Source organism: Pseudothioclava alba, assembly GCF_033100795.1.
Lineage (GTDB): Bacteria > Pseudomonadota > Alphaproteobacteria > Rhodobacterales > Rhodobacteraceae > Pseudothioclava.
This window is the reverse complement of sequence record NZ_JAWLVI010000008.1, coordinates 1-54,419: the sequence shown is the minus strand read 5'-3', so window position 1 is coordinate 54,419 and position 54,419 is coordinate 1. Positions and strand designations below refer to the sequence as shown.

The 54,419-nt window shown below is 63.4% G+C and carries 60 protein-coding genes and 1 tRNA gene (1 of these 61 running past the window's edge); 42 read left to right on the top strand and 19 right to left on the bottom strand.

Going from position 1 to position 54,419, the window contains the following annotated elements; translation table 11 throughout:
- The 3 genes from RYZ20_RS14570 to RYZ20_RS14560 all read left to right on the top strand — a co-directional run.
- Window positions 1-1,678: the 3' portion of a sensor histidine kinase gene (locus RYZ20_RS14570; protein WP_317674726.1), read on the top strand. The gene continues 725 nt to the left of window position 1, outside the view; the window shows 1,678 of its 2,403 coding nt (coding positions 726-2,403); its start codon lies beyond the left edge, outside the window; the stop codon is at window positions 1,676-1,678.
- On the top strand, window positions 1,675-2,295 hold the full coding sequence (locus RYZ20_RS14565) for an HAD family hydrolase (protein WP_317674724.1): 621 nt from the start codon (window positions 1,675-1,677) through the stop codon (window positions 2,293-2,295). The genes RYZ20_RS14570 and RYZ20_RS14565 overlap by 4 nt, the downstream gene beginning before the upstream one ends.
- A 740-nt stretch (window positions 2,296-3,035) precedes the next feature.
- On the top strand, window positions 3,036-3,770 hold the full coding sequence (locus RYZ20_RS14560) for a nitroreductase (RefSeq protein ID WP_317674722.1): 735 nt from the start codon (window positions 3,036-3,038) through the stop codon (window positions 3,768-3,770).
- A 12-nt stretch (window positions 3,771-3,782) separates the two neighbouring features.
- On the opposite strand, the gene RYZ20_RS14555 is transcribed toward RYZ20_RS14560, so the two are convergent.
- Window positions 3,783-5,084, bottom strand: coding sequence for a Y-family DNA polymerase (locus RYZ20_RS14555; RefSeq protein ID WP_317674720.1), 1,302 nt, complete (start codon window positions 5,082-5,084; stop codon window positions 3,783-3,785).
- Between the two features lie 4 nt (window positions 5,085-5,088).
- On the bottom strand, window positions 5,089-5,574 hold the full coding sequence (locus tag RYZ20_RS14550; RefSeq protein WP_317674718.1) for a LexA family protein: 486 nt from the start codon (window positions 5,572-5,574) through the stop codon (window positions 5,089-5,091).
- Window positions 5,575-5,763: 189 nt separating this feature from the next.
- Between RYZ20_RS14550 and RYZ20_RS14545 the strand changes: the two genes are divergently transcribed.
- Complete coding sequence (locus RYZ20_RS14545; RefSeq protein ID WP_317674716.1) at window positions 5,764-7,032, top strand: site-specific DNA-methyltransferase; 1,269 nt, start codon at window positions 5,764-5,766, stop codon at window positions 7,030-7,032.
- 26 nt (window positions 7,033-7,058) lie between these two features.
- On the opposite strand, the gene RYZ20_RS14540 is transcribed toward RYZ20_RS14545, so the two are convergent.
- Complete coding sequence (locus RYZ20_RS14540) at window positions 7,059-7,613, bottom strand: DUF3489 domain-containing protein (RefSeq protein ID WP_317674714.1); 555 nt, start codon at window positions 7,611-7,613, stop codon at window positions 7,059-7,061.
- A 1-nt stretch (window position 7,614) separates the two neighbouring features.
- Window positions 7,615-8,076, bottom strand: a complete 462-nt coding sequence (locus RYZ20_RS14535; RefSeq protein WP_317674712.1) for a hypothetical protein — start codon at window positions 8,074-8,076, stop codon at window positions 7,615-7,617.
- 119 nt (window positions 8,077-8,195) lie between these two features.
- Here RYZ20_RS14535 and RYZ20_RS14530 point away from each other — a divergent pair, with 119 nt between their 5' ends.
- Genes RYZ20_RS14530 through RYZ20_RS14515 form a run of 4 tightly spaced genes read left to right on the top strand, consistent with a single transcriptional unit; the run spans window position 8,196 to window position 12,491 of the window.
- Window positions 8,196-8,780 (top strand): hypothetical protein, encoded by a 585-nt coding sequence (locus RYZ20_RS14530; RefSeq protein ID WP_317674710.1) that lies wholly within the window; start codon window positions 8,196-8,198, stop codon window positions 8,778-8,780.
- On the top strand, window positions 8,728-10,770 hold the full coding sequence (locus RYZ20_RS14525) for a phage terminase large subunit family protein (protein WP_317674708.1): 2,043 nt from the start codon (window positions 8,728-8,730) through the stop codon (window positions 10,768-10,770). Before RYZ20_RS14530 ends, RYZ20_RS14525 begins: the two co-directional genes overlap by 53 nt.
- Before the next feature lie 3 nt (window positions 10,771-10,773).
- Window positions 10,774-10,983, top strand: a complete 210-nt coding sequence (locus tag RYZ20_RS14520) for a phage head-tail joining protein (protein WP_317674706.1) — start codon at window positions 10,774-10,776, stop codon at window positions 10,981-10,983.
- A gap of 11 nt (window positions 10,984-10,994) precedes the next feature.
- On the top strand, window positions 10,995-12,491 hold the full coding sequence (locus tag RYZ20_RS14515; protein ID WP_317674704.1) for a phage portal protein: 1,497 nt from the start codon (window positions 10,995-10,997) through the stop codon (window positions 12,489-12,491).
- A gap of 2 nt (window positions 12,492-12,493) precedes the next feature.
- Here RYZ20_RS14515 and RYZ20_RS14510 read toward each other — a convergent pair whose 3' ends face one another.
- Together RYZ20_RS14510 and RYZ20_RS14505 are read right to left on the bottom strand one after the other, a co-directional pair.
- Entirely contained in the window at window positions 12,494-12,892 is a 399-nt protein-coding gene (locus RYZ20_RS14510) for a PIN domain-containing protein (protein WP_317674702.1), read from the bottom strand.
- On the bottom strand, window positions 12,889-13,140 hold the full coding sequence (locus RYZ20_RS14505) for an AbrB/MazE/SpoVT family DNA-binding domain-containing protein (RefSeq protein ID WP_317674700.1): 252 nt from the start codon (window positions 13,138-13,140) through the stop codon (window positions 12,889-12,891). The genes RYZ20_RS14510 and RYZ20_RS14505 overlap by 4 nt, the downstream gene beginning before the upstream one ends.
- 77 nt (window positions 13,141-13,217) lie before the next feature.
- Here RYZ20_RS14505 and RYZ20_RS14500 point away from each other — a divergent pair, with 77 nt between their 5' ends.
- The 5 genes from RYZ20_RS14500 (at window position 13,218) to RYZ20_RS14480 (ending at window position 17,137) form a co-directional block, all read left to right on the top strand.
- On the top strand, window positions 13,218-14,645 hold the full coding sequence (locus RYZ20_RS14500) for a S49 family peptidase (protein ID WP_317674752.1): 1,428 nt from the start codon (window positions 13,218-13,220) through the stop codon (window positions 14,643-14,645).
- Between the two features lie 85 nt (window positions 14,646-14,730).
- Window positions 14,731-15,111 (top strand): head decoration protein, encoded by a 381-nt coding sequence (locus RYZ20_RS14495; protein WP_317674698.1) that lies wholly within the window; start codon window positions 14,731-14,733, stop codon window positions 15,109-15,111.
- A 49-nt stretch (window positions 15,112-15,160) separates the two neighbouring features.
- Entirely contained in the window at window positions 15,161-16,183 is a 1,023-nt protein-coding gene (locus RYZ20_RS14490; RefSeq protein ID WP_317674696.1) for a major capsid protein, read from the top strand.
- A gap of 13 nt (window positions 16,184-16,196) precedes the next feature.
- The gene (locus tag RYZ20_RS14485; protein ID WP_317674694.1) at window positions 16,197-16,508 is read left to right on the top strand and encodes a head-tail joining protein; all 312 of its coding nucleotides are present in this window, start codon (window positions 16,197-16,199) and stop codon (window positions 16,506-16,508) included.
- A complete protein-coding gene (locus RYZ20_RS14480) occupies window positions 16,505-17,137 on the top strand; it encodes a DUF6441 family protein (protein ID WP_317674692.1) in 633 nt (210 codons plus the stop codon). The genes RYZ20_RS14485 and RYZ20_RS14480 overlap by 4 nt, the downstream gene beginning before the upstream one ends.
- Window positions 17,138-17,146: 9 nt before the next feature.
- On the opposite strand, the gene RYZ20_RS14475 is transcribed toward RYZ20_RS14480, so the two are convergent.
- Complete coding sequence (locus RYZ20_RS14475; protein ID WP_317674690.1) at window positions 17,147-17,437, bottom strand: type II toxin-antitoxin system RelE/ParE family toxin; 291 nt, start codon at window positions 17,435-17,437, stop codon at window positions 17,147-17,149.
- Window positions 17,425-17,709, bottom strand: a complete 285-nt coding sequence (locus tag RYZ20_RS14470) for a CopG family ribbon-helix-helix protein (RefSeq protein ID WP_317674688.1) — start codon at window positions 17,707-17,709, stop codon at window positions 17,425-17,427. Before RYZ20_RS14470 ends, RYZ20_RS14475 begins: the two co-directional genes overlap by 13 nt.
- A gap of 84 nt (window positions 17,710-17,793) precedes the next feature.
- Between RYZ20_RS14470 and RYZ20_RS14465 the strand changes: the two genes are divergently transcribed.
- The 13 genes from RYZ20_RS14465 (at window position 17,794) to RYZ20_RS14405 (ending at window position 29,184) form a co-directional block, all read left to right on the top strand.
- Window positions 17,794-18,219: an acyl-CoA transferase gene (locus RYZ20_RS14465; protein ID WP_317674686.1), complete on the top strand. Its 426-nt coding sequence runs from the start codon at window positions 17,794-17,796 to the stop codon at window positions 18,217-18,219.
- A 357-nt stretch (window positions 18,220-18,576) separates the two neighbouring features.
- Entirely contained in the window at window positions 18,577-19,518 is a 942-nt protein-coding gene (locus RYZ20_RS14460) for a phage tail tube protein (protein WP_317674684.1), read from the top strand.
- A 2-nt stretch (window positions 19,519-19,520) separates the two neighbouring features.
- Window positions 19,521-19,889: a hypothetical protein gene (locus tag RYZ20_RS14455; protein WP_317674682.1), complete on the top strand. Its 369-nt coding sequence runs from the start codon at window positions 19,521-19,523 to the stop codon at window positions 19,887-19,889.
- An 83-nt stretch (window positions 19,890-19,972) separates the two neighbouring features.
- Window positions 19,973-20,221, top strand: coding sequence for a DUF7697 family protein (locus RYZ20_RS14450; RefSeq protein WP_317674680.1), 249 nt, complete (start codon window positions 19,973-19,975; stop codon window positions 20,219-20,221).
- Window positions 20,222-20,267: 46 nt separating this feature from the next.
- Window positions 20,268-22,721, top strand: coding sequence for a phage tail tape measure C-terminal domain-containing protein (locus tag RYZ20_RS14445; RefSeq protein ID WP_317674678.1), 2,454 nt, complete (start codon window positions 20,268-20,270; stop codon window positions 22,719-22,721).
- Between the two features lie 11 nt (window positions 22,722-22,732).
- The gene (locus RYZ20_RS14440) at window positions 22,733-23,320 is read left to right on the top strand and encodes a hypothetical protein (protein WP_317674750.1); all 588 of its coding nucleotides are present in this window, start codon (window positions 22,733-22,735) and stop codon (window positions 23,318-23,320) included.
- Window positions 23,320-23,880 carry a hypothetical protein gene (locus RYZ20_RS14435; protein WP_317674676.1) on the top strand — a complete coding sequence of 187 codons (561 nt, stop codon included), beginning with the start codon at window positions 23,320-23,322 and terminating at the stop codon, window positions 23,878-23,880. The genes RYZ20_RS14440 and RYZ20_RS14435 overlap by 1 nt, the downstream gene beginning before the upstream one ends.
- A complete protein-coding gene (locus RYZ20_RS14430) occupies window positions 23,880-24,290 on the top strand; it encodes a DUF6950 family protein (protein ID WP_317674674.1) in 411 nt (136 codons plus the stop codon). Before RYZ20_RS14435 ends, RYZ20_RS14430 begins: the two co-directional genes overlap by 1 nt.
- A 45-nt stretch (window positions 24,291-24,335) precedes the next feature.
- Window positions 24,336-26,885 (top strand): phage tail protein, encoded by a 2,550-nt coding sequence (locus RYZ20_RS14425; protein WP_317674672.1) that lies wholly within the window; start codon window positions 24,336-24,338, stop codon window positions 26,883-26,885.
- On the top strand, window positions 26,885-27,544 hold the full coding sequence (locus RYZ20_RS14420; protein ID WP_317674670.1) for a tail fiber domain-containing protein: 660 nt from the start codon (window positions 26,885-26,887) through the stop codon (window positions 27,542-27,544). Before RYZ20_RS14425 ends, RYZ20_RS14420 begins: the two co-directional genes overlap by 1 nt.
- Window positions 27,541-27,855, top strand: coding sequence for a phage holin family protein (locus RYZ20_RS14415; protein ID WP_317674668.1), 315 nt, complete (start codon window positions 27,541-27,543; stop codon window positions 27,853-27,855). Before RYZ20_RS14420 ends, RYZ20_RS14415 begins: the two co-directional genes overlap by 4 nt.
- Before the next feature lie 142 nt (window positions 27,856-27,997).
- The gene (locus RYZ20_RS14410; RefSeq protein WP_317674666.1) at window positions 27,998-28,930 is read left to right on the top strand and encodes a C40 family peptidase; all 933 of its coding nucleotides are present in this window, start codon (window positions 27,998-28,000) and stop codon (window positions 28,928-28,930) included.
- Complete coding sequence (locus RYZ20_RS14405; RefSeq protein ID WP_317674664.1) at window positions 28,927-29,184, top strand: hypothetical protein; 258 nt, start codon at window positions 28,927-28,929, stop codon at window positions 29,182-29,184. The genes RYZ20_RS14410 and RYZ20_RS14405 overlap by 4 nt, the downstream gene beginning before the upstream one ends.
- A gap of 146 nt (window positions 29,185-29,330) precedes the next feature.
- On the opposite strand, the gene RYZ20_RS14400 is transcribed toward RYZ20_RS14405, so the two are convergent.
- Complete coding sequence (locus RYZ20_RS14400) at window positions 29,331-29,921, bottom strand: UPF0149 family protein (RefSeq protein WP_317674662.1); 591 nt, start codon at window positions 29,919-29,921, stop codon at window positions 29,331-29,333.
- An 87-nt stretch (window positions 29,922-30,008) separates the two neighbouring features.
- Between RYZ20_RS14400 and RYZ20_RS14395 the strand changes: the two genes are divergently transcribed.
- From RYZ20_RS14395 to RYZ20_RS14335, 13 genes are all read left to right on the top strand, one after another.
- Window positions 30,009-30,365, top strand: coding sequence for a hypothetical protein (locus RYZ20_RS14395; RefSeq protein ID WP_317674660.1), 357 nt, complete (start codon window positions 30,009-30,011; stop codon window positions 30,363-30,365).
- A gap of 230 nt (window positions 30,366-30,595) precedes the next feature.
- Window positions 30,596-31,840, top strand: a complete 1,245-nt coding sequence (locus tag RYZ20_RS14390; RefSeq protein ID WP_317674658.1) for a head decoration protein — start codon at window positions 30,596-30,598, stop codon at window positions 31,838-31,840.
- A gap of 3 nt (window positions 31,841-31,843) precedes the next feature.
- Window positions 31,844-32,467 carry a tail fiber domain-containing protein gene (locus tag RYZ20_RS14385; RefSeq protein WP_317674655.1) on the top strand — a complete coding sequence of 208 codons (624 nt, stop codon included), beginning with the start codon at window positions 31,844-31,846 and terminating at the stop codon, window positions 32,465-32,467.
- Window positions 32,464-33,399, top strand: a complete 936-nt coding sequence (locus tag RYZ20_RS14380) for a hypothetical protein (protein ID WP_317674653.1) — start codon at window positions 32,464-32,466, stop codon at window positions 33,397-33,399. The genes RYZ20_RS14385 and RYZ20_RS14380 overlap by 4 nt, the downstream gene beginning before the upstream one ends.
- Window positions 33,399-34,142 carry a hypothetical protein gene (locus RYZ20_RS14375; protein WP_317674651.1) on the top strand — a complete coding sequence of 248 codons (744 nt, stop codon included), beginning with the start codon at window positions 33,399-33,401 and terminating at the stop codon, window positions 34,140-34,142. The genes RYZ20_RS14380 and RYZ20_RS14375 overlap by 1 nt, the downstream gene beginning before the upstream one ends.
- A gap of 301 nt (window positions 34,143-34,443) precedes the next feature.
- A complete protein-coding gene (locus RYZ20_RS14370; RefSeq protein WP_317674649.1) occupies window positions 34,444-35,076 on the top strand; it encodes a hypothetical protein in 633 nt (210 codons plus the stop codon).
- Window positions 35,076-36,341 (top strand): radical SAM/SPASM domain-containing protein, encoded by a 1,266-nt coding sequence (locus tag RYZ20_RS14365; RefSeq protein ID WP_317674647.1) that lies wholly within the window; start codon window positions 35,076-35,078, stop codon window positions 36,339-36,341. The genes RYZ20_RS14370 and RYZ20_RS14365 overlap by 1 nt, the downstream gene beginning before the upstream one ends.
- 131 nt (window positions 36,342-36,472) lie before the next feature.
- Window positions 36,473-37,153, top strand: a complete 681-nt coding sequence (locus RYZ20_RS14360) for an SOS response-associated peptidase (protein ID WP_317674645.1) — start codon at window positions 36,473-36,475, stop codon at window positions 37,151-37,153.
- Complete coding sequence (locus RYZ20_RS14355; RefSeq protein ID WP_317674643.1) at window positions 37,143-37,730, top strand: ImuA family protein; 588 nt, start codon at window positions 37,143-37,145, stop codon at window positions 37,728-37,730. Before RYZ20_RS14360 ends, RYZ20_RS14355 begins: the two co-directional genes overlap by 11 nt.
- Entirely contained in the window at window positions 37,657-39,147 is a 1,491-nt protein-coding gene (locus tag RYZ20_RS14350) for a Y-family DNA polymerase (RefSeq protein ID WP_317674640.1), read from the top strand. Before RYZ20_RS14355 ends, RYZ20_RS14350 begins: the two co-directional genes overlap by 74 nt.
- On the top strand, window positions 39,144-42,410 hold the full coding sequence (locus RYZ20_RS14345) for an error-prone DNA polymerase (protein ID WP_317674638.1): 3,267 nt from the start codon (window positions 39,144-39,146) through the stop codon (window positions 42,408-42,410). Before RYZ20_RS14350 ends, RYZ20_RS14345 begins: the two co-directional genes overlap by 4 nt.
- Window positions 42,411-42,926: 516 nt before the next feature.
- Window positions 42,927-43,475, top strand: a complete 549-nt coding sequence (locus tag RYZ20_RS14340; RefSeq protein ID WP_317674636.1) for a glutathione peroxidase — start codon at window positions 42,927-42,929, stop codon at window positions 43,473-43,475.
- The gene (locus RYZ20_RS14335; RefSeq protein WP_317674634.1) at window positions 43,472-45,013 is read left to right on the top strand and encodes a cryptochrome/photolyase family protein; all 1,542 of its coding nucleotides are present in this window, start codon (window positions 43,472-43,474) and stop codon (window positions 45,011-45,013) included. The genes RYZ20_RS14340 and RYZ20_RS14335 overlap by 4 nt, the downstream gene beginning before the upstream one ends.
- Here RYZ20_RS14335 and RYZ20_RS14330 read toward each other — a convergent pair.
- From RYZ20_RS14330 to RYZ20_RS14305, 6 genes are all read right to left on the bottom strand, one after another.
- Window positions 45,001-45,168, bottom strand: coding sequence for a DUF2256 domain-containing protein (locus tag RYZ20_RS14330; protein ID WP_317674632.1), 168 nt, complete (start codon window positions 45,166-45,168; stop codon window positions 45,001-45,003). The genes RYZ20_RS14335 and RYZ20_RS14330 overlap by 13 nt on opposite strands.
- Entirely contained in the window at window positions 45,162-45,824 is a 663-nt protein-coding gene (locus RYZ20_RS14325; protein WP_317674630.1) for an SDR family NAD(P)-dependent oxidoreductase, read from the bottom strand. Before RYZ20_RS14325 ends, RYZ20_RS14330 begins: the two co-directional genes overlap by 7 nt.
- Window positions 45,821-46,525 (bottom strand): hypothetical protein, encoded by a 705-nt coding sequence (locus RYZ20_RS14320; protein ID WP_317674628.1) that lies wholly within the window; start codon window positions 46,523-46,525, stop codon window positions 45,821-45,823. Before RYZ20_RS14320 ends, RYZ20_RS14325 begins: the two co-directional genes overlap by 4 nt.
- Before the next feature lie 71 nt (window positions 46,526-46,596).
- Window positions 46,597-47,757 (bottom strand): cyclopropane-fatty-acyl-phospholipid synthase family protein, encoded by a 1,161-nt coding sequence (locus tag RYZ20_RS14315; protein WP_317674626.1) that lies wholly within the window; start codon window positions 47,755-47,757, stop codon window positions 46,597-46,599.
- A complete protein-coding gene (locus RYZ20_RS14310; RefSeq protein ID WP_317674624.1) occupies window positions 47,754-48,533 on the bottom strand; it encodes a DUF1365 domain-containing protein in 780 nt (259 codons plus the stop codon). The genes RYZ20_RS14315 and RYZ20_RS14310 overlap by 4 nt, the downstream gene beginning before the upstream one ends.
- Window positions 48,530-49,813 carry an NAD(P)/FAD-dependent oxidoreductase gene (locus tag RYZ20_RS14305; protein ID WP_317674622.1) on the bottom strand — a complete coding sequence of 428 codons (1,284 nt, stop codon included), beginning with the start codon at window positions 49,811-49,813 and terminating at the stop codon, window positions 48,530-48,532. The genes RYZ20_RS14310 and RYZ20_RS14305 overlap by 4 nt, the downstream gene beginning before the upstream one ends.
- Before the next feature lie 229 nt (window positions 49,814-50,042).
- Here RYZ20_RS14305 and RYZ20_RS14300 point away from each other — a divergent pair, with 229 nt between their 5' ends.
- Genes RYZ20_RS14300 through RYZ20_RS14290 form a run of 3 tightly spaced genes read left to right on the top strand, consistent with a single transcriptional unit; the run spans window position 50,043 to window position 51,948 of the window.
- Window positions 50,043-50,594 carry a sigma-70 family RNA polymerase sigma factor gene (locus RYZ20_RS14300; protein WP_317674620.1) on the top strand — a complete coding sequence of 184 codons (552 nt, stop codon included), beginning with the start codon at window positions 50,043-50,045 and terminating at the stop codon, window positions 50,592-50,594.
- Window positions 50,591-51,223 (top strand): ChrR family anti-sigma-E factor, encoded by a 633-nt coding sequence (locus RYZ20_RS14295; protein WP_317674618.1) that lies wholly within the window; start codon window positions 50,591-50,593, stop codon window positions 51,221-51,223. The genes RYZ20_RS14300 and RYZ20_RS14295 overlap by 4 nt, the downstream gene beginning before the upstream one ends.
- Window positions 51,220-51,948, top strand: a complete 729-nt coding sequence (locus RYZ20_RS14290; protein ID WP_317674616.1) for an SDR family NAD(P)-dependent oxidoreductase — start codon at window positions 51,220-51,222, stop codon at window positions 51,946-51,948. Before RYZ20_RS14295 ends, RYZ20_RS14290 begins: the two co-directional genes overlap by 4 nt.
- 3 nt (window positions 51,949-51,951) lie before the next feature.
- Here RYZ20_RS14290 and RYZ20_RS14285 read toward each other — a convergent pair whose 3' ends face one another.
- From RYZ20_RS14285 to RYZ20_RS14270, 4 genes are all read right to left on the bottom strand, one after another.
- On the bottom strand, window positions 51,952-52,356 hold the full coding sequence (locus RYZ20_RS14285) for a DUF2177 family protein (RefSeq protein WP_317674614.1): 405 nt from the start codon (window positions 52,354-52,356) through the stop codon (window positions 51,952-51,954).
- Window positions 52,357-52,376: 20 nt separating this feature from the next.
- Entirely contained in the window at window positions 52,377-53,108 is a 732-nt protein-coding gene (gene folE, locus RYZ20_RS14280; protein WP_317674612.1) for a GTP cyclohydrolase I, read from the bottom strand.
- 812 nt (window positions 53,109-53,920) lie between these two features.
- Window positions 53,921-54,169, bottom strand: coding sequence for a hypothetical protein (locus RYZ20_RS14275; protein ID WP_317674611.1), 249 nt, complete (start codon window positions 54,167-54,169; stop codon window positions 53,921-53,923).
- 129 nt (window positions 54,170-54,298) lie between these two features.
- Window positions 54,299-54,375: transfer RNA gene (locus RYZ20_RS14270), tRNA-Met, on the bottom strand.
- Window positions 54,376-54,419: the final 44 nt, after the last annotated feature.

Genomic DNA, 54,419 nt, shown 5'->3' with positions numbered 1-54,419 from the left:
CATCGCGGCGGAACGGGAGGAAACCACCTCAGCTATCGGACTTCAGAAAACCTTAATCTTGATCATCGCACTCTTTGCGGCGGCGCTGGCACTGACCGCGGCGCTGTTTGTCTCTGGCTATGTCACGGGTAACCTCAAAGCGGTTTCAGATGCCATGATGCGGCTCGCAGCCGGCGACAGATCCTCACGTCTACCACGCGGGGAGGGCGCCGGGGATGAAATCGGCAAACTGTTTTTCGCCTTTCGAACATTTCGGGCCAATACACTGCGACTTGATCGCTCGAACCGGCGGCTGGCCCAACGGACAGCCCTTTTTGACAACATGATGCGTGGCATCAGTGACGGGGTGGCCATCCTGTCGGACGCCGAGACGATCCTCATGCACAACGACCGCTTTGCCGAAATGCTTAATCTCGGGCCACACCATCCGGTTGCCCGTGCCTCGCTGGAAGTCCTCATCGGGCAGGCCGGCTGGGTGATCGAAGAAACCCCCACCGGGCGGGATGGCATGGTCGGCCCCGATGGGCGCTATTTCACCCGGCGCTCCAGTCCGCTTCCCAACGGCGGGCAGGTCGTCCTCCTCACCGATGTCACCGAGCAGCACCAGCTCGAGGGTCGAATGGAACAGATCCGCCGGATCGAGGCTCTGGGCAAAGTGACCGGCGAAGTCGCCCATGATTTCGGCAATGTACTGTCCACGATCAACGCCAGCCTGCACCTTCTGGACAATGCCTCGCCGGATCGCCTACGCGAGCTGCTCGGATCAATTACCAATGCTGCCGAGATTGGGACTGCTCTGGTCCAGCGGCTGCTTGCCTTTGCCCGCCGCCAGCGGCTTTCACCAGAAACGATAGAGTTGGGCACCCTTGTTGAAGGTGTAGCCGACCTCGTGGCCCTCGCGTTGCGCGACGAGATTACCTTCGAGATTGATCCCGGCGCGTACAGCGTGATCGTCAGGGTCGACCCCGGGCAGCTCGAAAGCGCGCTGTTGAACCTCTGCCTGAACGCCGCACACGCCATCGAGGGACCAGGGCGGATTACCCTGGCTGTAAGCGCAACCCCGCAGATCGCCCGGATCGACGTGACTGACACCGGCCAGGGCATGAGCGACGAGGTGCTCAAACACGCCATGGAGCCGTTTTTCTCAGCGCGCAGCGATGGCAGTGGGACGGGTCTCGGCCTAGCCATGGTCTATGGGTTCATCCGCCAGTCCGGGGGCGAGATGCTGATCCGGTCGCAGCTTGGCACGGGCACAACGGTGACGATGACCCTTCCTAGGGAACCGCTCCAGCCCGAGCCGGACGTGACCTCTAAGGACGTGTGGCGCCGGGTTCTGATCATCGACGATGATCCTGAGGACTTGGATGCCCATTGCCGTGCCCTTGCGCCCCTTGCAGGAGGCCTCGTAACCGCGCCCGATCTGGAAACAGGTTTGGCGCACCTTGAAGACGGTCAATTTGACCTCGTAGTGACGGACCTGTCGCTTTCGGGTCAGCCCAATGGTTGGCGGATTGCCGAGGTAGCTCTTGCCATGGGGTCGGCCGTAGCCGTGGTGTCGGGCCGTCTCCCCGAATGCCATCCGTTCTCTGATCGCCCCGGCAAGAAGCTTGTCACCTTGGCGAAGCCGCTCGATCCCCGCACTTTGGTTGCGGCCTTTTCAGGACCTGACGCCCCATGACCAGATTTCCCTTCAACGCTGTAATTTTTGACGTTGACGGCACCTTGGCGCTGACCGCGGACCTTCACTTCGACGCCTTCAACGCCGCCGCCCAGGCGCAGGGGTACGGCATGACGCGCGCTTGGTATGACCTGCGCAAGGGGCTTGATCGAGTTGCCCTCACCGAGGCATTAGCCAGAGACGTCATGGCGCAGGCCGGTTTCAAACTTGATCGAATGCAGATGGTTGAGGCCAGTCTGGAGCTGACCATAGCCCACGCCCGGGAGATTGCCGTAGAAAATCCTCCCATTGCCCGCTTCGCTCGGAGCCTCTCTGGCCGGGTTCCGATCGCCGTGGGCTCCAATGCCGAGACGCCGGTAGTGCTGGCGGTGCTGGACGGGGCCGGCCTGTCGAGCCTGTTCGAAGTTGTTGTCACCGTGTCCGATACCGGCCGGGCAAAACCGGACCCGGCCATATTTTCCCTCGCCGCCCAGCGTCTTGGCGCTGACCCGACGCAGTGCCTCGTATTGGAGGATTCCGACGAAGGGTTGGCCGCGGCACGGCGCGCAGGGATGATAGCGTGGGATGTGCGTGACCCGGCCATTTTAGCCCAGCTGGACGGGCTCGAGTCCTTCTGATGTTTGAAAGGCAACCGGAGCTTCGGGAAGCGGTCCGCTTGTCTCAGGCTGCTCAGATGCAGCTGGCGGACGATGTTTTTTGTTTTCCGAACCCATTACGTCAACTCTCCCGATTGAACATCAACCTCCACGAATGCCGAAGGTGCCACTTGTACAACACTTTGAGTGTTTGTTTTGCCTGCAGGGCGCGGAACTTTGATCTGCGTCCAACTGCGACCACGTTCAGAGATACGATTACGCGCGCTCGCGAGAACGACGAACCGCCTCCATGACCGCTTCAAGGCCCTTGGAAATATTTATTGAATTTGTCCCTTACCTCCCAGGGCCGAGAACGCCCCCCCCCCGGCATGGTTCCTCCCCGGCCCTTCACGTATACGGGGGGGCTCAGCGCGCCATTTCGCTAGCGACTGGCTTCCTCACCGGGGAATCCACCTGGAATCCACCTGCTGAGACCAAGGCTGATTTTTGATTCAACATCAGATGGTTAGAAATTTTCAGCGCTGGCTTCGGTGGAAGCCACCGGGAAGCCACCCTAGCCAAATCCAAGCGTGAGGAAGCCACCTAATCCAGCGCGCCATTTGCGTCGTCTTTGCCTGAGCGATCGCCCACTGACCAACGCGTTGTGCTAGTCGGCCACAAGGCCCTATACCCAAAACACCCGGCGGGAAAATTCAGCGTTTTATTCTGCGCCAACAACGGCAAAATGGAATACGTAAGACCGTGGAGCCACAGGATTAACCATGAGCATGTCTTCTGAAACAGCGCAGACCGCCAACACGCCCGATGCGGACTCAACGCAATTCCAGCCCCGGTCTGCAACCCGGATCATCACCGGCCGCCGGTCCATCCGGCGGTTCCTGCCCGATGATGTTCCCGCCGAAACGCTCCGGGCAATTTTGACCGATGCCGCAAGGGCCCCCTCGGGTACGAACACGCAGCCGTGGAAGGTCTGGAGCGTAACTGGCGCAGCGCGCAATCGCGTGTCGCAGGCCGTCTGCGCTGCCGCTTTGGCGGGCGAACGGTTCGAAGAATACCCCTACATGCCATCACCGCTGCCCGAGCCCTACCTCTCTCGCAAGCGTCAGGTCGGCTATGCCCTCTACGAGCTTTATGGGATAGCACGGGATGACTACCCTGCCCGGACGCAGGCGATGCTCCGCAACTTTGAGTTCTTCGGCGCGCCTGTGGGGCTATTTTTCACGATGGATCGGGATCTCTTGCACGGTTCCTGGCTTGATTGCGGGATGTTCATGCAAAACGTCATGCTTCTGGCACGCGACCACGGGCTTGAAACCTGCCCGCAACAGGCATGGTGCGAGTTTGGCAATGTGGTTCATGAGGCCGTGGGAATTCCACAAAGCGAAATTTTGATCTGCGGGATGGCGATGGGATTTGCCGACCCGGATGCCCCTGAAAACAAACTTGTAAGCGATCGTATCGATCTGGACGAGTTTGCCACGTTTTTGGCGACGTGAGATCAGCACAGATTAACGCGATGGGCCGGATAAGTGGTCTGCCGCCCGCGCAACGGCCAACTCCGACCAGCACGTTGTGTAATGCGGGGACAGCATATCTTGTTTCATCGCCCAGTGCGCCGGGCGGGATTTCGGCGCCAATCCAAACGCAATCGCGCCGCGCCCGTGGCGCTGGTTGATGACATCAACGGCCTGCATCAGATCGTCGCTCTGCTGCGGTCGCTGATCAAACAATTCGCCGCGCCACGCGTCGGGCGTGGACAGGTCGAGCAAGATCACACCCGCCTTGCGATAGGCAAAGCCCGGCTTCCAGATTTTGCCAAAGGCATTGCTGGCGGCTTTCAGGATATCCCTTGAATCTGCGGTCGGGACCAGAAACCGGAGTGTGGCGGCGGAGCTGTACTGGGGGGCGGACGTGTTGAACCGATCGGTCGATAGAAACACCTGCAGCGCCCCCGCCACCTGGTTCGCGGCCCGCGTTTTTTCTGCGACCCGTTCGGCAAAGGACAGAACCGCAGAATGGACCTCCTCGCGCTGGGCGACGGCCTTGCCAAAGCTTCGGGAACAGCAGGTCGTCTGCTTGGGCGGAGGCTGAGTTTCCAGATCGTGGCAGGCAATGCCCCGCAGCTCATGAACAGTGCGCAACCCGACGATCCCCATGCGCTGGCGCACCCAGCCATCTTGCGCCCGGCTCAGATCGAGAGCTGTCTTAATCCCCCGCTCCTCCAGCATCGCAGACCAGCGCCGCCCGATCCCCCAAACATCGCCCACTTTTGTTTTGCGGAGCGCCGGCTCGATCCAGTCCGGATGATGCACCAGATCCAACACCCCGCCTGCACGCGGCGAGGATTTGGCCAGCTTGTTGGCCAGCTTCGCAAGCGTTTTGGTGGGGCCGATGCCGACAGAGACCGGAATGCCTGTCCAGAGCCTCACCTTGCGCCGCAGCTCCGCGCACCATACGGCCAGATCGGGAACGGCCAGCTTGTGCAAATCGAGGAAACATTCGTCGATGCTGTAGATTTCCACGCGCGGCGCTTCTTCCGCCAGAAGGCTCATCACCCGCTCGGAGAGATCGCCATAAAGCGCATAGTTCGATGAGCGCACGACAACGTCGTGGTCTTTGATGATCTCCCGGATTTTGAAGAGCGGAGCCCCCATCGGAATGCCAACCGCCTTTGCCTCCTGGGAACGCGCAATCACACAGCCGTCGTTATTCGACAAAACCACCACAGGGCGCTGCACCAGGTCCGGCTGAAACACCCGCTCGCATGAGGCGTAGAAGTTGTTGCAATCCACGAGGCCGAAGGTCGGCATGGCATCACCGCCGGCAATGGCGCCGGATGCTGTTCGTCACCACGCCCCAAATCTCGCAGCCATCTTCATCGACCGGAATATCGGGGAACGCCGCATTGGCCGCAGCCAGGCGCCAGGCGTTTCGGCCCGCGCGCGCCAATCGCTTCACCGTCAGGTCTCCCCTAACCACGGCAATCACCACATCCCCCACCTGCGGCGTGAGCGAGCGATCAATGACCAGAAGATCCCCGTCGAAAATGCCCGCGTCGCGCATGGACTCACCGCTTGCACGCACGAAGAAGGTCGCAGCGGGCCTACGGATCAAATGCTGGTTGAGGTCTAGCTTTCCTTCCACATGATCCTCGGCCGGGCTCGGAAACCCGGCGGGAACCCGGCTGCTGAACACGGGCAGCAAGCAAATGGAAGGATCGGCGGCGGGCGTTTGCATGGGGATGATCAACACAATGTCGGAACAAGAACGTAAAGTGAACATTGCGTAGAGATTCGTCAATCCACCGCGCTCCCATTTTGAATTTGACAAAGGAGCCCATCTTGACCTACCCCTTGATCATCGAAGAATTGCGCCCGGAGGACACCCCTCGCGGGCGCGTTCGTTTTTTCCGACATCGCTGCTCCCAAACCCCGACGCACCCGAAGGTGCCGCCCGGGTCTGTGCGCGCCCCTATCCGAGCCCTGCCCCATGGATCTTCCGTTCATGCCAAGCCAGATTGAGCTTTGGCCGATCGAGCGCTTGCGGCCCTATGCCCGCAACGCGCGCCTGCACAGCGATGATCAGGTGGCGGCGCTTGCGGCCAATATGCTCGAGTTCGGCTGGACCATGCCCTGTATGGTCTCTGACGACGGCGAGTTGATCGCCGGGCACGGGCGTATCATGGCGGCAACGCAACTGGGTCTGACCAAGATCCCCGTTATCCGCATGTCCCACCTTGATGAGGACCGCCGGCGCGCCATGCGCCTCTCCGATAACGGCATCGCGGATATGGCGACATGGGACGAACTCGCTCTCAGTCAGGAAGCGATCGAGCTGAGCACCTTGGGCTTCGACATGGGCATGCTGGGGTTTTCTCCGGAGTTTCTGGATAATTTGCTGAAGGCGGCGCAAGCAGGCGATGACGCGGACGGCGCATCGGTCGAGGGTGAGGACGATATTCCCGAGCCCCCGGTTACGCCGGTATCGGTGGCGGGCGATCTGTGGCAACTCGGGTCCCATCGGCTGATCTGCGGCGACAGCACCAGCGCCGATGTGGTCGGGCGGTTGTTGGGCAGCGTGAAGCCGCTCCTCATGGTGACCGATCCGCCCTATGGCGTGGAATACGATCCCTCCTGGCGCAATCAGGTGGGGGCAGCCAAGACCAAGCGCACCGGCAAGGTACTGAACGATGATCGGGCCGATTGGCGCGAGGCTTGGGCGCTTTTTCCCGGCGATGTTGCCTATATCTGGCACGGCGCGCTGCACGCCACGACCGTGGCCGAAAGCCTGGTAGCGGCGGGGTTCAATATCCGCTCGCAAATCATCTGGGCCAAGGATCGGCTGGTTCTGAGCCGCGGCGATTACCACTGGCAGCATGAACCGTGCTGGTATGCGGTGCGCGCCAAGGGCAAAGGCCACTGGGCGGGAGACCGCAAGCAAACCACGCTCTGGCAGATCGCCAATAAGGATCAGGATGCAGAAACCGTTCACGGCACGCAAAAGCCGGTGGAATGCATGCGCCGCCCGATCCTGAACAACTCGAGCCCCGGGCAAGCGGTGTACGAACCCTTCATGGGGTCGGGCACTACGCTGATAGCCTCCGAGACCACGGGGCGCATCTGCTACGGCATCGAGTTGAACCCGGCCTATGTCGATGTGGCTGTTGAACGATGGCAAAACCTCACAGGGCAGACGGCCGTGTTGGCCGGGACAGGCGAAAGCTTCGCTTCCCTGAAAGCGCAGCGGCGGGCGGCATAGGCAAGTGCCGCGCAGCCGGGGCGTCCTTACCGCGCTTCGTGAATGTGGTAAATTCGCCCCCGCTTGTCATCTGCAGCGGTGGTGATGTCGAACCCCAGTTTCTTCTTGAGCCCGCCGGAAATCGCCCCACGGGCGGAGTGAGCTTGCCAGCCCGTCGCGGCGCAAATCTCAGAAATCGTCGCGCCTTCGGGCCGCTTGAGGAGCTCAATCACCTGCGCCTGTTTGGTGCCGGATCGGGTTACGGCGGATTTTTCGCCCGCGCCGGGCAATTGCGCCGGTGCCGCGCATTTGCGCAGCGCGGTGACGGTGGCGGCCACGACCGGCTCAATGCCGATCGCCTCAAGCCCCGCTTCGGTCGCAATCAGCGTCGTGCCATGGCCATAGCCGGTTTCGCGCCAGAGCGGTTCGCCTTGGCGCAGATTGGCTTCAACCTCTTCGATCCAGCCCCGTTCGATCATTTTGCCAATCGCCATCCTGGCGGCAGCACCCGCCAGCCCCTTGGGGAGCGGCAGTGCCAGATTGCCCGGACGAACAGCAGCGCGGGTCAGGATGAGAGTTTGGGACTCGGTGAGTTTGATCATCTCATGCCTCCCCCTCGTGCTCGGCGAGACCTGCATAGTAATGAACCATGCCACTCAGATACGGCAGCCCGACCGGGATACCGCAGCTGCGCGCCATCATCCGATCCGTCTTCCAGCCTTGGTGGGTTTCGATCGCTTTGAGGATTACCCGGTCCAACACCGTGTGCCCGCCAGGCGCCGTTGCGATGAACCCCGCAACCATATCCGCAAAATGGCGCCCATCGCGGCTATCGAGGAAATCGCGCACGCCTTCGGCGCCATATCCGTTTTGGTCATCAGCCGAGGTCGCGAGCGCAATCAGCGCCGAGGCAATGCGCCAAGCCGTTTCCGGGCTTTCGCCTGCGCGTTCGATCGTTCCATAGAACCCCCACTCTGTATTGCGCGAAGCAAGAGGGACATAGGCCTCCGCCCTGTGCGGCGGGGAGGGGCGCGTTTCAGCGTTGCAAGGGTCTGCTTGGGTCATGGTGGTTGCTCCGATGCGGCGTTTCGTTGAGTAAGAGTCGCTCTACCGGGCCGATCTATCAACTCGAATAGATCACATTTTGTGATTAACTTCAGTGCATTGAAGGAATCTCAAGCGCCATGGAAGGCCTGTCTGAACGCGCCTATGCCGAACATGCCGGCCTCTCGCGCGGCGGCGTGCAGAAAGCGCGCAAGAACGGGCGGCTCGTGCTTTATGCCGATGGGTCAATCAACGCCGCCGCCTCTGATGCGCGTCGGGGTGGTGCCACCGATCCCGACCAGCAGATGCGCTCGCGCACGGGGCTTGCAGATGGCGCGGGTGGTGGCGTTGGCGGTGGAGCAGCGCTTGGGGGCGGGACCGTTTCCGGTTCTGGTGACACCACCTCCTATTTGAAAGCACGTACGGCGCTCACCGTCTATCAGGCGCAGGAGCGCCAACTCGCGATCCAGAAGAAAAAGGGCGCACTGGTCGATCGCGCACGCGCCGAAACCCTGGTGTTTCGCCTCGCGCGGCAAGAGCGCGATACCTGGGTCACCTGGCCCACCCGTGTGGCTGCGCTGATGGCGGCGCAATTATCCGCAAAGATGGAGGCAGCAACCGGCGAGGCGGTAACGATCGAGACGGCGATCTTGCAAAGGGTGCTGGAAACCCATGTCCGAGAGCAGCTCGACGCCCTGGCCGACCTCAGGGTCGGGCTTGCATGATGAAGGGGAGGATACATCTGATCTGACCGCCGGCCTCGATCTCGCCTTTGATGGGGCCGAGGATATTCTGCGCGCCTGGCGGCGCGGCATGCGCCCTGATCCGGATTTGACAGTGTCCGAATGGGCCGACAAGCACCGCAAGCTCTCCTCGCGGGCTTCGGCTGAACCCGGTCAATACCGCACGGCGCGGACACCCTATCTGCGCGAGATCATGGATGCGCTGTCGCCCAGCCACCCGGCACAGCGGATCAGCTTCATGAAAGCCGCGCAGGTTGGCGCGACAGAGGCAGGCAACAACTGGATCGGTTTCGTGATCCATCACGCACCGGGGCCGATGCTTGCGGTGCTGCCGACAGTGGAGATGGCCAAACGCTCATCGCGCGGCCGGATTGATCCGCTCATCGAAGAAAGCCCGGCGCTGAAAGAGCGCGTACAACCGGCGCGCTCGCGCGACGCGGGTAACTCGATGCTCTCGAAAGAGTTCCCGGGCGGCATTCTGGTGCTGACCGGCGCGAACTCGGCGACGGGTCTGCGCTCGATGCCCGCGCGCTATGTGTTTTTGGATGAGGTCGATGCCTATCCGGCCTCAGCCGATGAAGAAGGCGATCCGGTCACTTTGGCGGAAGCGCGCACCACCACCTTTGCGCATCGGCGCAAAGTGTTCATGGTCTCAACCCCGACCATTCGAGGGCTGAGCCGGATTGAACGCGAGTTCGAAGCAAGCGATCAGCGCCGCTATTTTGTGCCCTGCCCCCATTGTGGGGCGATGCAATGGCTGCAGTTCGAGCGCCTGCGTTGGGACAAAGGCCGCCCCGAAACGGCAGCCTATGCCTGCGCGGGCTGTGAGCGGCTGATTGCCGAGCACCACAAGACGGAAATGTTGGCGCGGGGCGAATGGCGGGCGACGGCCACTTCGGCCGATCCGACGGCAATCGGCTTCCACATGTCTGCCCTCTATTCGCCGATCGGCTGGAAAAGTTGGGAGCAGATTGCGCGCGAATGGCTGGCCGCCCAGGGCTCGGACGAGATGCTGCGCGCGGCGCGCAACACAATCCTCGGCGAGACCTGGGTTGAAAGCGGCGATGCGCCCGAATGGCAGCGGCTGGCGGATCGGCGCGAGGCCTTTGCCGCGCAAATCCCGATGGGTGGGCTCTTCCTCACCGCCGGGGCTGATGTGCAGAAAGACCGCATCGAGGTCGATGTCTGGGCCTGGGGCCGAGGCCTTCAAAGCTGGCTCGTCGATCACATTGTCATTCCGGGTGGGCCGGATGATCCGGCCTGCTGGGCCAAGCTCACGGCCCTTCTGGGGCAGACCTGGCTGCATGAACAGGGCGCGGTCATGCCGCTCGCGAAACTCGCCATCGACACCGGCTATGAAACCTCTGCCGTTTACGCCTGGGCGCGGGCGCAGGGGATTGCGCAGGTGGCCTCGGTCAAAGGCTTGGAAGGCTTCAACCGCGCCACACCCGTCTCGGGGCCGACCTTCGTTGATGCGACGGGCAATGGGCGCAAGCTCAAACGCGGCGCGCGGCTCTGGACGGTCGCCACCGCCACCTTCAAGGCGGAGACCTATCGGTACTTGCGCCTCGAGCGCCCCTCGGACGAGGACCGGGCGCTCGGCGTGCCGATGCCTGCGGGCACGATCCATCTGCCCGACTGGGCGGACAGCGAATGGCTGAAGCAGCTCGTGGCCGAGCAGCTGGTCACGATCCGCGACCGGCGCGGTTACGCCCGCCAGGAATGGCAAAAAATGCGCGAGCGGAATGAGGCGCTCGATACCCGCGTTTATGCCCGTGCCGCCGCCTGGATACTTGGCGCTGACCGCTTTGACGAGCGGATGTGGCGTCAGTTGGAGAAGCAAGCAGGCGTGGAAACGGTAGCAAGCGCTCAGAGCGCTGAACCTGAGAAGCCTAACGAACCACAAGCCGGGCGGATCGCCAGCCCCCGGCGACGCGGCTGGAAGATCAGCACCCCGAAATACATGGACTGAAGAATGACCCTCGATGAGTTGAAACTCCGCCTGAGCGCACTGCTGAGCGCGCGCTACAGTGGCACGCGGTCTGTCAGCTATGACGGCAAGACGGTGAGTTACGGCACGGATGCCGAGCTGGCCGCTGCCATTGGGGATGTGGAGCGCCGCATCGCCAAGCTCGAGCGCGGCGCGGGCCGCGTGCTGCGGCCCTATGCCGTGAAAGACCTGTGATGGGGGCCGCGATGAACTGGCGGCAGCGCCTTGGCGCTTTCATTGGTGGCTTTGATGCGGGCCAGCACCATCGCCGCCTGCGCGGGTTCCGCGCGACGCGGGCGCATGTGAATGCGCTCATTGCCGCCTCGGGGCCGGATATCACCGCTCGCGCCCGCTGGCTCGTGCGCAACAATGGCTATGCGGTGAATGCGGTGGAAAGCTGGGCCGCCAATGCCGTGGGCGACGGGATCAAGCCGATCTCGAAGCTTGCAGATGCGACACGCAAGGAAAAGCTGCAACGCCTTTGGCTCGCCTGGACCGATGAGGCGGATGCCGAGGGCTTAACCGATTTCTACGGGCTACAACGCCGCGCCGCGCGCGAGGTGTTTTTGGCAGGCGAAGTGTTCATTCGCATTCGCCCACGGCGTGCCGAGGATGGGCTGACCGTTCCCCTGCAGCTGCAAATGCTGCCCTCCGAAATGCTGCCGCTTCATGAAACGGGTATCGCCGCCAACGGAAATGCTATCCGCCAGGGCATCGAGTTTGATCGCATCGGGCGCCGCGTTGCGTACCATTTCCTGCGCCGCCATCCCGGCGACAGCACCGATCCAGGGCTTGCGGGCGAGATCACCCGCGTGCCGGCCTCCGAGGTCATTCATGTGATCGATCCGGTCGAGGCCGGGCAGCTGCGCGGGGTCTCGAAGCTCGCGCCCGCCATCGTGAAGCTCTTCCTCTTGGATCAGTATGACGATGCGGAACTCGACCGCAAAAAGGTTGCGGCGATGTATGCGATGTTCGTGACCTCCCCCGCCCCGGAAAACCCGCTCGCGCCCTTGGACGATGAAGAGATGCCTGCAGGCGTCGAGATCAGCCCGGGCCAGATCGTGCGACTTGATCCGGGCGAAGATGTGACCGTGGGCCAGCCCGCTGATAGCGGCGCCACCTATGAGCCCTTCCAGTATCGCACACTTTTGCAGATCTCGGCGGCCTTGGGAATTCCCTACCCCTATCTCGCCAATGACATGGTGAAGGGGAACTTCTCGAACTCGCGTCTGGCGCTCATAGAGTTCCGCCGTCGGGTCTCGGCCTGGCAGCATTCGGTCATGGTCTATCAGCTTTGCCGCCCCGTTTACGCGCGCTGGCTGGATCTGGCGGTGCTCTCGGGCGCGCTTGCCCTGCCCGGCTATGAAACGGAACGGCCGCGTATGCTTGCTGCCGATTGGCTCCCCACGAAATGGGACTGGGTCGATCCCTTGAAAGACGCCAATGCCGAAATCGCGCAAATCGAGGCGGGGCTCAAATCCCGCACGCAGGCCATTGCCGAGCGCGGCTATGACGCCGAGCAGGTCGATCGGGAAATTGCGGCCGAGCGATCGCGCGAGGCGGCCCTTGGTCTCGACTTCCGCCGCCCGGGGTCTCCGGCGCAGGGCGCGCAGCAGACTTTGGCCGTGGATTCCCCTGCGGGTGACAGCACGGACCCGCTGGAGAATGGCGCAGATCCGCAAAACCCGGAGGAGCAGCCATGAATTCAGGCTTCGAGCAAGCGCACGTCGCGCAACCGCGCCGCCTTGCGATCAAAGGTGACAAGTTCTTTCGCCCCAACCCGGCGCGCGGCGGCCACGATCATCATGTCGGCAAAGCCGTAACCATCGTTGCGATAGAGCTCGATTGCGAGGCCGAGATCATCGGCGCTCTCGATATAAAGCTCCGTCGCGGCCAGGAGGCCATCGAGTGCTGCAGCAATCTCGACCCGGTTGAACCCATAGGCGCGCTCCAGAACCCAGACGAGTTCGATCAAAACCTCACGGCCCACAAAGCCTTGCGCGGCATCGGACAGGCTATCGATCACCTCAGAGGCGATGCGCGCCTGAGCCGCATCGTCCTGAACCAGATAGCGGACGAGAACATTGGTATCGAGGGCAATCACTTGGTCTCACCCGCCGATGCGGTGGCACCTGCGACGATAGCCGCCTCCATATCGTCCAGTGACACGGGAGGCGTGCCTTTCCGCATCAACGCGCCTTTGAGCTCCTTGACGGAGCGCGCCTTCACTATCCGCACTTCGCCATCGAGGATCACGTAGCGCACCTTATCCCCGCTCGCGAGGTGAAGGGCCGCGCGCACATCCCGCGGCAGGGTGGTCTGCCCTTTGACCGTCACTGTCGATTCCTGCATCGCACAACTCCTTACTTATTTCCATTTCTCCTTACCATATGGCGATCAGAACGGAAACATCAATGAAAGCTTCACCGATGCTGCATGCCCGCATTGCCGCGCGCGCCTTTAACACGCCGCTTCTGGTCGAGCCCTCGAAAGCCATGGCGTTCTTGTCCGGCCTCGGGCCTCGCATCCTGGGGCGGCAGGTTGAGCTTTTGGACGGTGATCTGCCCAATTCCTCCGGCGCGGCCGCCCTGCCCGCCCGCGCGGGTCTATTGGCGGGCGGATTGGGCGACACATATAGCCAGTATGGCGAAGCGCCCTATCCTGTGATTGACGGCATTGCCGTCATCGAGATCTCCGGCGTGCTGATCCACCGCGGCTCGTGGATCGGACAGTCCTCGGGGCAAACGAGTTATGAGGGGATTGCGGCGCAGATCAAGGCGGCGGCCCATGATCCGGCCATTCGGGGCCTTGCATTGGAAATTGACAGTTTTGGCGGCGAAGTCGCGGGTGTTTTTGACCTCGCAGATCGCATTCGTGCAACCCGCTCGAAGAAACCCGTCTGGGCTTTTGTCGCGGAACACGCTTTCTCGGCGGGCTATGCGCTGGCCTCTCAAGCCGACCGGATATTGCTCCCTCGCACGGGGTCCGTCGGCAGTATCGGCGTTCTCGTCATGCACACAGATCTGAGCGGTCAGCTCGATCAGGACGGCGTCGGCGTGACGCTGATCCATTCGGGCCGCCACAAAGTTGATGGCAATCCTTATGCGCCGCTCCCGGATGCTGTGCGGGGTGACATCCAGCGCGAAATCGATGCGCTGCGGCTGCTCTTTTCTGAGACCGTAACCGCCGGCCGCGGGAGCAGGCTCTCCCAGGAAGCAGCGCTCGCTACAGAGGCCGCCACCTATCGCGGGGTGGACGCTATCGCCGCAGGCCTTGCCGATGAGGTCACCGATCTCGCGCAGGGGTTTGCGCGCTTTCGCCAGACCCTCACCGCCTCTGGCTCTCTCTCCCCCCATCCCCTGCGCGCTCCACGCGCGTCCCTTCCCCATCCCGAACAGGAGGCATGCATGGCCACCGACACCGACCCGACTGAAACCCCCGACGCACCCGATGCCGAAACGGACGTGCCTTCCCCGGATGCGCCCGAAGGTCCCGATATCGAGATCATCGAGGAGGAGGCACCCGCCCCCGCTCCGGCAGCATCGGCGGCCCCAACCGCATCCGCGCGCTCGCCTGGCACATTGGCAGAGCTTTCAGAAAACCTGCGAGAGGCGGCGGCGGAAATCGCAGACATTGCGGCCCAGGCTGGCCGCCTCGGGGTTCCCATTGATGCGGCCAAGGCGCTCCGCGAAGGCACCGCCCCCGAGGCCCTGCGCAAGCTGGTGCTCTCCCGCGCGGCGGCTGCGGCCGATGCGCGCGATATCATCGCTGCTCCCCCTTCACCCGTTTTGCCCAAATCTACGGAAAGCCCGATTGTGGCTGCCGCTAAACGCGCTGCCTCAGGTGCGAAGATCTAAAGCCCTATCCTTCGCACCCGACTGATCCCCCGCCGCTCCTTCCCGGCGGGGGATTTCTTTTTGCCCCCATCTTCGGAGATATCCCATGTCCGTGCTGACCCAACCGCCCACTATGGGCGATGTGCTCAAATACGAGCTCAATCCCAACTTCACCCGCGAACCCGTCACGCTTCTGGCAGGAACGGCCTATCCGGTCGGCGCTGTCCTTGGCCGCATCACCGCCAGCGGCAAGCTGAAACTCAGCGCGGCCACCGGCACGGACGGTGCGCAAACCGCTGCGGGGGTTCTCCTCTACGCCGTTGATGCGACCGCCGCTGATGCGACCGGTATCGTTCTCGTGCGCGGTCCCGCCCTCGTCTCGAAAGCCACCCTCGTGTTTGACGCCAGCGTCGATGATGCCACCAAGACGGCGGCCAAGCATGCCCAGCTTACCGCCCTCGGTATCATTCCGCGCGATCCTGCCTGATCTGCCTTGATCGGGCTGCCCCATCCCCCTCTTTCTCCGGAGTTTCCCCATGACCCTCACCCGCAACCCGTTTGACGCGGGCGGCTATTCGCTCGCCGAGATGACGCAGGCGATCAATATCCTGCCCAATCTCTACACCCGCCTCGGCCAGATCGGCCTGTTCCGCTTTGAGGGCGTCACGCAGCGCTCGATCGTGATCGAGCAACGTGAAGGCGTTCTGAGCCTTCTGCCCTCAGTGCCGCTTGGCGCGCCCTCCACGGTCGGCACGCGAGAGGCGCGTTCGATGCGGAGCTTCGCGCTCCCATGGATTCCGCATGACGATGTCATCCTGCCCGCCGACATCCAAGGCATGCCGGCGCTTGGGGTCTCGGATGCTGCCGATCCTTTGGTCGAGGTGATGAACCGCAAGCTGACGCTGATGCGCCGCAAGCATGCCCAAACCCGCGAATATATGGAGATGAATGCGCTGCGCGGCATTGTGAAGGATGGTGCGGGCACGACGCTTTACAATTACTTCACCGAGTTCGGCCTCGAGCAGATCTCCGTCGACTTCGTTTTTGGCACAGCCGGCACCAATGTGCAGGGCAAGGTTCGCAGTGTCCTTCGTGCCATTGAGGACAATCTCCTTGGCGAAACCATGACCACGGCCCACGCGCTGGTCAGTTCCGAGTTCTTCGACAAACTGATCAGCCACCCAAAAACCGAAGACGCCTATAAGTTCTTCTCGGCGACCGGCGGTCAGCCTTTGCGCGAGGATATGCGCCGTGCTTTCCCCTTCGCGGGCATTCTCTTCGAGGAGTACAACGGCTCGGTCACGCTCTCGAACGGTGCATCGGAGCGGTTGATCCCTGCAGGCGAAGGTATCGCCTTCCCGATGGGGACCTTTGACACCTTCACCACCTATGGCGGGCCGGCGAACCTGCTTGAGGCTGCAAACACCGTGGGCCTGCCGCTTTATGCGCGCCAGTTCCTCGATGCCAAGGGCCGTTGGATCGATCTGATGACCGAGGCCTCGATCCTGCCGGTAAACAAGCGGCCCCGCCTTGCGATCCGGCTCTTCAGCTCGAACTGAGGGCCGTCGCACAATGACGGCCTTCGCCGTAGCCCTTGATCTGCTCTTTGCCGACCCGAACCTTGCCCATGAGGCTTGGCATCGGGACAGCGAGGGGCAGTTCACCCGCCTTCGCATCATTTTGCGGCGCAATGACGATGTGACCGAGTTTGGCGCCGCGCGGCTCTGGTCGGAGACGTTTCGGTTTGATGTGCGGGTGGCGGAACTGCCCGCACCGCGCCCGGATGAGCAGATCCTCTTTGGCGATGAGACCTTCCTTATTCAGGGCGAACCGGTCCGAGATCGCGAGCGGCTGATCTGGACCATTGAGGCCACACCCGCATGAAGCTTGGGCTTGAGGTCACGGGCGACATTGTCGGCGCGATGCGGGCGGAAGTGCTTGCCGGCGAAAAGGCGGTCACCGCAGCGATGCGCGAGGCGGGAAACAGCCTCAAGACTGCCTGGCGCAGCCAGATCACGCAGGCGGGGTTGGGAAATCGCCTTGCGAATACGATCCGGGCACGGAGCTTCCCGACACAGGGTGAAAGTCTGGAGGCTGCCGCGCTCGTTTGGTCGAAAGCTCCGGTCATTATCGGCGCGCATGACACTGGGCCGCTCATTCGCTCAAAGGATGGGTTTTGGCTTGCCATCCCCACGGTGGCGGCCGGAAAAGGTCTGGGCGGCAAGGCGCTCTCCCCCGGAGACTGGGAACGCCGCCGTGGGCTGCGGTTGCGGTTTGTTTATCGACGCAATGGGACGAGCCTTCTGGTGGCCGAGGGGCGGCTCAACAGTCGGGGGCTGGGTGTGGCGTCGCGCTCAAAGACCGGGCGCGGCAAATCCACCGTGCCGATCTTTTTGCTGGTGCCGCAGGTGAAGCTTTCGAAACGGCTGGACCTCGCGCGGGATGCCGAGCGGGCGCAGGCGGCGGTGCCAGGGTTGATTGTCGCGAAATGGGTAGCGGGGAAGCTGGGATGACCGGCCGCCTCAGTACCCCACTTCTCGTTGGTGTCGCACAGCCAAGATCACCGCTGTGTCTGCGTCTAGCCGGTAAAGCGCGACATAGCCGCTACCACCGAAGGTGATGAACCATTCCCGAAACTCCGGGTCCATATCTTCCATGGGCCGCCCTGCCCCCGGCTGATCGCGCAGGATTTGCATCCCTTCGCGGATGGATTTGGCGGCCCGACGCGCGGCATCTGGGTTTTTCTCGGCCAGAAACTTATAAAGTCGCTCCACATCCCGCAGCGCGGCGGGCAACCAGATCAGTTGTGGCATTCAGGAACGACTGCCTCTTCACCGGCTTCAAGCTTTGCAAGCCAGGCATCCGCTTCGTCATGGGTCACATGCTGACCCGTGGCTTGATACTCCTGCCAGGCTGCAAGCCCGGCTTGGCGAAACGCCTCGCGTTGTTCTTCGCGGGTGATATACTGCGCAACCGCTTCGCGCAGCATCCAATGCGTCGAACGATCCCGCGCATCTGCAAGCCGCTTCAGACGGTCTCGCGTTTCCTGATCGAGCTTCACGGCAATGGGGCGCACAGCATTCATGGGGTGAGTCCTTGTGAGTATTCACAGGTATTACCCTAACAGTTTTACGCCCTTCGCAATAGTCACAATATCGCACGGCCCGTCATGCCCAGCACCCGCGAAACCATCCTCACCGCCCTGGCGGACCTCTTGCGCACGATCTCGTCTGTACCAGTCCTGCGCGGAGAGATTTTGCCCGAACGCATCCCGCCGGCCGGCCTGCTGATCTTGCGCGACGGAAATCCGGGCGAGCCTGGCGTGACGTTGTCGCCGCTGACCTACCATTACCAGCACCGAGCGGAGGTGGAGGTAATTGTGCAATCGGCGACTGGGCGAGACGGCATCTTCGACGCGCTGATCTCGCAGATTGGCGCGGTGATTGCGGTGGATCGGACGCTCGGCGGGCGCTGCGACTGGATTGAAGCCGAAGCCCCGCAACCCGTCGATCTGCCCGTTGAGGGCGGGGCCAGTCTGAAGGCCGGGATGGTAACGATCATCTTGCACTACGCAAGCGAGGCGCCGCTCGGCTAGCCATAGAGGCGCTTTACCGATTGGGGTTGTTACCCAAGAGCCAAAGCATAAGACAGGCGAATATCGGTGAACACATCAGGCTGACCAAAACCCAGCCAACTGAGCTCCGTCCGCGTTTCGCGGCCATCTCAGATGGCAGCAAGATGTAGAGCCAGAGGGTGAAATATATCGCGATCAGGCCGAACACGAGCATAAACAGGATGGACACTGCATCACCGGCCATCAAATGCCTCTCAAAGTTGCGCGCGATAGAACCTTCGGGCACCGCAAGACAAACGGCTTCCGCCCTTAAGATATGGGCATGAGCAGACCTCTTCCCAAGACTTAGCCCGTTCAGACCATCTCAGGAGTTAAAACATGGCACGAGCCCAAGGGGCGCGGGCGCAGATGGCGCTTGCGTTCGAGACGAATTATGGCACGCCGCCCGCGAGCGGCTACACCAAGATGCCCTTTGCGAGCACGACGCTGGGGGCGGAACAACCGCTGCAAACCTCGGAACTGCTGGGCTACGGCCGTGATCCACAGACGCCGATCAAGGACGCGGTGACGGCAGACGGCGATGTCGTCGTGCCCATTGATGCCGAGGCCTTTGGCTTTTGGCTCAAGGCAGCTTTTGGCGCACCCACGACCACCGGCGCGGAGGCGCCCTACAGCCACGAATTCCACTCGGGGAGTTGGTCGCTCCCCAGCTTCTCGGTGGAAACGGCGATGCCCGAGGTGCCGCGTTTTGCGATGTATGCGGGCTGCATGGTGGATTCCTTGAGCTGGCAAATGGGGCGCTCGGGGCTTTTGACCGCCACGGCAAGCATCGTCGCGCAGGGCGAAAGCATCGCCACGGTGACGGCGGCGGGAACTCCCGCCGATATTGCGCTCCAGCGCTTTGGCCACTTCAACGGCACGATCACGCGCAATGGCGCGAATATCGGCAATGTCGTCTCGGCCGACATCAAATACACCAACACGCTCGACCGTGTTGAAACCATCCGCGCGGATGGCAAGATCGATGGCGCCGATCCGTCGATTGCGGCACTGACCGGCAATGTTGTTGTCCGCTTCGCCGATCAGACGCTGGTGACCCAGGCGATCAACGGCGAGGCCTGCGAGCTGGAGTTCTCCTACACTCTGCCGACAGGCGAGACCCTGACCCTGACTGCCCATGCGGTCTATCTGCCGCGCCCCCGGATCGAGATCTCCGGGCCGCAAGGTGTACAGGCGACCTTTGACTGGCAGGCCGCCAGTGATCCGGTCGTCGGCCGGATGTGCACTGTCACCCTCACCAATTCCCGCGAGGCTTACTGAATATGCTCCGACTGAACCTCTCCACCGAGCCGCGCTGGCTCGATCTTGGCCATGGCGTGCGTCTGCTGGTTGCGCCGCTCACCACCGCTGTGATGCTGGCGGCGCGCAGCGACCCGGCGATTGTGGCGGCCACGGCAGATGCTGGGGGTGACTCGGCCCAATCCAACGACGACCTAGCCCGTATCGTGGCGAAAGCGGTGGCCAAAATCACCGTGAAGGACTGGGAGGGCGTCGGCGACGATGACGGCAACGCACTGCCTCTCACCCCCGAGGGCATTGATGCGCTGTTGGAACTCTGGCCGATCTTCGAGGCCTTCCAGAGCAACTACATCGCCGGGGCCCTCATTCTGGACGCAGAAAAAAACGCCTGATCGCTCTCGCCGAGTGGGAGTTCGGCGGGGGCGACGACTATTGCGCGGCGTGTTCCTCTACGTGCTCGGATTGCCCGAGGCTCGTGAACGCGCCGCAGACCTTTGAGGGCTGGCAGGTCTGGGACCTTGTCCAGCGCCTCGGCGGGCAGTTGCGTATCACGGGTGGCTTGGGCGGTGGCGCGGTCATCGGTTGGGATATGGCGGCGGCGCTGCAACTGGGCGCCGCACTCGGACTTTCCCCACTTTGTCTCGCGGAACTTTTGCCGCCGATCGAGGCGGTGATGGTGCGTAAGATCAGTGAAGAGATGCAGGCCGGGTCCGGCCTCACCTGACCTCGTTCCCGATGGAAACGAGGTGAACCCGAAGGACTTAAGCCCCATGTCGACGAAACAAGTCTCTGTCCGGCTTTCCGCCACAGGTGGCCGGCAAGTGCGTGCGGAACTGGAAGGCGTGGGCGAAGCTGGCGCGCGCGGTTTTGGCCATCTCTCGCGCGAAATGACCGAGGCGAATACGCGGATGGCGGCCTTTGCCCGGAAGGCGAAGATTGCCGCCACCGCTGCGGCCATGGCGCTGGCGGGCTCGGTTTTGGCGATGACGCGCTCCACGGCCGAGGCAGCGAATGAGATATCCCAACTCAGCCAAGTTGCTAATGCCGCTCCGGAGGTGTTTCAACGCTGGTCGGCCGCCTCTTCAACGGTTGGCATCGAGCAGGAAAAACTCGCCGATATCCTGAAGGATGTGAACGACCGGGTGGGCGACTTTCTGCAAACGGGCGGCGGCCCGATGAAAGACTTCTTTGAGAACATCGCGCCGAAAGTGGGCGTGACGGCAAAGGAGTTTGCGCGGCTTTCGGGCCCAGAAGCGCTGCAACTTTACGTCTCAAGCCTCGAAAAGGCGGGCGCCAATCAACAGGAGATGACCTTCTATCTCGAGGCCATGGCATCAGACGCGACGAAACTCGTACCGCTGTTGCAAAACGGCGGCGCGGAAATGTCCCGCCTTGGCGCGCAGGCGCAAAATCTGGGCGCAGTCCTCGACAGCAAAGCTATTGCCGCACTGAAGCGCTCTGAGCTTGCGATGCTGAGCATCGGCCAGGTGTTCACCGGCGTGCGCAACCGGATTGCGGTGGCCTTTGCCCCCACCTTGGAAGCTGTGGCGAAGGCCTTTGTTTCGCTGGCGTCCAGCGCCAGCCCGCTCAGCCGCGCGTTCAATGCGGTGCTTGCGAACCTTGATCGCCTCGCGATTTATGCCGGTACCTTCGCCACCTTTCTGGCAGGCCGCTGGGTCGCTGCGATGGCGGTGGCGGCGCTCTCGGTGCGCAGCTTTGCTCTCACGCTGGTCGCGCTGAAAGGCGCACTCATTCGCACCGGCATCGGCGCGCTGATCGTCGGCGCGGGAGAATTGGTCTATTGGTTCACCCGGCTTTCAGCCCATGTGGGTGGCTTCGGTGCCGCCCTTGCCCTTCTTCGCGATGCCGCCGTGGACATCTGGAGCCGCATTGCCATGAGCGCGCGGGCGTCTTGGGCTACTGTCGAGGCGGGCTGGGCGAAGATGCAGGCCGGGATTTATGACGCCCTGAAGGGCGCGTCGGATGCGGTGATGGGCTGGGTCAATCACACGCTCGGGGCCTTCCAGGGCAGCGTGGACGCCATCGCGGTGATCTGGGGCAAGCTGCCTGCCGTGCTGGGCGATCTGATGATCCAGAGCGCCAACAGCGTCATTGGCGGGGTGGAGAGCCTCCTCAACGGCGTTATCGACCGGATCAACAGCTTTATCGGCACGGTAAATGACGTGCTCGCGAAACTCCCCGACTGGGCACAGGGCGATTGGTCGAAAATAGATCCTGTCGGCAAAATGAATCTGCCCGATCTCACCAACCCGCTTGCGGGGGCCGCAAGTGATGCGGGCAGTGCGGCGGCGGAAGCCTTCCAGAAGGCTTTTGCCAAGATCACCATCGAGAACCCGGACCTCTTTGCAGGGATGTCGGAGGAAGCCCGCGCCCGCGCGGCGGCTTATGCGGAAGCGGCAGGCATGCTCTCGGAGGCCGCAGCTCAGCCCTTGACGGCGTGGGAGGCATTGAAGGCGGCCGTGATGGGAACGGGGGATCAGGGGGCTGCGGCTCTTGATGACGCCAGCGGAGCGGCCGATCGTCTGCGCGAGGCTTTGGGTGGGGCGGGCAATGCTGGCAAAGACGCCAAAGACAAAATCCTGATGGGCTTTGCCGCCGTCACGAAGTCGCTCAGCGACTACGCGAAAGATGCGCTCAATTGGGGCAAGGGCCTCGGCGAAACCTTGACCGGGGCTTTCCAGGGCGCGGAGAGCGCGTTTCGGAGTTTTGTCGAAACCGGCAAGCTCGACTTCAAAGGGCTTGTCCGCTCGATCCTGACCGATCTGGCGGTGCTCGCCTTCAAGCGCGCGGTGCTCGGACCCCTCGCGTCCGCGCTCTCTGGCATCTTCGGCGGCGGATCAGTCTCGGCTGCGGTCGCACATACGGGCGCCATTGTCGGGCTTTCGGGGCAAAGCCGGTCGGTTCCAACCGGGGTCTTTGCCTCCGCACCTCGTATGCACACGGGCGGATGGGCGGGGCTCAGGCCCGATGAGGTGCCGGCGATTTTGCAACGCGGCGAGCGCGTGCTCTCGCGACGTGAAGCCGCTGGCTTTGGCGCGGGTTCGGGGGCTGTGCCGAGCGTCACGGTGAGCATTGATGCGCGCGGTGCGCAAATGGGTGTGGCGGAGCAGATTGATGCGAAACTGCGCGCGGCCATTCCGGAGATTGCGCGGATTGCCAAACAAAGCGTTGCCGACGGGCGGCGGCGCGGTCAGGCGATCTGAGCGTGCAGAATATGACAATACCCGTTTTACCTTTGACGCTCGTGTCCTCGCTGGAACGCCGCCTCGTCACTTCGGTCGCGGAGGCGCGCTCGCCTTTCACCGGCACGGCACAAATCCAAGATTGGGGCGCATCCTGGTGGGAATACCAGTTTGAGATGGCAGTGACCCAAGGGGCGAAGGCCCGACGGCTTTCAGCCTTTTTTGCGTCGTTTGGCGGGTTGCGGGGGCGGTTTCTGTTTCCGGACCCGTCGATTATGGTGCCGCTTGGCACGGGTGATCCTTACGTGACCGAAGCACAGATAGCCGGCGCCTCGACCCTGCGCACAGCGGGATGGGGACTTGGCCTGCAGGCGGGCGACTTCTTCCAGCTGGGCTCGGCGGAAACCACGCGGCTTTATCAGCTGGTTGAGGATGTCGTGCCAGTGGGGTCTGAAGCCACGCTCACCTTCGTGCCGCCGCTGCGCGCCTCCGTTCCCGTGGGCACACAGTTGGGGTTGACTGCGCCGTCGGTGCTGTTGCGCCTCACGGCCCCCGTGCCGACGGTGATTGGCCGCGCCGATCAGCACCGTTTTACGATCTCCGCAAGAGAGGCGCTTTGATGAGCCGTGACATCACCGCCGCCTTTGCCGCGGCGCTCGCTGATCAGCACCTGCGCCCGGTGATCTTCTTTGAGGGGCAGTTTGCCACGGGCTGGGTGCGGATATGGTCGGGCTTGGGCGAGATCAGTTGGAACGGCGAGACCTGGTCCGGGGCGGGATCGCTTCTGGGCCTCGGCTCCATCGATGAAAGCGGTGAGGTCGTCGCGGGCGGCACCGCTGTTTCGCTCTCAGGCGTGCCGCTCGATCTCGTGCAAATGGCCATCGAGGAGGCGCGTCAGGGCCTGCCGGGGCGGATCTGGCTTGGTCTTTTGGCTGAGGACGGCAGCATCATCGCTGATCCCGTGCAGGCGTTTTCTGGCCGCCTCGATGTTCCGGAAATCAAGGATGACGCCACGACTTGCACAATCACGATCAGCTATGAAAGCAGGCTGATCGATCTGACCGTCGCGCGCTCTTGGCGCTACACCCATGAAAGCCAGCAGGTGCTCTTCCCCGGTGATCTCGGCTTTGAATATGTGACGGCCATTCAGGATCGCGAGATTACTTGGGGGCGTGGGTGATGCTCCTTCGCGTTGAAAATTGGGAACGCCTGCTTGCTGAGGCAATTGAGGCCGCCCGCTTGCGCCCCTTCGCTTGGGGCATCCACGACTGTCCGACCTTCGCATTTGAGACCCGCACCACTCTGACGGGCGGCGACGACACCGCCGCCCTCTGGCGGGGCCGCTACAGCACGGCACTTGGCGGTGAGCGCGTGATGCGCCGCCTTGGTTGGACCTCGCTTGAAGATATGGGCCGGGCCTTGCTTGGCGACCCACGCGCCTCTGTGCTCCTTGCGGGCCGCGGCGACATTGTCCTCGCCGATACGGGCCTGGGCTTTGGCATCTGCGTGGGGGCCTCCGCCGTCGGCATGGCACCCGCTGGTCTCGTGGCAGTCCCGCTTACCTCCTGTCGGCTCGCCTGGGCCGTTTAACACCGAACCGACCACATCCTTTGTCTCTCCAACCCGGATACTCCGATGCCCTTCATCGTCTCTGCTGTGACGGCCGTCGCAACCTGGGTCAGCGCCACCCTGGCGGCGGGGGGCATTGCGGCGGCGCTTTTGCGCATCGGTGGCACGCTGCTTCTCTCCTATGCGGCGCAGGCGCTGATGCCGAAACCGCAGACGACGCTCGCGAACCGCACAGTGACGATCCGCGAGCCGGTGGTGCCGCGTGATCTGGTTTATGGCCGCACCCGCAAAGGCGGGGTCATTGTATTCCTGAACGCCTCGGGGGCGGACAACAAATACCTCGATCTGGTGATCGTGCTCGCCACCCACCGCGTCAAATCCATCGGCGCGATCTATTTTGAGGGCGAAATGGCCCTTGATGCGGCAGGCGTCGCGCAAGGCCGATGGGCGGGAAAGGTTGCTGTTGAAAAACGCCTCGGCGCCACAGATCAAACCGCGTTCTCCGGCCTCATGGCGGCGCTGCCCGACAAATGGTCCGAAAACCATTGCCTGAGGGGCTGCGCGGCGATCTGGCTCCGGCTCACCTATGATCAGGATGCCTATCCCGGCGGCATTCCGAACATCACGGTTGATCTCGAGGGTAAGGACGATATCTGGGACCCACGGACGCAAACCACCGGCTATTCCGAAAACCCCGCGCTTTGCCTTGCGGATTACATGGCAAACAGCACCTGGGGGATTGGCGCGGGGATCGGCCAGCCGGACGGGATCGACGAATTGTCGCTCGTTGCGGCGGCGAACATCTGTGACGAGACTGTCCCCTTGGCCAGCGGTGGGTCAGAGCCGCGCTATGCCTGCAACGGGGTGATCTCGCTGGGGGAAGCGCCAAAGACCATCATCGAGGGGTTGCTCTCAAGTTCTGCCGGGCGCTGTGCGGTCTCGGGCGGGTCCTGGCGCATCCATGCCGGGGCTTGGGCCCCGCCCACGGTTGCGCTGACCTCGGATCATGTGCGCGAGGGCGGGCTGACCTTGGCGACGCGGGTGACGATGTCGTCGAACTTCAACGGGGTGCGGGGCCAGTTCGTGAGCCCCGAGAACGATTGGCAACCCGATGACTTCCCGGCCTATGCGTCCGAGGTCTATGTGGCTGAGGATGGCGGTGAGCCGAAATGGCGCGATATCTCACTGCCCTTCACGATCTCGGCGTCGATGGCGCAGCGGCTCGCAAAAATTGAACTTGAGCGTGCGCGGCGGCAAATGACGGTGCGGCTCTCGGGCAAGCTCTCGGCTTGGGCGGCAACAGTGGGCGATGTGGTGACACTCTCCTATGCCCGCTGGGGCTTTGCCGCGAAACCCTTCGAGGTCCATGGGGTCAGCCTTGATTTAACGGCCTCGGACGACGGCGCGCTATTGTTGCCGGAACTCGTGCTGCGCGAGACCTCGCCCTTGGTCTACGACTGGTCGGCCTCTGAGGAGCAGATTTATGCGGCGGCCCCAAGGACCGTGCTGCCAAATCCTCATGACATTCCAGCCCCCGGCGCGCCGCAGGTCACCGAGGAGCTCTATGTCACCCGCGATGGCGGTGGGCTGAAGGTTCTGGCGAAGGTCGCATGGGAGGCGGCACCGTCGGGATTTGTCGCGGCCTATCAGCTGCAAGGCAGACTTTCTGGCGCGGCTGACTGGATCGACTATGGCCGCACCGATGGCTCCACACTGGAAATCCGCGACATCGCGCCAGGGACTTGGGCCTTCCGCGTCAAAGCCATCTCGGTTCTGGGTGTTTCCTCGCCTTGGCAGGAAACCCAGGCCGAAATCCTCGGCCTGACCGCCCCACCGGCGCAGCTTGAGAATGTGACCCTGCAAACGGCAGGTGGGCTGGCGATCCTCAAATGGACGCGGTCGGCCGATCCCGATGTGCGCGTGGGCGGCAACATCGTGATCCGGCACTCAAAGGAAGTGACGGCCACTTGGGCCGACAGCTATTCGATGGACCGGGTCTCGGGCGGTGAGGCGATTGCGGTCGTGCCCTTGAAACCCGGCACCTACCTGGTGCGCGCCGAAGACAGTGGCGGGCGCGCGGGGCCAGAAGTGCGGGTCGCCACCAAGGGCGCGCAGGTGCTGGCCTTCTCGACGCTGGCCTATTTGCAGGCCGATCCGGGCTTTCTCGGCGATAAGGTCGGGGTTGAAGTCACGGGCGCAAACCTGACGCTCGCCACCACGATTGATGCAAGTGGCATCCCGCAGGTTGCGGCGCTGGAGGGGGCCTACGGCTTCGCTTCCGGGCTCGACCTCGGTGCTGTGAAACGCGTGCGGCTCCGTTCCGAGATTGGCGTGGCCGCGCTGGCGCTGAATGACCGGATCGATGCGAGGACAGCGGTGATGGACAGCTGGGCCGATTTTGATGGCTCCGCCGGCGCAGAAATCGATGTGCTTTTTGAAATCCGCGAAACCGATGACGATCCGAATGGGGTGCCGACCTGGGGACCCTGGGGCCGTCTCGACAATCACGAGATCGAGGCGCGTGCGATTGAGGCGCGGGCGTTTCTCACGACGAAAGATGCGTCTTACACGCCCATCGTCTCACAACTGCGGCTTTATGCCGATGAGGTGGCCTGATGGCGCAGACGTCGAGTTTTACCATTGCCAATGATGCAGGCGCCGCCGTGCGCGCGCGGATCAACGAGGTGATCGCGGCGCTGGCCTCGGCCAATGCCGGGGCTTCAGCACCGACGGCCACGGTCGCGGGCATGCTCTGGCTGGATACCTCCGCTTCTCCGCCGGTTTTGCGCCGAAGGAACGCGACCAACACAGGCTGGGAGGTGCTCCTCGATGCGGGCGGCAATCTTGCGGGGCTTGCGAACACCGCCGTGGCGCGTACGAACCTTGGCCTTGGCTCAATGGCCACAAAATCTGCCGCCGACTACGACTCCGCGATTGCGGCAAAAGCGGCGCTCACTGGCGCCACCTTCACTGGCGTGGTGACGGCGCCGAACTTTGTCTCCTCCTCAGACGCGCGGCTCAAATCTGACATCACCACGATCACCGATGCGCTGACCATGGTCGGCGCGCTGCGTGGCGTGCGCTTCACCATGGATGGGGAGCGCCAGATTGGCGTCATCGCGCAGGAGGTCGCGGCAGTGCTGCCCGAGGTGGTGCGGGCAGATGCGCAGACCGGCCAACTCTCGGTGGCTTACGGCAATATCGTGGGTCTCTTGATCGAGGCCGTGAAGGAACTGGGCGCCCGCGTGGCGGTTTTGGAAGGACAAATGCCATGAATGACGCCGACGGCTTTATCGACACGATCAACGCGTTTTTTGGTGGGGCGCTCACCACCCTGATTGGCGCTTTTACCGGACGGCTGATGTGGCACTCAAGCGAGGTGAAGCTTGGCCGGCGCAAGTTCTTTGGCAAGGAGCTTCTCTGGGAGGTGCCGATTGCCATTGGCATGGCGCTCATCGGCGATGCGGCGGCCCGCTACATCGGCCTCACCCAACCCGTCTCGACCGGATTTGTTGCGACGCTCGCCTATCTGGGCCCGCGCGGGGCCGAGGCGCTGCTCTGCGGCTGGCTCGGGCGGCGGAAGTAATGCCGGCCATCAATGTCGGGCGCGCGGGCCGACTATGCGCACGAGCTGTGCGCGCGCCGCCGTGTTTTATCCCAGCCCGCCGCCCTGAACATCCTTATCGCCGCTCCCTTTGGGGCGGCGTTTTGCTTTGCAGGAGAAACGAATGACCCCCTATGACATTGCGCAAGGCTATATCGGCACGACCGAAGCCCCGGGCGCGGCTGACAATCCCAAAATCCTCGCGATGTATGCCTCGATTGGACAGGACTGGGTGGAGCATGACGAGGTTGCCTGGTGCGCGGCCTTTGTCGGCCATTGCTTGGAAAAAGCTGGCATCCGTTCCACCCGTAAACTCAACGCGCGCTCCTATCTCGATTGGGGCATCCGGGTGGAGCTTTCTGAGGCGCAGCCCGGCGACATCGTGGTGTTCCGGCGTGGCAGCTCTGCCTGGCAAGGCCATGTTGGCTTCCTCAAAGCGCAAAGCGGGGCCTCGATCGAGGTGCTTGGTGGCAATCAGGGAGATGCGGTGAATATTCGCCGGTTCTCTGCGACCAAATTGCTTGGCATACGTCGCACGGGGAATGTGGCGCCGCGCGTAGAAATGTCCATCACCGACGTTCAGCGTCGGTTGAAAGCCTTGGGCTATCACGAGGTGGGCGCGGTGGATGGCAAGATCGGTCCGCGCACCGAAGCGGCGATCCTGGCCTTCCGCAATGACAATGACTTGCCGCGGGTGCCGGTGATTGATGTGGCGCTGACGGACGCGCTCCGTGCGGCCAAACCGCGTGTCGTTGCCCCGGAGCGCGCGACAGGGAAACCACAAGGCTCGCGCATTCTGGCGGCCTCAACAGCACAGATCGGCTTGGGAGCGATCGGGGCGGCGGGCTCTGTTGCCAGCCAAATCGCCCCGGCGCTCGCGGAGGCAGAGCAGGCGCGCGACGTAGCGGGGCGGTTCTTCTCGTTGATTGGACTGCAGAGTTGGCTCGCCTCCGCGCTGCCCTGGATCGGGGCGGCCTGCTTTCTGGGCATTCTTTTCTATGCCCTGCACGCGCGTGCCGCCCGGATTGACGATCACCGCTCGGGGAAAACGCCATGATCGCGCTCGTCACTCGCCTCATAGCGGCAATCGGACGTCGGGTTGCCCTCTGGGGAGCGCTCGCTCTCGGTCTTCTTATCGCGCTGCGTGTGGCCGCCCGGCGGGGCCGCCATGCCGCTGAAGCGGACTTTGCCATCCGTGCTGCCGAGGCCCGCGTGCGAGCGCTGCAAACATCAAAGGACATCCGCCATGAGGTTCAAATCACTGACCGCGCTGATCTTGAGCGCCGGGCTGATCGCTGGATGCGGGATTAACCCGCGGGGTTTGCACGCCGATTGCGACTGGGCCGAGCCCATTCGACCATCGCGCCAGGATCAGCTGAGTGAGAGCACGCTTCGGCAGATCGTGGCGCATAACGAAATCGGCGCGCGGCTTTGCGGGTGGGTGCCCTAAGCGATGTTCAATGCAGCTTGGCCGCTTCCGGGTGGGGAAGCTCGGGGCGAGTTGCAAAGAGGATAGTCGCAACGCAATTCGGAATCATATCCGGGGCTTCGCGATCAAGCTCATCGATCTCTTCGTCGCTGAAATTGCTCTCCCCATCGGCGAGGTCTTGCAGCGCCATGAGAAAAATCATCGCGCTTTGCGTCTCTTCGTCGGCCCGCTCCAAAAGAGCCTGCCAAGCATCAGGCCGCAACCGCAGCGCCCTTGTATAGCCATCGACCCACCCTTCCCAGAGGGTCTCGTCGCTATTGGGATCCACTTCATAGATCGGTTCGAGATAGGGCGTCTGGGACAGGGTGGCCGCTATAGCATTGTAATGGCCCATGACGGCATCAATCGTTTCTTGCGCGCTCTCGAGATCGGGGAAGTTTGCCTCCCCCGTCTCGCCCCAGACGTGAGGAAGCCATTCCGAAGGCGGGATCATCTCCGGGCAAGCGAGAATACCGGTGAGGTAGCCATCAAGCTCGCTCAGCGTCATCGGGAAATTCTCTTGCGGCAAAGCGTAGAGCAGATCGTCGAGGCGATCGAGGTCCTGATCTGACTGGGTCATGGCGCGCTCCCTTGTGGGTTTGTTCGTTCCTATCTGCCTCGACCGCCCAGTGCAATTCCACCCGCCCTCCGACCTTCAGGAATAGAAATGCTTTCGACCCAAGAAGGCCCGATCATTTTGATCGGCTATGAGTACCGCCTGCAGCTTCAGGCCGAAGCGGACCTCTTCCCAGAAACCGCGACATTTGCTGGCCAGCTGCGCCGCGCGGTCAGTGACAGCGCGGTTTTGGCCACGATCTCAACCGCCAACGGCGGGGTGCTGCGCCGCGATGCACGCACACTGGAAATCGTGGTGCCGCCGGAGGTCACGGCCAGCCTCAGCCCCGGCCACGTTGTGCTCGACCTCGTGCGCACCGACGTGTCGCCAGATCAGCATCTGGGCTTTCTCCTCGACATCCCCGTCTCGCTGCCGGTGACAAGGCTCCCTGTTACTGGGGGCAGCTGAACCATGCCTACATCGCTATCCCTAGAGCCTCTCACGGGGCCAATCCGCATTGCTGTGACCTCAGCAGCGCCAATCGTGCTGCGCCTCGCGGCGGGGCCGGTTGGCATCCGCCTGCTTGGCCAGCCGGGCCCCCAAGGTCCAACCGGTCCTCAGGGTGAAACCGGGGCGCAGGGCGTGCCCGGTGTGACCATTCTTCCAACCGATACACCCATCAATGGAGGCTTCTTCTGATGGCGAATACCATCCAACTCAAGCGCCGTGTTTCCGGCGTTGCGGGCGCGCCGGCCGCGCTCAAATCCGGTGAGCTTGCCCATAACGAGGTCGATGACACGCTTTATGTCGGTAAGGGCGATGACGGGGCCGGCAATGCCACGTCCGTGGTGCCGATGGCAGGCTCTGGCGGATTTTTGGCGCTTGTCGGCACGCAAACCGTCGCCGGCGCGAAAACCTTCTCCCTCGTCCCAAAATCCTCCCAAGACGCGAGCGCGGCGACCGACCTCGTGCGCAAGTCGCAACTGGACGCCGGCTTGGCGACGAAGGCCGCGCTCAGTCACGCCCATGTCCTTTCCGATGTCACGGGGTTGCAAACCGCGCTTGATGCAAAGCTCGGCACATCGGCGACAGCCGTTGCGGCGAACAAGCTTGCCACGGCGCGGACGATTACACTCGCGGGCGATCTTTCGGGCTCGGTCAGTTTCGACGGCTCGGCCAATATCACGCTCACCGCCGCCGTGGCCGATGATAGCCATGCCCATGTCATCGCCAATGTGGATGGGTTGCAGGCGGCACTTGATGCCAAAGCGCCGCTGGCCTCGCCGGCGCTGACTGGCACGCCCTCTGCGCCGACTGCCATTACGGGCACCTCCACCACCCAGCTTGCCACCACGGCCTTTGTGCAAGAGGCGATCGTCGCCTTTGGCCCGGGTGACATGCTGAAATCCACCTATGATGCGGATGGCGATGGTAAGGTTGATGCGGCAGAAGTAGCGGATGCCGCACCTTGGGCTGGGATCACCGGCAAACCCACGAGCTTTCCACCCTCGGCACATGCGCATGCGATGAGCGACGTAACCGGGTTGCAAGCGGCGCTCGACGCGAAAGCCCCGCTCGCATCGCCTGCGTTCACGGGAGCGCCCACGGCACCGACGGCAACGGCGGGCACCAACACCGCGCAAATTGCCACCACGGGGTTTGTCGCGGCAGCCATCGCAGCGCTGATTGATGCCGCCCCCGGCGCGCTCGATACGTTGAATGAGCTCGCCGCTGCGCTTGGGGATGATCCGAACTTCGCCAGCACGGTGACAAATGCTTTGGCGGGCAAGCTTTCCGCCGCCTCAAACCTCAGCGATTTGCCGAATGTGGTGACGGCGCGCGCAAACCTCGGGCTCGGAACGATGGCGGTGCAAAACGCGGCCTCGGTTGCCATCACCGGCGGCACGATCAGCGGCATCGCCCTCGATGGGGGCACGTTCTGAGCCATGGCGAACACGATGCTTTTGAAGCGCACGACCGTCGCAGGGCGCGTGCCGACAGTGGCGCAGCTCTCGGCGGGTGAGCTCGCGGTGAATGTCACCGATGGGAAGCTTTACCTCAAGCGTGTCGCGGGCTCGGAAACCGTGGTGGAGCTTGGGCAGGTCGGCCCGCAAGGGCCCGCCGGTGCCGATGGCTCCCCCGACACCGCCGCGCAGGTGCTCGCCAAACTCATCACCGTCGATGGCGCGGGCTCAGGGCTCGATGCGGATTTGCTCGATGGGCTGCAGGCAAGCAGCTTCGCGCAGCTTTCTGGCGCCACCTTCACCGGCGTGGTCACCGCGCCGAACTTCGTCTCGTCGTCCGACGCGCGGCTCAAATCCGACATCACGCCCATCACCGAGGCCCTCGCAAAGGTGCAAGCGCTGCACGGTGTGACCTTCCGCATGGTGGGCAGCGATGCGCGCCAGATGGGTCTCATCGCGCAGGAGGTGCAGGCCGTCGCGCCTGAGGCGGTGGTTGAGGCCGAGGACGTGCTGCGCCTCGCTTACGGCAATCTCGTGGGCCTCTTGGTCGAGGCCATCAAAGACCTCGCGTGCGAGGTCTCTCAGCTCAAACGGAGCCTTCCATGATCGAAACCGGCTTTTTTGTCGTGCGCAACGCCGTAACCCAGATGCATTACGCCGTAGATCTGCAGCCCGATTATCTCGGCCTTGCCGTCTTTGAGCTGTGCGCCCCCGGTCGCGTCGGCGCGGCTGGCGGACCCTGCGATTGGGCCACGCTGTCTGCCCGGCTCAGTGTTCCCCCCGATCCGGGCGGTGCAGCGGGCGTCGTTGACTATGTGCTGAGCGAAGCCTTCGTACCCGATATGCCGCATGCGCCCCATGGCGCGATCTACAAGGGCCGCAGCTATCTCTTTTGGGGCGGCACGGCGGGCGAAGACGAGCTTGTCGATGTCTCGCTCATCGACTTTCCCCTTGGGCCAAACGGGCGGCCTGAGACCTGGCGCAATCGCTTTGCCCGTTCCGCCCGGGAAAAGATCGCGGATGCGCCGCGCTTTCGCGCGCGCGCCGCTGCGGTCAATGCGCTCTCGATCTTTATGCCCTTCAAGCCAGCGGGGCTGTCTGACTGCCGCGCCGAGCTTTTGTGCTCGGTAGAGCCCGTGTTTTTGAACGGCTCTGCACCCGATGGGGTTTTGGAGGAGGCGAGCCTCGATGAGAGCGGCCAGCGTTACCGGCAGTTCTTCTTCTCGGCCGTGGCAGAGTTCGAGGCGGGGACTGGGGCCGGAGATGGGGCCGCGCTGCAGGTGCCTGCCGGTGCGTCTCTCGACGTGCCGTTTCGGCTGATCTGGAACGGCGATGGTACGCCGGTCGAGCGAGCCCTGCGCCTGAAGCTCGAGGCAGATGCGGGCTATCTGCCGCGCCGACGCGTGAGCACCGATGCCACCGGGCGCGGCGTTGTGCGGATTGAGGCGCGGGGATTGGACCCGGGCGAGCAGATCGCGCTCAAGATCAACGCCGAGCATTTTACCGCCCTTGGCAAGCTGAACGTGGAGGTCATCTGATGGAGCTGCAAACGACATCTGAATTCCAGGCGATCTATCCCGCCTTCGTGCTGCACAAGCACTTTGACATGCCCGAGGGGTTCAATGACCACCTCTACGCGCTTGCCCGCCTTGATGCGGAAAAGTTCCAGGTCCGCGATACCGGCGATCCGCGGGCGACGGGCCGGGGCGCGGGCTCGACGCATCTCAACCATCTGCGGCACAACTTTCTGACCGACACGGTCGATCCGGCGATCCCGATCTTTGTGCAGATGGTGCGGGCGTCGATCCGGGAATACCTGCAACTTGCCTATGGTTATGACCACGCGGGCGAAATCGCGATGATGAGCGACGCCTTCTATCAATCCCGCGCGCGGGGGCAGAATGTCGGCATTGCGAGCCACACGCATGCGAAGTTCGACTTTGTCTGCACCTATTATCCGCGCATCCAATTGGACGCCGATTGCCCGGAGACGCCGCTCCATCAGGGTGCGGTGCGGTTTTACGACCCGGCCAATCTCGGCAAGCGGCTCTGGCCCTGTGAGAACCCCGACTTCTACATGGGCGGCTGGTATGGGGTGACGCCACGCGCGGGCTCGATGCTCGTCTTTGAGGGCCATGTGCCCCATGACAGCACCTATTTTGCCGGGGCGGAGCGGATGTGCATTCCGGTGCTCTCATCCCTCATTCTTCCCAATTCGCCGATCCGCACCCCGATGGCGGAGATTCTCAACATTCAGAAAGGCGGCAGCCATGGCCTATAAGGTTGGAACCACCATCGTCATTGATGACAGCGGCAATGTGGATTGGTCGCGCATTGCCAACAAGCCGGCGATTGGTGCGGGAACGCTCACCTCCGTGACGGTGAGCAATGGCACGCCGAGCGGCGGCGCAAATATATCGTGGAGCAATACGGCCCCCTATGTCGGCAATTGCTATGTCGAAAGCCTCAGCGGCGGTGGCACAACGGGGGATGTAACCGTCACCTCCGTTCGTCGGCAGNGGATGTAACCGTCACCTCCGTTCGTCGGCAGTTCAACTGCAATTGCAATTGCCGGTGCTGAGATGGAGGTGCGCGCGACAACACTTGAGCTCTGGCCCACGCGGGTCAGCTTTTTTGAAACCCCGCCTGACTGGGAGGTGAACCGGCTTCTGGCCGAGGAGGCCATTGCGGCGGCGGGGCTCGGGGAAACAGCAAAACCGCTCAGCGCAGCGAAGCGCCGGGTGCGCGGTATTCTGGATGGCAGCGCAGCCGGTCAAGCCCTGAAATCCCATCTCTTCGCCTGTGCACGGGCGGTGCTTGGGGACTGGGTCCCATACCTCGACCCCCACCATTGCGAAAACCGTGCCCTCGTGATGCAGCCCGGCGCCTTCATCTCGACGCATAAAGACAGCCGCGAGGGGGATCTGGCCTGCGTCCACTTCCTGACGGGCGGCGGAGCGGGGCAGCCGGTGAACAGCATGGGTAATCCGCGCTTCGTGATTGAAGACCCCTCGCGCTACTTCGACGAGGGGCGGTTGCCATATGAGAGCCGCCATGGCTTCTCGGTCAATCCACGGCCCGGGCTCTCGGTCTTCTTCCCGTCGCATATTCCCCACAACCAGCACCCTTACGAGGGCAGCGCGCCCCATGTGCAGGTCGTCGCGAACTTCCGCGTCACCCTGCCCAGCGCGATCGAAGAAAGGCTTTTTGACTGATGACGTGGTTTGATCTGACACTGGAAGCGCGGGACGGCAGCCGGCATGTCGTGCGCTACAACCCGCATACGTCGGAGTGTGAGGGGCTGTCGTTGCCATTTAGCCCAGGCAAATTTGTAGCCGTGCCGCGGGTGGCGAAGGATCGACCGCTTGGTAAATCTCGCGCGCCCCGCATCTTGAAAATCCAGCTCGGTCTCTCATGCAACTACGCCTGCGCCTATTGCAATCAGGCGGTGCAGATCGGCGATGCGACGGTTTCGAAGCTGGCGGATGTCGAGGCGTTTCTGGCGGGGCTCAATGGCTGGATCGAGGGCGCGCCGGAGCGGATCGAGCTCTGGGGCGGCGAGCCGTTTCTCTATTGGGCGAAGATCAAGCGGTTGGTGCCTGCGCTGGCGGCGCGGTTCCCCACGGCAGCGTTCTCGATCATCACCAACGGATCGCTCCTCGACCGCGAGAAGATCGACTTCATCGCGCAATACGACATCGCCGTCGGGATCAGTCATGACGGGCCGGGGCAGTATCTGCGCGGGCCCGATCCGCTTGATGATCCGGGAAAGCGGCGTTGGATCGTGGCCCTGCTGGCCGAGCGCCCGGACAAGACCGGGTTCAATGCGCTCCTAACGCGCCAGCATCACGACCTTCGGGCGCTCAAGGCCTGGTTTGCAGAAGAGGTCGGGCCGGACATCTTCGTCGGGCTCGAGGGCGTCGTGAATGTCTATGACGCAGCGACTGCGCTTGGCACGGGGCGGTTTGAGCCCGCGGAGCTAAACAGCCTGACGCGGTCGATCTTCGAAGCGCTGGTGGAGGACCCGAATGCCTTCGGTCTTGGGGAGCGCATCAACGAGTTCTATTCCTCGATCCAGCGTCGGCGGCCCATCGAAGCGCTCGGCCAAAAATGCGGGATGGACAGCCCCGACGCCATCGCCGTCGACCTGCGCGGGAACGTGATGACCTGCCAGAACACTGGGGCGAAGGGGGGGCACAAGATCGGCCATGTCGCCGAGTTTGACGCCATCGCGCTCGACACCGCGACGCATTTTGCCTTCCGGGAGGAGTGCATGTCATGCCCAGTCGTTCAGCTCTGCAAAGGGTCCTGCATGTTCCTCGAAGGGGAGTTCTTCAAGCAGAGCTGCGCCAATGAGTTTGCCTTTAACTTCGGCGTCATGATGGCGGCGGTGTGGCATTTGACGGGGATGGTGGTGGTTGGGGTATCAAAGTCGATAAAAATTTCAAACCCGCCACAGACGCTGTCGGCAGAATGCTGACAGGGGCATCAACAGTATGGCAAAGGCGGCATAGCCTTACCAGCATCCTTCACGCCAACCAAATTAGGCTTTGTCCACCGCGCACGTTCTGGCAATGTTCTCACTGACCCCCGCGATTCCCGGACCAGGCCATGTGCAACCTTTACTCCCAAACCAGATCCCAGGACGCGATGCGCCATGTGTTTGAACGCATGATGGAGGGCGGTGAGGTGCTTGACGACAATTTGGGCAACCTGCCACCGATGGCCGGGATTTTTCCCGATTATGCCGCGCCGATCGTGCGCCATGGACTGCGGGGCGGTTGGGAACTGAGCCGCGCCCGCTGGGGCATGCCGACGCCACAGGTGTTTTTGGAGGGCAAGCGCACCGATCCGGGGGTCACGAATATTCGCAACACCGCTTCGGCACATTGGAAGCGCTGGCTTGGCGTAGAGAACCGCTGCCTCGTGCCTTTCACGAGCTTTTCTGAACTCGACAGCCGACCGGGGGCACCGCGCAACCATCCGGTCTGGTTTGCCCTCGGCCCGGATCGGCCGCTCGCATTCTTTGCCGGGCTCCGCACCGAATGGACCTCTGTGCGCAAGTTGAAAGAAGGCGAAGTCACGGCCGAGCTTTTTGGCTTTCTGACTTGCCAAGCCAATGCGGATGTCGCCCCCATCCACCCCAAGGCAATGCCGGTTATCCTGACACGCCCGGAAGAATGGCGGCGCTGGTTGTGCGCGCCAGTGCCCGAGGCACTGAGCCTGCAACGACCGCTGGCCGACGGGATGTTGCAGATCGTGGCAGAAGGGGGGCGCGAAAATGCCGCCTGATCTGGCCCCGGCCGATCCGTTCGGGCTTCTCGCCGCGCGCGTGCATGAGGCACAGGGGCGCGGGCGGCGCGCCTTTGCCCTCTTTCAGGCCGCGCGCCATGCGGGGCCGATTTTCTGGATTCTGCCCGCCCATGCCCCGGACGTGCCGATGCTGCGGGGGCTGCCGAGCGGCTTAGGCGAGCGGCTCTATCTGCTGCGCCCCGCAGGCGAGGCCGATCTGCTGTGGTGCATCGAAGAAGCGCTCCGGGCGCTCCCGGTTGGCCTTGTCATCGCTGAGCCAGAAAAACCGCTCTCGCTGACTGCCGGACGCCGCCTGCAACTCGCCGCCGAAGCCGGGCAGACCACGGGTCTTTTGCTGATCCGCGCGGGCGCTGGCAGCAATGCAACTGAGACCCGCTGGGATTGCGCGCCCCTTGCCAGCCAGTCGGGGGACTCGACTCTGCATGCGTGGGATCTTAAAAAGAACAAAAGAGGAACTATTGGATTCTGGACCGTGAGCTGGAATGGCACGTCGGCTGCTCTCGATATGGTTTGCGCGGCTCGCGAGCGATGCGAGCCTGCGCAAGCGCCCGGTTGAAGGGCCTTTTGCGCTGACCCTTCGGTCGGGGAATGCCGATCACCTGCATTGCCTCAATCGTGCGGCAACGGAGCGCGGGCTCTCCCGCGGAATGGCACTCGCCGATGCCCACGCCCTTTGCCCGGATCTGAATACGCGCCCTGCGGATTTGGCAGCGGAGGCGAGCGCGCTTGCGGCGCTGCGCCGATGGGCCGGGCGCTACGCCCCTATGGTAACAGCGGATGGCGCTGACGGGCTGATCGCGGATATTTCCGGGGTGCCACATCTCTTTGGCGGCGAAGCGGCGCTGCGCGACGATCTGCAGGCCCGACTGGAGCGGGCGGGATTGCACGCGACAAGCGCCATCGCCGAAACCCGCGGGGCGGCTTATGCTCTGGCCCGTCATGGCGGCGGAATCGTGCCGGAAGGTAAGGTGCTCCAGGGCATTGGGCATCTCCCCGTCGCAGCACTGCGGGTGGACTTTGCGACCACCGAAGCACTTGCGCGGGTGGGGCTCACGCGCATTGCCGATCTGGTGGGGTTACCGCGCGCGCCCCTGGCGCGGCGCTTTGGCGAGGCGCTTTGCCTGCGCCTCGATCAAGCCCTTGGGCAGCGCGAAGAGCCCCTCACGGCTGCGCCTGAACTACCACCGTTCGGTGTGCGGATGACCTTGCCCGAACCGATTGGCCTGCAAGCGGATGTTATGGCGGGCCTCACGCGCCTTCTGGAGCGGCTGTGCATCACGCTCGCACAGCATCACCGGGGTGCACGACGGATGCGGTTTGAGCTGCGCCGGGTGGATCGCGGCACAGTGACGGTGGAAATCGGCCTTGCCCGCCCGATGCGCGAGCCAAAACGGATTGCCGCACTTTTTGCCAAGGGGGTGGAGGAGCTCGACGCAGGCTTTGGCATCGATGCTCTGCGCTTGAGCGCGCCGCTGACCGAGCCCCTTGCCCCGGAACAAATAGGTGGCGCGCCGGGAGGGCGGGGAACGATCCGGCATGATGATGCCCTGGCCGATCTTCTCTCCTCGCTTGGCAACCGCATCGGCTTTGAGCGGGTATTGCGCCTTTTGCCGGCCGAAAGCCTGATCCCCGAGCGCAGCTTCGTGCAAGCCGCCGCAGCCTTTTCTGAAACAGAACCCTGTTTGCACCGTGGGCCGCCGCGCCCGATGGTGATCTTTCCGCCAGAACCGATCCGGGCCGCCTTGGGCACACCGCCATGCCGCTTTCGCTGGCGGCGCATGTCCTTCACCACGCTGCGTGCCGCAGGCCCGGAGCGCATCACCCCGGAATGGTGGCTTGACGATCCCGCTTGGCGCTCGGGGATGCGGGATTATTGGCGGATCGAGACCCGCGAAGGCCCACGGCTTTGGCTCTTTGCAACCCCGCAGGCGCAAGCAGGCACAGAGTGGTATGTGCAGGGAGAGTTCGTATGACCCACGCTCTTCCTCCCTATGCCGAGCTTTGCGTCACCTCGAATTTCACCTTCCTGACCGGGGCTTCGCATCCCGAGGAACTCGTCACCCGCGCGGCGGAACTGGGCCTTGCCGCCATTGCAATCACCGACCGCAATTCTGTGGCGGGCGTAGTGCGCGCCTACTCTGCACTGAAGGAACTTGCACGCCTGCGCGCGGAAAGCACGCCAGAGGGGGCTGCCCCGCCGCCCCTGCCCAAGCTGATCGTGGGGGCGCGTCTGGTTTTGACCGATAGCGCGGTGGAGTGGCTGGCGCTCCCCACCGATCTTGCCGCCTGGTCGCGCCTCACGCAGCTTTTGTCGCTCGGCAAACGGCGCGCGCCAAAGGGGGCGTGCGAGCTGACCCAGAGCGATCTTCTTGAGCGCGCAGAGGGCATGATCTTGATTGCGCTTCCCCCCGATCCGCTCGACGATGATGCCCCAAAAGCCACTCGCAACACGCTGCGAGAGGTCGCGCGCGCTGTTCCGGGTCGTGGCTTTCTGGGGGCCGCACCGCGCTATGATGGCCGCGATCAGGCCCGGTTTGATGCTCTCGCCCGCATCGGGCAGGGGGTGAACCTGCCAATGGTGGCTCTGGGCGATGTGCTCATGCACCGTGCCGCGCGTCGCCCCTTGGCCGATGTGCTCACCTGCTTGCGCGAGGGCTGCACCATTGACACCATCGGCACCCGCCGGCTGGCCAATGGCGAGCGCCGCCTCAAATCGGGTGCGGAGATGGCGCGGCTCTTCCACCGCTATCCGGCGGCGCTCCGGCGCACGCTCGACATTGCAAACGCCTGCGCGTTTCAACTGAGCGAGCTGCGTTATCAATATCCTGATGAGGCGCAAAACGGTGAACCCGCGCAGGACCGGCTGGAGCGGCTCACCCGGGAAGGGCTGCACTGGCGCTACCCCGCCGGTCCGCCCCCCAAAATCATCCACCGCGTCGAAAAAGAGCTCACGCTTATCCGCGAGGTTGCCTACGCGCCCTATTTTTTGACCGTGCATGACATCGTGCAGTTTGCGCGCTCCAAAGGCATCCTCTGCCAAGGGCGGGGCTCGGCGGCCAATTCGGTCGTCTGTTATCTCCTTGGCATCACTGAAGTGCCCCCCGAAAGCATCACGTTGATCTTTGAGCGCTTCATCTCAAAAGAACGCGGCGAGCCCCCCGATATCGACGTGGATTTCGAGCACGAGCGCCGCGAAGAGGTGATCCAGTGGATCTACGCGCGCTACGGGCGTGAGCGCGCAGGGCTGACCGCTGCCGTGATCCATTTCCGCTCGCGCGCCGCAATCCGCGAAGTGGGCAAGGTCATGGGGCTCAGTCAGGACGTGATCGCCCGGCTCTCGGGGCAGATCTGGGGCTGGTCCTCCTCCACCCCCGGTGAGGACCGGCTGCGCGAGGCAGGCCTTTCCCTCGCCGATCACCGGGTGCAGCTTGCCGTGCGCCTCATCGGCGAGATCATCGGCTTTCCGCGCCATCTGAGCCAGCATGTCGGCGGCTTCGTTATCACCCATGGGCGGCTCGATGCACTCTGCCCGATTGAGAATGCCGCGATGGAAGATCGCACCATCATTGAATGGGACAAGGACGATATCGATGCGCTCGGGCTTTTGAAGGTCGATATCCTCGCCCTCGGCATGCTCAGCGCCATTCGCCGTGCCTTTGGCCTGCTTGCGGAGCATCGGGGCCAGCGCTTCTCCTTGGCTTCCGTACCCCCCGAAGACCCCGCCATTTACGACATGCTGTGCCGCGCCGATGCGATCGGGGTGTTTCAGGTGGAAAGTCGCGCGCAGCTTAACTTTCTGCCCCGGATGCGGCCGCGCACCTTCTATGACCTTGTCTGCGAGGTCGCAATTGTGCGTCCCGGCCCCATTCAAGGCGGCATGGTGCATCCCTTCCTGAACCGCCGCATGGGGCGCGAGCCCATCGAAGATCTTGGCCCCGCGATGATGGAAGTGCTGGGGCGCACCTATGGCGTGCCGCTCTTTCAGGAGCAGGCCATGCAGATCGCCGTGGTGGCGGCGGGGTTTTCGGCGGCGGAAGCGGATCGGTTGCGCCGCTCACTTGCCACCTTCAAGCGTATGGGCACTATTGGAACGTTTCGGGATCGGTTCATCTCGGGCATGCTCGCGCGGGGGTACGAGGCCGATTTCGCCGCGCGCTGCTTTGCCCAGATCGAGGGCTTTGGCAGCTACGGCTTCCCCGAAAGTCATGCGGCGAGTTTTGCCCGTCTTGTCTACATCTCCGCCTGGCTGAAGTGCCATCATCAGGCGATTTTTACCTGCGCGCTTCTCAACTCCCAGCCGATGGGGTTTTACGCCCCCGCGCAACTCGTGCGGGATGCGCGCGACCATGGGGTCGAGGTGCGCCCGGTCTCGGTCAACCATTCGCTGTGGGACAATACGCTGGAGCACCGCCCAGACGGCGCTCTGGCGCTGCGGCTCGGGTTTCGGCAGATCAAGGGGCTGCGCGAGGAAGATGCGCGCTGGATCGTTGCGGCACGCGCGAATGGCTATCCAGATGTCGAAAGCCTTTGGCGCAGGGCCGGTGTGCGCCCCGAGACATTGGAGCGGCTCGCGGAAGCGGATGCCTTCGCCCCCCTTGGCCTCACCCGGCGCGATGCGCTTTGGGCCGCGCAGGCGCTCAAAGCGCCCGCACCCTTGCCACTCTTTGGCCCGGACGGAGAAGGAAGCACTGAGCCCACCGTCAGCCTGCCGCAAATGACGCTCGGGCAAGAGGTGATCGAAGATTACCTCTCGCTGCGCCTTTCCCTGCGTGCGCATCCGCTCGAACTTTTGCGCCCCCGCCTGCCCGAAAGCCTGCCGCACGAGCGTTTGACGCAGGCTGTGGGACGGATCACCATCACCGGCCTCGTCATCACCCGCCAGCGCCCTGGCACCGCTGCCGGCGTAGTCTTCCTGACGCTCGAGGACGAGAGTGGCACGGCCAATGTCGTCATCTGGAAAAAGGTCTACGAGGCTTTCCGCACCGCGGTGATCGCCGGGCGCTTAGTTCGGGTGACCGGGCGGATCGAACGCGATGGCCCCGTCCTCCATCTCATCGCAGAGCGTGTCGAGGATCTCTCGTCCCTCCTCGTCACCCTTGGGCGCCCGCAAATCCATGATGACGATGAGGGTGCGGCGCAGGGCGCACAGCCTTCCGCCTACCACAGGCCCCGCCCCACCGCGCGCCACCCGCGCGAGCAGGCCAAAAAACTCTTCCCAAGCCGGGATTTTCACTGAGGGCATGCGGAAGAGGCAACCAGCACGATGTTCCTCCGCAAAGTCATCACTGTGGGGAAGCTCTGATGGGCGAAGTGGGCGGGAAGTGTGAATTCGCTGCTTTGCAGCGAGAACTTGCAGCGTTCAGGAATGCGGACGTTGGAAACGTCAAACGAGGAAAGTTCCTATTCTGTGACTGTCCTGTAAGAAAGCAACTCAGAGCACCGCCTGACCGCGATCAATACCCTCGACGAAACCCGCGATGCCCGCCTCCGCCTGACCTGCGGAAGTCTACCACAACGACCAGTTTCCACATAGCCTCGGCCAGTCGTAACTAAGGTCGCTTTTTGAAGAATAGCTTCACCAAACAGACACTCGTACCGCGCGATCGATATTGGCGTACCTTATATCGGCTGAAATCAATGACGCGCTGACACGACAAGTCTGAACTCGTCCACATGAGATCTGAGATTCATCCGATCCGGACTCTGGTGCGTACAGATCCAAGTTCGATCGTCAGAACTAGGGAGAGCACCGATGAACCGACGTGATTTTTCGCTGGCTGTCGTGGCAGGTCTGATGGGCCTAAGCCAGACGCGCGCTCACGCTGCCGAGCGGGCGCCCGCTTTCAGCTTCCCCTCAATCGACGGCGGCACCCTGGACACCGCCGATTGGCGGGGACGGCCAGTTTTGGTGGTCAATACGGCCTCGCTCTGCGGGTTCAGCGGCCAGTTGGTCGACCTTCAGGCGCTGCACAAAACCTATGGCGCGCGCGGGCTCGTCGTTCTGGCGGTGCCCTCCGACAGCTTCAAGCAGGAACTCGCCGGCGCAAAGCAGGTCAAGGAATTCTGCGCCCTGCAGTTCGGTATTACCCTGCCTATGACCGATATCTTGCCGGTGACCGGGGCGCAGGCGCATCCGTTCTATCGCTGGGTGCGCGAGACCCGCGGCTTCACCCCCGGCTGGAATTTCAACAAGGTTCTGCTCGATGGCGAGGGCCAGGTGGTCAGAACCTGGGGGGCGCTGACCAATCCGTTATCAGACGCGATCGTTGAAGCCTTCACGCCTCTGCTGCCACGGTCGTGAGCCGCAACCTGATCCTGATTCTGGGCGATCAGCTCTCGCCCGCGATCTCGTCGCTGGCGGGAGCCGATCCGCGCCGCGATGTGGTGCTGATGGCCGAGGTGCTGGCCGAGGCGCGCTATGTCGATCATCACAAGCAAAAGCTCGCGCTGGTTTTTGCGGCAATGCGCCATTTCGCCGAAGACCTTCGCACTGCGGGGTGGCAGGTTGACTATCGCCGCATCGACGAGCGGCTGCCCGATCTCGAGGCGGCACTAAAAGCCGCAATTGCGCGCCACGCCCCCGCGCAGATCGTGGCTACAGAGCCCGGTGAATGGCGGCTGTGGCAGGCCATGCAAGGCTGGCGTGCGCGGTTCGGGCTGCCCGTTACGCTGTGCGAAGATGACCGCTTTTTGTGCAGCCGCGCGGAGTTTGCGGCTTGGGCCACGGGGCGCAAGACCTTTGTGATGGAGCATTTTTATCGGCTGATGCGGCGCCGAACCGGGCTTTTGATGGAGGTCGATCAACCGGCGGGCGGGCGCTGGAATTTTGATACCGAGAATCGCGCCCCCGCGCAGGACAGCCTGTTTTTGCCTGCCCCACCCGAGGGCGCGCGCGATGAGATCACCGCCGAGGTGCTTGCGATGGTGGGGCGCAATTTCCCCGAAAGCTTTGGCCAGCTCACTCCGTTTTACTGGCAAACAACCCGCGCGGGGGCCGAGGAGGCGCGTGACCGTTTTTTGCGCGTGGCGTTGCCCGAGTTCGGCACCTATCAAGATGCAATGCTGGCAGATCGGCGGTGGATGTATCATTCGCTGCTCTCGCCCTATCTCAACCTCGGTCTGCTCGATCCGCTCGATTTGTGCCGCCGGGCCGAGGCGGAATGGCGCGCCGGGCGCGCGCCGCTTGCTGCGGTCGAGGGGTTCATTCGCCAGATCATCGGCTGGCGCGAATATGTGCGCGGGGTCTATTGGCTAAAGATGCCGGGCTATGCCGCACAGAACGGGCTGAACGCCCACCGCCCGCTGCCCGGCTTTTATTGGACAGCCCAAACCCGGATGCGCTGCCTTGCGCAGGTCATCGGGCAAACGATCGAAACGGGCTATGCGCACCATATCCAGCGCCTGATGATCACCGGCACCTATGCGCTGCTGATCGGAACCAATCCGGCGGCGGTGCATCGGTGGTATCTGGGCGTTTATGTCGATGCTTATGAATGGGTGGAGCTGCCCAATACGCTCGGGATGTCGCAGCACGCCGATGGCGGGTTTCTGGCCACCAAGCCCTATGCGGCGAGCGCCAATTACATCGACCGGATGTCAGATTACTGTCAGGGTTGCGCCTTTGACCCCAAGGCCCGGACCGGCCCGCGCGCCTGCCCGTGGAACGCGCTTTACTGGGATTTTATCGCGCGTCATGCCGGGCAATGGGCACGCAACCCGCGCATGAGCCTGCCCCTGCGCGCGTGGCATGCAAAGCCCGAGCCCGAGCAACTTGCTCTGCGGGCCGCTGCGGCAAAGCATCTGGCCGAACTGGATGCCGAACCGCCCTATGCGCCTTGATCCGGGCTGTGTTTTCCGCGCGCGCCCCGGCACCGCTCCGAGCAATAGCGCACCTGATCCCAGTCGCGCGCCCATTTGCGCCGCCAATTGAACGGGCGCCCGCAGACCGCGCAAATCTTGGCGGGCAAGTCGGATTTGCGCCGCGCCTTCACCATTCGACCCGCTCGCCCTTCCAATCCCAGAACGTGCCGGTCTCGGCGGGTGTCAGGCGCGCGATCACGCCGAGCAGAGCCTGCGCCGAGCGCTGCGGCGGGATCGTCGGGTGCCGCCCCGCATAGGGCGCGCTCAGCCCAGTCTCTACGGTGCCGGGATGCAGCGCGACAACGATCCCCTCGGGGCGCTTGCGGGCGATCTCGATCGCGGCAGTGCGGAGGATCTGGTTTTGCGCGGCCTTGGCGGCGCGATAGCTGATCCAGCCACCGAGCCTGTTGTCGCCAATCGAGCCGACGCGCGCCGAAAGCGAGGCGAATACCGACCGTCGCGCGCGCGGCATGAGCGGCGTGAAATGGCGCAGCGCCAGCGCGACCCCAGTCGCATTGAGGGCAAATTGCGCCGCCATCGCCGGGGCGGTGACGGCGGCCAGCGTCTTTTCAGGGCCGTTTGCGCCGATTTGCAGTGCGCCGGTGGCGTTGAAGATCAGATCGAATTCGCCTGCAAGCCCGGCAGCGGCGCGGGCAACACTCGCCTCGTCGGTCAGGTCGAGGCCGTCGTGGCGCCGCGACAATCCGGTTACCTCGGCGCCGCGCGCCAGCAACTCGGCCGCAAGCGCACTCCCAATGCCGCCGCTTGCGCCAAGAACCAGAGCCCTCATCGGTGCCCCGCCAAAAGGCGCGGCGCGAAGAAGAGCGCAACCATTCCAGCGCCGCAGATCGCGGCAATCGCCCCGTCGCCCGCCGAAAGATTGGCGGCGATGATGCCAAAGAGCGCCCAGATCACCCCGGCGCGATAGCTCCAGACCCTTGGCCTGCGTGCCGCGATAGCCACCGCAACAGCGAGCACCACCCCGATCAACGCAATGGCCGCGATCCGGGGCGGCAGCACGCCATATCCCGTAGCCACCACCGACAGCGCCACCCCCGATGCAGCAGTCAGCCAGCCCGCATAAAGCCCGAGCGCGGCCTGTTCCCACAAGCCCGAGCCGACCCGTAGCACTGCCGCGATGGCCCCCGCCGTCATTGGCAGGATCATTGCCGTCGCCAAGATTGGCGACCGAAACGCCGCCTCGATCCAGAAGAGGCCGATGAAAAGGCTCAACCCGAGCGGATGGATCGCGCGGCTCCAGCCTGGCATCGTGGCCGGGCGAAGCACCGCCCATGCGGCCGTCGCGATCAGGGCCAGATAAATCAGCCCCCAGACCGAGAAGGCCCATCCCACCGGCTGCGCTGGCCAACGGTCCACTTGCATGGGAAAGCTTTCGCGGTAGAAGCCGCCAAAGCCGTTCGAGAAGATCGGCGAGGCCGCAAAGCCCACCGCAAGGATCAGGATCGATAGCCGCTTGATGCGTTCGTTCATGGTCAGTCTCCTAAAGTCAGGCGCGAACCGCCCGTGGAAGGGTGCAGGTTCCCGGTTCTCGACCGATAGGTTTACGCGCCTTCATGGCCAAGCGTCACCTGCACCACGTCGCAGCGCCCGGTGGCGAAGGCGGCCGCGCAGCCCTCGAGATAGAACTGCCAGCTGAGCAAGAAGGCTTCGCCGTAGCCGAGTGCGTGGATCCGCACCCGCTCCGCCATCATCCGCTGCGCCCAAATCCGGCAGGTCTGCGCATAATCCTGACCGAAGGCAAAGCTGTCATGCACCCGCAACCCGGCCTGCGCTGCGGCATGCGAAATGCTCGCCGAGCACGGCAGCATCCCCCCCGGAAAGACATGTTGGCGGATGAAATCGGAGCGCTGCCGATAGACCGAAAATTCCGCATCTGGCACGGTGATGGCCTGCAGCACGGCGCGACCGCCCATCGCCAGCCGGGCCTTGAGGGTGGCAAAATAGGTTGGCCAATAGCGCTCGCCCACCGCCTCGATCATTTCGATCGACACCAGATTGTCGAACTGGCCCGTCACAGCCCGGTAATCCTGCAGACGGATCTCTGCCTGTCCGTCGAGGCGCGCATCGGCATAGCCCTTTTGTGAGGGCGAGAGGGTGATCCCGGTGACGTGATGGCCGTGAGCGGCTGCGGCCTCGGCAAACCCGCCCCAGCCGCAGCCGATTTCGAGCAGGCTCTCGCCGGGTGCAAGCTGCGACAGGATGCGGTCGTTCTTGCGCGCCTGCGCCCGCTCCAGATCGTCCTCTCCGGCGAAGATCGCAGAGGAATAGGTCATACCGCGATCGAGCCAGAGCTGGTAGAACTCATTGCCCACATCGTAATGCGCGCGAATGTTGCGCGACGAGCCCCGCAGGCTGTTGGCGCGCAAAAGCCGGTCGATAAGCCGCATCCGCCAGCTTTGCAGCAAGGTGGGCTCAGACCACTGCGCAAGGCCCGCCTGATTGCGCATTGCAATCGCCAGCGCGCCCTCCAGCGTGTCGCTGTGCCAATCGCCCGAAATCCAGCTCTCGGCCAGCCCCACATCGCCGCGCATCGCCAGCCGGCGCAAAAGCCGCCAGTCGCGGATGCACACCTCGGCCTCGGGCCCCCGCGAGCCAAAGTGCAGCCGCGCGCCATCGGGGGTGGTGACGGTGAGCCGCCCCTCGCCAATGCTTTCGAGCGACGAAAAGAAGCGGCTCTGAAGCGCGCGTGTCGCAATGGTCATCGGCTGATCTCCTCTTGTGGGGCGGGCGGAAGCGGGCGATAGGCAGCGCCTTTCAGTTTCAGGCGAAGGGCGTGCCAATATATTTGGGCAATGACCCGCAGCGCCCCACCCGGACGGCGGAGCGCGCCCGAGATGATCGCGCTGGTCGTCAGCGGGCGCAGCGCGCCGGTCATTGCGGTCTCAACGCCCGCCTCGCCGTCGATTTGCGCAATTTGAATTGCAAGGCCGTCGGGGCGCAGCGCGAAGCGAAACCGATACTCGCCCGCCACATCTTGGAATGGCGAGACATGGAACACCTTGCGCGCGGTGAGCCGGGCGGCGGCGGTGATTGGTGCGAAACCGGGTTGAGCGAGCAAGTAGCTGTGGCGCTGGCCGAAGGTGTTGTTGACCTCGGCGATCACGGCGTAAAGGTCGTTCCCCTCGATCACCATCCAGAAACTGACGGGGTTGAACCAATAGCCCAGAAAGCGCGGTTGCGTGAGCAAGGCCAGAACATGGCCGGGGCGGCGCTCTAAGCCCGCCTGCGCGAACTGCTCCCATGCCCATTTTGCGCCCGTTCCCGCCCCGCGAAGCCCACCGTGATCGCGCCGGTAAAGCGCCAGCAGGTTGAAGTGATCGAGCGAAAGGCCCCTTGGCGGACGAGCGGATTCCGGCGAGAGCAAAACGTGTTCGGTGCGCGTGCGAAAACTGTGACGCAAAGCACCGCGGCGAGCATGGGTGATCTCTGCGCTGAGCGCCAGCACTTCGCCTGCGGCCAGTCGCGCCGCCAGCGTCATGTCCGCACCCGGGCAAAAGGCCGCGAGCGCGCCACGCGCCACGCGCTGGCAAAGCCGTCCTCATGGAAGCCATTGCGCAGCCAAGCTCCAGCAAACCATGTTTTGCGCGCGCCCTGCATCTCGGCAATCCGCCTTTGCGCCGCCAGCGCCGCCAAGTCGAAGACCGGGTGGCTGAAAGAGACCTCGTCGTAGATCAGACGCTCGTCGATGGCTTGCGTCGGGTTCAGGCTGACGAAGATCGGGTCGTCCTCGGGGATGCTTTGCAGACGGTTCATCCAATAGCTGACATCGACCGCGCCCGAGCCCGTATCGCCCCGGCTCACCCACGAACTCCAGCAACTGCGGCGGCGCGGCATGACGCGCGGATCGGCGTGCAGGACGGTGCGGTTGAGCTGGAAGCGGATTGCAGAGAGCGCTGCGCGTTCGCTCTCATCGGCATCGGCCAGCATCCGCAGCGACTGATCGGCGTGGGTGGCAAGGATCACATGGTCGAACGCCTCAGGCTCGCAGCCCTCGGCGCTGATCGTCACCCCTGCGGCGCCACGATGGATGGCGCGCACGGGTGTGCCGGTGCGCAGGCTGACCCCGGTGCGGATCAACGCATTAGCGAGCCGCGTGACATAAGAAATCGAACCGCCTTCGACCGTCCACCACTGATGATGCTGGTCTTTGGACATAAGCCCGTGGTTGCGCATGAACCGCACCAGCGCCTGCGCTGGGAAAGCGCCGATGCCGCGATCGGGCGTTGACCAGATCGCGCCGCAGAACGGGTAGAGGTAAGCATCGCGGAACTGCGCGCCGAGGCCCATTTGCGCAACAAGCTCGGAGATCGTAACATCGGGCATGGCCGCAACCGCCGCCTCTGCCCCGGCATTGAACCGCAAGATATCGCGGATCATTCCGTAAAAGCGTGGATCGAGCAGATTGCGGCGCTGCGCGAAGAGCGTGTCAAGCGAGCGCAGCGCATATTCGATCCGCCCGCCGTCCAGCGACACTCCAAAGCTCATGTCGCTACGGATCACCGGCACATCAAGATCGCGGAAAAGCCCGGTCAGATGCGGATAGTTGGTGTAGTTGAAGACGATGAAACCGGTATCGACCGGCTGATCGCCGCGCCGCCCGGCCACCACGGTGCGAGCGTGCCCCCCCAGTCGCGGCTCGGCCTCGAACAGGGCCACGCTGTGATCCCGAGCGAGCAACCATGCTGCCGAGAGGCCAGAGATACCACCGCCGATGATCGCGATGCGTTGCGGGGCGCCTTGGGTTAGATCAAATGCCATGGAACTTTCTGGGTTGCTGCCACTTGTTTGCTACGGGACGGGGCCGCTCCCGGATCACTTTGCGGCTGATTTTTCGGCGACGTGTGATCCGTGACCGGGGCCGCCACGTATATAGAAAATGGAAACCGTCATTGCGCCCGTCCGGCTTAAAGCACATACCTTGGCGATGCTCTCGCCCCCGCCAGGGCGGGCTGGGGAGGCTGTAGTGTCGGACAGGGTGGAGACTCCGGTGACGACAGAACTGTCCGAGCTGAGCCGCGATTTGCTTGCCGTGCGCGACCAACGTGATCGCGCAGCCTTTGGGCGCCTGTTCGACCATTTCGCCCCGCGGCTCAAATCGGTGATGCTGCGCGGTGGCCTCACCGATGGCAGCGCCGAAGATCTGGTGCAGGATGTGATGCTGGCGGTTTGGCACAAGGCCGCGCAGTTCGATCCGCATCGCGCCGATGCGGCCGGCTGGATCTATGGTATCGCGCGCAACCGTCGCATCGATCTGGCACGCCGCAAGCCGCTCTCGCAACCCGAAGACATGCCCGATCTGCCGAGCCTCGACCCCGATGCCGGGCAGGTTCTGGCCCTTCAGCAGGAGGCGAACCATCTGGCCGCAGCCCTCGACCGCCTCGCCCCCGAGCAGGCCGAGGCCCTGCGCGCAGCCTATTTCGACGACATCCCCCACCGCCGAATCAGCGAGATGACCGGATTGCCGCTCGGCACGATCAAATCCCGCATCCGCCTCGGCCTCGAACGCCTCAGACATGAGCTGAGGAGCATTTCCCCATGACAGACATTCAACATCATATCTCTGACGACCTTCTCGACGACTATCGCGCCGGGGCCCTGCCGCATGCTTTTTCGGTGGTGGTGGCCGCGCATCTGTCGCTTTGCAACGACTGCCGCGCCCGGCACGAGGCATGCGATTTGATCGGGGGCGCCATGCTTGAGGGCACCGAGGCGGCACCGCTCAGAAGCGACGCACGCGCCCGGATCATGGCTGCGCTGGAGGCCCCTGCGCCCGCGCCCTCGCCGCGCGGCTCGGGCGTATTTCCGGCGCCGGTGATGGCCGAACTGGGCGGGCGCCCGCCGCGCTTGCGGATGCTGGGTGGCGGCATTCGGCAACTGATACTTTCGGCCGATCGCAGCGGCTCGCTGCGGCTGCTATACATTCCGCCGGGCAAGGCGGTGCCCGAGCATGGCCACGGCGGGCTTGAACTTACGCTGGTCTTGCAAGGTAGCTTTGCCGACAGCGAAGGCGCGTTCCGGCGTGGCGATGTTGAGACCGCGAATTACGATATCGAGCATCAGCCGATCGCTGATCTGGGGGCGCCCTGCATCTGCCTGGCTGCGACCGATGCTCCGTTGCGGTTTCAGGCAATTGTGCCACGGCTGTTGCAGCCGGTCTTTCGGATATGACGGCCCAACGCGTCTGGATCATTGGTGCGAGCGCCGGGATCGGAGCCGCGCTCGCGCGCGCCTGGGCTGCGAAAGGCGCCGATTTGGTGCTTTCGGCGCGCGATGCGGGCGCGCTCAGCGCTTTGGCCGAGGCGTGCGGCGGGGCCAGGACGCTTCCGCTCGATCTGGCGCGGCCCGAGCAGTTGGCCGAAGCCTGCGCGCGGCTGCAAGCCGAGGCGCGCTTTGACGTTATCGTCTGCACAGCGGCGCTCTACGAGCCGGGGCGGGTCTCCGACCTCGATCCGGCCAAGGTCGAGGCGATGGTGCGGGTGAACTTGCTGGGCACGCTCGAGGTTGCGCGGCTCTGCCCGCCGTTGCTCCGCGATGCTGGCCAGTTGGTGCTGTTTGGCTCGGTTGCAGGCTATGTCGGGCTGCCGGGCGGACAGCCCTACAGCGCGACCAAGGCGGCGGTCAACAATCTGGCCGAAAGCCTGGCGATCGAGCTGGCGCCGCGGGTTGATGTGAGGCTGGTGTGCCCGGGATTTGTGGCGACGCGGCTGACCGACAAAAACCGCTTTGAGATGCCCGCGATCATCACCGCCGATGAGGCCGCCGAAGCGGTGCTGCGCGGGCTTGCCGGGCGCCGTTTCGAAATTCATTTTCCGGCGCGCTTCACCCGAGCGATCAAGCTCTTGCGCCTTTTGCCCTATGCCTTCTCGCAGCGTCTATTGCGGCGTCTTGGCTGAGGCTCAGGCGAGCTTTGCGCTGAGCACCGCCACCCCAGCCCAAGCCGCAAAACCGGTCAGCGCCATGCCCCAAAGCCCGTCGACCACCACCTGCTGCATCGACCAGTCGCGCAGCGTGGCGTAATTTGTCATCTCATAGGTGCCATAGCACAAAAGCCCCAGCACCATGCCCCCGGCGAGCGCCTGCAAGGGCGCGCCGGCCCGCAGCGCGGGCAGCGAGACGAACCACAAAAGCCCCGCGACATAGGCAAGATAGAACACCGCCGCCGGGCCCAACCGCAGCGGTTCGGCAAGAAGCGCGCCCACATGGCGCTCAAAAACCGGGCGGATCAGCAGCTTGATGCCGAGACTATCGATCAGCAGGAAGGTCGCGGCGCTGATCAGGTAAAGAAGGGCTGTCTGTGCCATGGGGGCTCCGTCGGGCAGGGTCAGGCGCGGGCCGTGCGGCGCAGGCTCAGAAATTCGCGGCGCAGGTCCGAATTGGTCTGGAATGCGCCGCGCATCACCGAATTGCTCATCACCGATTGATCGTCCTTCACCCCCCGCCAATGCATGCAGAAGTGATCGGCCTCCATCACCACAGCAAGGCCATCGGGGCGAATACGGCGTTCCAGCTCGTCAGCGAGCATGACGACGGCCTCTTCCTGAATTTGCGGGCGCGACATGATCCAATCGGTCAGGCGGGCATATTTAGACAGCCCGATCAGCTCGGATGTGGCATTGGGCAAAACCCCGATCCAGACCCGGCCGAGGATCGGGCAAAGGTGGTGCGAGCAGGCGCTGCGCACGGTGATCGGGCCGACAATCATCAGCTCGTTCAGCCGCGCAACATTGGGAAAGGTGGTCATCTCGGGCGCCGGGCGATATCGCCCCGCAAAGACCTCGTCGACAAACATCTTGGCCACGCGCTTTGCGGTCTCGGCGGTATTGTGATCAGCGGCGGTGTCGATCACCAGCGCGCGCAGCACCCCCTGCATCTGCTCTGCCACCTCTCGCCGCACCCCCTCCAACTCGCCCTCGCGCAGGAAGGCGGCGATATTGTCGTTGGCATGAAAGCGCTGCCCGCCTTCGATCAGCCGCGCGCGGATGCGCTCGGAGAGCGGCATTGCCTCGGCGGGCTCCGGATGGGTCTCGGGGTCGGTAGCGGAACGGTCCAGCATCTTTTCTATCCCTCCATCACTCGGGCAGCACCCGGCGAGCATTTCACTGCAGTCAAGGCCGGTGGCAGGGAGCCCGCTTTTCTGGTCGGGCCGGATGCTACAGCGTCCTTGGAGATCTTACGGAGCGAACAGGTTTTCGGATCATTTTAGGCTATCTTGCGGTGCCTTCGGTGCCAGCTCGCGGGGCTAATCTACCGTTTGCCTCTATCGAGCCTTGTCTGAGGGAACCCCGTCGAGCGAGGCCGAGCCCTCGAGTAGCGTCTCGGGAGGACGAAAGACACCCAATTGAGGTTCTTCCGAGACAATTCGGAAATCATCCGCGCGGCGGTCACGGTAAATGTCTGGCTACCGCTATCGCTACGCAACGTTGCGGAACGTCTGGACGAACGCAGTATCGACATCAGCGATGAATCCATCTGTTTCTGGTGAACCGCTTCGGGCTGCGGTGCGCCTCCGCGAGGCGCAGCCAAGCGTGAACGCGGATTCCGAACTATGATTTTAAGTGCAGTCGCCCACAGCATCGTGTTTCCCCGACATGCCCCCGCCTGCGCAATGGCTACCGTTCACAACTTACCTCGCTGCGCTGAAGAGTGCTGCTCCACCCCTATCTCTACCAAAATGGCGATGGTTTCACTGCGGCTTCGGTCGAACGGCCGCTTTCGTCAACCTCGATCTTACGCTTGCAAGTGCGTTAACCGTAAGCTACGGGCCGACTACTCGATAGCTCACCTCAGCAGGCATACGCTATTTCGTTTGAATCTTGGCCACCAAATGCGAGACGTGCCGCCCGGCATTTCGGATGGGGTGACCATTCAGACCAGGCCCTTCTCGATATCCGCTAGCCTTGATCTCAGACGCTCCGACATTATCACATCGGCCGCGGCATTCCCGGCAAGCCTTTCAAGCGCCTTCACCGCCCAGCCTGATTTCCCAATGCGCTCTGATGCCGCCATGACATGCGCCACCGCCTCGTCGATATTGTGCGGGTTTGGATCATAGCCCCGCCCAGCTAAAAGATGCGCAATGGCATGTTGAGTACCCGCGAATGCGGTCAGCTGCACATCAGTGCACGCGATTGCGGGCCAATGCAATTTTTCTGGTTGGGTGTTGACGTGGTGTTGACGTAAAACGCGAAAGTGGCTGGGGTATAAGGATACCATCGTCCAAGCGTTTGATATATTTTATGATTTTGGTTGCGGGGGCAGGATTTGAACCTGCGGCCTTCAGGTTATGAGCCTGACGAGCTACCGGGCTGCTCCACCCCGCGACTGTTAGCGTTTTTAGAGCGGTGCTTTGATCCGCTTCTGCCCG

Excerpts from the sequence above, each read along its gene's own strand:
- RYZ20_RS14560 (WP_317674722.1), top strand. The coding sequence starts at position 3,036 with ATGAGCATGTCTTCTGAAACAGCGCAGACCGCCAACACGCCCGATGCG.
- RYZ20_RS14435 (WP_317674676.1), top strand. The coding sequence starts at position 23,320 with ATGAGCCGTGACATCACCGCCGCCTTTGCCGCGGCGCTCGCTGATCAG.
- RYZ20_RS14440 (WP_317674750.1), top strand. The coding sequence starts at position 22,733 with ATGACAATACCCGTTTTACCTTTGACGCTCGTGTCCTCGCTGGAACGC.
- RYZ20_RS14305 (WP_317674622.1), bottom strand. The coding sequence starts at position 49,813 with ATGGCATTTGATCTAACCCAAGGCGCCCCGCAACGCATCGCGATCATC.
- RYZ20_RS14525 (WP_317674708.1), top strand. The coding sequence starts at position 8,728 with ATGTCCGAGAGCAGCTCGACGCCCTGGCCGACCTCAGGGTCGGGCTTG.
- RYZ20_RS14475 (WP_317674690.1), bottom strand. The coding sequence starts at position 17,437 with ATGCCACAACTGATCTGGTTGCCCGCCGCGCTGCGGGATGTGGAGCGA.
- RYZ20_RS14410 (WP_317674666.1), top strand. The coding sequence starts at position 27,998 with ATGACCCCCTATGACATTGCGCAAGGCTATATCGGCACGACCGAAGCC.
- RYZ20_RS14480 (WP_317674692.1), top strand. The coding sequence starts at position 16,505 with ATGAAGCTTGGGCTTGAGGTCACGGGCGACATTGTCGGCGCGATGCGG.
- RYZ20_RS14390 (WP_317674658.1), top strand. The coding sequence starts at position 30,596 with ATGGCGAATACCATCCAACTCAAGCGCCGTGTTTCCGGCGTTGCGGGC.
- RYZ20_RS14325 (WP_317674630.1), bottom strand. The coding sequence starts at position 45,824 with ATGAGGGCTCTGGTTCTTGGCGCAAGCGGCGGCATTGGGAGTGCGCTT.
- RYZ20_RS14350 (WP_317674640.1), top strand. The coding sequence starts at position 37,657 with ATGGCACGTCGGCTGCTCTCGATATGGTTTGCGCGGCTCGCGAGCGAT.
- RYZ20_RS14455 (WP_317674682.1), top strand. The coding sequence starts at position 19,521 with ATGCTCCGACTGAACCTCTCCACCGAGCCGCGCTGGCTCGATCTTGGC.
- RYZ20_RS14420 (WP_317674670.1), top strand. The coding sequence starts at position 26,885 with ATGGCGCAGACGTCGAGTTTTACCATTGCCAATGATGCAGGCGCCGCC.
- RYZ20_RS14310 (WP_317674624.1), bottom strand. The coding sequence starts at position 48,533 with ATGACGCTGGCGGCGCGACTGGCCGCAGGCGAAGTGCTGGCGCTCAGC.
- RYZ20_RS14355 (WP_317674643.1), top strand. The coding sequence starts at position 37,143 with ATGCCGCCTGATCTGGCCCCGGCCGATCCGTTCGGGCTTCTCGCCGCG.
- folE (WP_317674612.1), bottom strand. The coding sequence starts at position 53,108 with ATGCTGGACCGTTCCGCTACCGACCCCGAGACCCATCCGGAGCCCGCC.
- RYZ20_RS14425 (WP_317674672.1), top strand. The coding sequence starts at position 24,336 with ATGCCCTTCATCGTCTCTGCTGTGACGGCCGTCGCAACCTGGGTCAGC.
- RYZ20_RS14520 (WP_317674706.1), top strand. The coding sequence starts at position 10,774 with ATGACCCTCGATGAGTTGAAACTCCGCCTGAGCGCACTGCTGAGCGCG.
- RYZ20_RS14365 (WP_317674647.1), top strand. The coding sequence starts at position 35,076 with ATGACGTGGTTTGATCTGACACTGGAAGCGCGGGACGGCAGCCGGCAT.
- RYZ20_RS14530 (WP_317674710.1), top strand. The coding sequence starts at position 8,196 with ATGGAAGGCCTGTCTGAACGCGCCTATGCCGAACATGCCGGCCTCTCG.
- RYZ20_RS14415 (WP_317674668.1), top strand. The coding sequence starts at position 27,541 with ATGAATGACGCCGACGGCTTTATCGACACGATCAACGCGTTTTTTGGT.
- RYZ20_RS14495 (WP_317674698.1), top strand. The coding sequence starts at position 14,731 with ATGTCCGTGCTGACCCAACCGCCCACTATGGGCGATGTGCTCAAATAC.
- RYZ20_RS14285 (WP_317674614.1), bottom strand. The coding sequence starts at position 52,356 with ATGGCACAGACAGCCCTTCTTTACCTGATCAGCGCCGCGACCTTCCTG.
- RYZ20_RS14395 (WP_317674660.1), top strand. The coding sequence starts at position 30,009 with ATGCTTTCGACCCAAGAAGGCCCGATCATTTTGATCGGCTATGAGTAC.
- RYZ20_RS14460 (WP_317674684.1), top strand. The coding sequence starts at position 18,577 with ATGGCACGAGCCCAAGGGGCGCGGGCGCAGATGGCGCTTGCGTTCGAG.
- RYZ20_RS14375 (WP_317674651.1), top strand. The coding sequence starts at position 33,399 with ATGGAGCTGCAAACGACATCTGAATTCCAGGCGATCTATCCCGCCTTC.
- RYZ20_RS14485 (WP_317674694.1), top strand. The coding sequence starts at position 16,197 with ATGACGGCCTTCGCCGTAGCCCTTGATCTGCTCTTTGCCGACCCGAAC.
- RYZ20_RS14290 (WP_317674616.1), top strand. The coding sequence starts at position 51,220 with ATGACGGCCCAACGCGTCTGGATCATTGGTGCGAGCGCCGGGATCGGA.
- RYZ20_RS14535 (WP_317674712.1), bottom strand. The coding sequence starts at position 8,076 with ATGACCCAAGCAGACCCTTGCAACGCTGAAACGCGCCCCTCCCCGCCG.
- RYZ20_RS14540 (WP_317674714.1), bottom strand. The coding sequence starts at position 7,613 with ATGATCAAACTCACCGAGTCCCAAACTCTCATCCTGACCCGCGCTGCT.
- RYZ20_RS14400 (WP_317674662.1), bottom strand. The coding sequence starts at position 29,921 with ATGACCCAGTCAGATCAGGACCTCGATCGCCTCGACGATCTGCTCTAC.
- RYZ20_RS14565 (WP_317674724.1), top strand. The coding sequence starts at position 1,675 with ATGACCAGATTTCCCTTCAACGCTGTAATTTTTGACGTTGACGGCACC.
- RYZ20_RS14505 (WP_317674700.1), bottom strand. The coding sequence starts at position 13,140 with ATGCAGGAATCGACAGTGACGGTCAAAGGGCAGACCACCCTGCCGCGG.
- RYZ20_RS14555 (WP_317674720.1), bottom strand. The coding sequence starts at position 5,084 with ATGCCGACCTTCGGCCTCGTGGATTGCAACAACTTCTACGCCTCATGC.
- RYZ20_RS14545 (WP_317674716.1), top strand. The coding sequence starts at position 5,764 with ATGGATCTTCCGTTCATGCCAAGCCAGATTGAGCTTTGGCCGATCGAG.
- RYZ20_RS14340 (WP_317674636.1), top strand. The coding sequence starts at position 42,927 with ATGAACCGACGTGATTTTTCGCTGGCTGTCGTGGCAGGTCTGATGGGC.
- RYZ20_RS14315 (WP_317674626.1), bottom strand. The coding sequence starts at position 47,757 with ATGACCATTGCGACACGCGCGCTTCAGAGCCGCTTCTTTTCGTCGCTC.
- RYZ20_RS14380 (WP_317674653.1), top strand. The coding sequence starts at position 32,464 with ATGATCGAAACCGGCTTTTTTGTCGTGCGCAACGCCGTAACCCAGATG.
- RYZ20_RS14320 (WP_317674628.1), bottom strand. The coding sequence starts at position 46,525 with ATGAACGAACGCATCAAGCGGCTATCGATCCTGATCCTTGCGGTGGGC.
- RYZ20_RS14330 (WP_317674632.1), bottom strand. The coding sequence starts at position 45,168 with ATGGTGAAGGCGCGGCGCAAATCCGACTTGCCCGCCAAGATTTGCGCG.
- RYZ20_RS14345 (WP_317674638.1), top strand. The coding sequence starts at position 39,144 with ATGACCCACGCTCTTCCTCCCTATGCCGAGCTTTGCGTCACCTCGAAT.
- RYZ20_RS14385 (WP_317674655.1), top strand. The coding sequence starts at position 31,844 with ATGGCGAACACGATGCTTTTGAAGCGCACGACCGTCGCAGGGCGCGTG.
- RYZ20_RS14405 (WP_317674664.1), top strand. The coding sequence starts at position 28,927 with ATGATCGCGCTCGTCACTCGCCTCATAGCGGCAATCGGACGTCGGGTT.
- RYZ20_RS14470 (WP_317674688.1), bottom strand. The coding sequence starts at position 17,709 with ATGAATGCTGTGCGCCCCATTGCCGTGAAGCTCGATCAGGAAACGCGA.
- RYZ20_RS14360 (WP_317674645.1), top strand. The coding sequence starts at position 36,473 with ATGTGCAACCTTTACTCCCAAACCAGATCCCAGGACGCGATGCGCCAT.
- RYZ20_RS14445 (WP_317674678.1), top strand. The coding sequence starts at position 20,268 with ATGTCGACGAAACAAGTCTCTGTCCGGCTTTCCGCCACAGGTGGCCGG.
- RYZ20_RS14465 (WP_317674686.1), top strand. The coding sequence starts at position 17,794 with ATGCCCAGCACCCGCGAAACCATCCTCACCGCCCTGGCGGACCTCTTG.
- RYZ20_RS14500 (WP_317674752.1), top strand. The coding sequence starts at position 13,218 with ATGCTGCATGCCCGCATTGCCGCGCGCGCCTTTAACACGCCGCTTCTG.
- RYZ20_RS14490 (WP_317674696.1), top strand. The coding sequence starts at position 15,161 with ATGACCCTCACCCGCAACCCGTTTGACGCGGGCGGCTATTCGCTCGCC.
- RYZ20_RS14515 (WP_317674704.1), top strand. The coding sequence starts at position 10,995 with ATGAACTGGCGGCAGCGCCTTGGCGCTTTCATTGGTGGCTTTGATGCG.
- RYZ20_RS14430 (WP_317674674.1), top strand. The coding sequence starts at position 23,880 with ATGCTCCTTCGCGTTGAAAATTGGGAACGCCTGCTTGCTGAGGCAATT.
- RYZ20_RS14370 (WP_317674649.1), top strand. The coding sequence starts at position 34,444 with ATGGAGGTGCGCGCGACAACACTTGAGCTCTGGCCCACGCGGGTCAGC.
- RYZ20_RS14295 (WP_317674618.1), top strand. The coding sequence starts at position 50,591 with ATGACAGACATTCAACATCATATCTCTGACGACCTTCTCGACGACTAT.